The sequence below is a fragment of the Rhodococcus sp. IEGM 27 genome (assembly GCF_033142305.1).
Taxonomy (GTDB): Bacteria; Actinomycetota; Actinomycetes; order Mycobacteriales; family Mycobacteriaceae; genus Rhodococcus_F; species Rhodococcus_F oxybenzonivorans.
Genome location: NZ_JAWLSG010000001.1, coordinates 115,344 through 173,014 on the forward strand (window position 1 = coordinate 115,344; position 57,671 = coordinate 173,014).

Here is a 57,671-nt window from a genome sequence, read left to right on the forward strand (position 1 = left end):
CGATTCCGGCGTCGGCGAGTGCGAGCTTCGCCGCCCGGACACTGGCAGTCAGTGAATTCATGTCGAGGCGCTTGGCCTGAGGGGTCATGCCGACGCCGACGACGGCGACATCGTGGAACGGGTGATGCCGCGTCATGACACACCGGCTCCAGTCGTGAATTGCTCCCGTACTTCCGCTTTGGTGATCTTGCCTACGGCATTGCGCGGAAGATCCGGCCACACTTCGACACGCTCGGGAATCTTGATGCTGGGCAACCCGTGGGTTCGGCACCACTGCTGCAGTTCCTCGACCGACGGCACCTGCGATCCGCTGGCGATCACCGCGGCGGCGATGGCTTCACCCCACTCCGGATCTTCGAGGCCGACGACGGCTGCTTCCCGCACCTGGGGATGCAGGGTGAGGACGTTCTCGATTTCGGTCGGCGCGATATTGAACCCGCCGCGGATGATGAGGTCTTTCTTGCGACCGACAATTTTCAGGTAACCGTCGGATGCCCACTGCCCGATGTCGCCGGAGTGCATCCACCCGTCGATGAGGACTTCCGAGGTCCGCTCGGGTTCGTCGTAGTAGGACACCATCGTGTACGGGGTGCCGAAGACGATTTCTCCGGGTTCGCTGACCGGCACGTCGGCACCGTTGTCGTCGACCAGGCGCACCATCACGGCCATCGATTCTTTACCGCAGGTGGCGAACAGTTCCGTGTTACCGGCCGCCGCTGCCGCGTGATCGCTCTTGCGGAGCATGGTACCGATCGAGGCGATCTCCGCCATTCCGTAGAGTTGCACGAACACCGGCCCGAAGCGTTCGACAAGGTCCTTGACCCGGTCCGGGGCGATCGGCGCCGATCCGTATCCGATCGTACGGAGCGTGGGCACAGCCTCCGCGTCAATTGTCGATTCGAGCAAGCGAATCAGCATGGTGGGCACCAGGAAAGTGTGCGTGACAGAATTCAGCCGCACTTCTTCGGCGAACCGATCCGGCTTGAAGCCGCGGGAGTCCGCGAAGCCGATCGCCCCGCCGAGAAGTGCGAGCGGCGCGATGGTGATCTGCATACTCGAGTTGTGCGGAATGGCGATCATCCAGCGCGAGCACTCGGAGAGCTCGTACTCGGCCACCGCAACTGCCGCGTGCTGCAGAGTTGCACCGACGTCGAAAAGGATGCCTTTCGGTCGCCCGGTGGTGCCGCTCGAGTACACGATGCAGAAGTTGTCGTCCGGCCCCACCAGGCGCTCGGTTTCCGGTGCTGCGGGAGACGATGCCGCCAGCTGCTCCTCGTAGTCGACCGGGTCGTCGATATCGAGAACAACCACGTCCGTGCCTTCGGTGATGCGCCGGGCCATCGGGGCCAGCTCGCCGTCGGCGAGGATCACCTTCGGTGTGCAATTGGCGAAGATATCGACGTATTCCGGCTCGCCCAGCCGAAAATTGAGGCCGACGTAGACCGCTCCGGACTTGGCGCAGCCACCGACGAGTTCGACCACTTCCATCCGGTTGGCGACCAGTACCGCGACCCGATCGCCGCGAGCGACACCGTAGCGATCACGCAGAAGGTTGGCCAGACGGCAGGAACGGTCGTTCACCTGTGCCCAGGTCCGTGAGCGAGCGCCGGCGAAACACGCCAGAGCTCGAGGATTCCGTCGGGCGTTCCGGCTGTATGCGAGTCCGATATTCATCGCGGGTCCTTTGTCTCGATGGTGCGGAAGGCGGGAAATGTCCACTGCTCGTCGATCGGCACCCACGTCACCTCGACGCGCGCACCGACCGGAGTAGGCATGTCTCCCCTATCGACGATGTTTGTCAGAAGGTGCCAGCCCTCGTCCATATCGACGATCGCCAATTGATACGGCGCCGGAATAGCGGGTGAGGGCGAGCGGTGTATCACGGTGCTGCTGTACACAGTTCCCGTACCGGAACTCGCCTTGAAGGTCCACCGCTCACTCAGGCACCGGGGGCAGATCAGCTGGGGGGTGAAGAAGTTGTGCCCACACTCGTCACAGACGGGCCGAACGAGGCGATGTTCGCGGGCCGCCTGCCAGAACGGTGCGGTCAGTGAGCTGGCGGTGGGTAAGGGGCGTTCCAGTCGAACGTCCATTACCGTCCACCCACCAGGAGGAGGTGGGCTGCCTCGTCGACCGGCATACCCACGGCCACTCCGCGGTCGCGCGCCGGTCCGTTGCATGCGCTGATCAGCCCCTCGTGATATCCACGAAAGGCGTCGCCGATCGGCGCGGTTCGACCGTCGATGCACGCACCGGCGAGTCCGGCTTCCTCTGCGGTGCGCAACCCGACGATCCCGGACTCGTTCTTCGACATTCCTCCGTCGTGGCAGATGAACCCCCACGGATCAGCCTCGAGCAGGAACTTCGCGCCGCTGCGACCGGTGTGACCGGCGGTCACCATCACACTGCGGCCGGCGTCCTCGGGCAGCGCCCACACAATGGAGTCGGTCACCACGATGCGCCTGCCGTCCTCGAGCTCCTCGACCACCTGTCGGCGGATCTTGTTTCCCACCGTGGTGTCTCCCAGATCCCTGTCCCGCAACAACTCCGCCGCCTGGCGCACCGGCATGCCTACGACGACGCCGAGACATTCGGCGTGGTAGTTCACGTGCGAGATCCGACCACTCTCGTAGAGGTCACGACCGTTCCCCATCTCGACGGTCATCCCATCAGCGGTGGCAGCCGGTATCCCCAGTGCCTCGAGGTACCACAACCCGGCGATGCCGGCACCGTCCTTGCCGACGCAGGCATCGTGGCCGATGACACCGCGCGGTCGATGAACCGCACACATCCGCGCGGGAAGCACGCCGATATAGGACGCCGGAAGAACCACGTCACGGTCGGTGTTGCGATCGTCCACCCAACGCGCGGAGTCCATGATGACGATGCGCCGCCCCTCACGCTCGGCGACGATCTCCTGCGGATGGTCCTTCTCCCGCTCGAGCAGTGTCTCTCCCACGTCACTATCTCCTTGCAGATCGGCTGAAATGGCCGCACCAGTTTTGAACGATGTAGTGATATCATACGCATATTTAATCGGTCCTGAGAAGAGCTCAGGTGAAGATTCCGCCACAGCCGGGGATCGCACGGGTCGGCCTTCGCGAATCCCGGGGCGGTCCGGCCAAGATCCTCGACGCCAAAGATTAAACATGTCTATAATATGCACATTACTCTACGCCTCGAACTACGCCTCGAGTGGCCAGGCGGGGCATCACAACGAAGGAGAATTCGGTGAATCTCGACGGAACATCCGCACTGGTGACCGGGGGCGCTTCCGGGCTCGGTTTGGCCAGCGCACGCGCACTGGCCAAACGCGGGGCGCATGTCACCATTCTGGACCTGCCCACCTCGGCGGGCAAAGATGTCGCATCGACGTTCGGTGGAGGCGCGAGCTTTGCTCCCGCCGATGTGACCGATACGGAAACAGTCGAGGCGGCACTGGATCTCGCGCAATCACACGGTCCGTTGCGGGCCGTCGTCCACTGCGCCGGCCGCAGTCACACGATGCGAATCCTCGACAAGCAGGGGCAGCCCAATTCGCTGGAGAACTACGCCGGCGTCATTCAGACCAATCTGATCGGTTCATACAACATTCTGCGTCTCAGTGCAGCACGCATGGCGGAGAACGAACCGCTCGACGGCGACCGCGGCGCCATCGTGATGACTGCTTCGGTCGCTGCATGGGAAGGCCAGATCGGGCAGATTCCATACGCATCCTCGAAAGCAGGCATCGTCGGCATGACTATCGTCGCCGCACGAGATCTCGCGGCGCATCAGATCCGCGTGGCCACCATCGCACCCGGAATCTTCGATACCCCGTTACTTGCACGGCTTCCCGAGAATGTCCGGCAGAAGCTGGGCGAGTCTGTTCCACATCCCAGCAGACTCGGCGATCCCACGGAATTCGGCGACCTCGCTGTACACATCCTGGAGAATCCGATGCTCAACGGTGAGACGATTCGCCTGGATGGTGCGATCCGGATGACGGCGCGATGAGCACCGCAGAGATTGCAAGCGAATCGTTGCTCGTCGGCGAGCAGACGGACGGTGTGGTCGTGTTGACCATCAACCGGCCCGCCGCGCGTAATGCGATCGACCTCGGCACCGCTCGGGCTATCAGCCGGACTTTCGACCTGCTCGACTCCGACCCCGACTGCAGGGTCATCGTTCTGACCGGTGCGGGTGGCCACTTCTCGGCTGGTATGGATTTGAAGGCCTTCCGGGCAACCGGTGAGCGTCCCGTCGACGAGCGGCGTGGAGCATTCGGTCTGGTCCGCAAACCTCCCCACACCCCACTCATCGCCGCCGTCGAGGGCGCCGCGGTGGGAGGTGGGTTCGAGATCGCCCTGGCGTGCGATCTGATCGTCGCGGCGGAGGATTCCGTGTTCGGCCTGCCTGAAGTACAGCGTGGGCTGACGGCCGCCGGGGGCGGTCTGCTTCGCTTGCCGTCCCGCATCCCGTATCACCTGGCGATGGAAGCCGTATTGACCGGTCGCCGCCTCAGCGCCACGTGGTGCGCAGAGCAGGGGCTGGTCAACCGGATCGCACCGCCCGGCGCGGTGCTCGACACTGCCCTCGAACTCGCCATGGAGATCAGCCGCAACGGCCCCCTGGCGGTCCAGGCATCGAAACGGGTAGTCATCGAATCCGAGAACTGGCCAGCCCAAGAGGCTTTCGATAGGCAGGAAGCCATTGTCGACCCCGTTCGTCATTCGGCCGACGCACGCGAGGGCGCTAGTGCATTCGCAGAGAAACGTGCACCGCACTGGACCGGCAGCTGAGGCGACTTCGAGCCGCTGTGCGTCGTCATCGCGGTGGTGGTGCTGCAGTCAACTGCAGCACCACCCGGCACGAAGCGAACCGTAATGTCACAACGCATGATTGACACTACTCAGATACGCCGGTAGCGGTGGTAGCGAGTCGAGGACTCGCCGCCACCGCTACCGGCGTTGCTCTGGACCAATTATCCGGAGTATGCGCCGCTGAGCAGAATCTGCTTCAGCTCGGTGAACTCGAGAATGCCTTCGGCGCCGCATTCACGACCCCAACCCGACTGCTTCACTCCACCGAAGGGCTCGGTCAACGAGCAACCCGCGAGATTCAGTGCCACACCACCGGACCTGATACGTCGCGCAATCGCCAGCGCCTGGTCGCTGTCCTTGGCGTACACCGAGGCGGCGAGACCGAACTTGCTGTCGTTGGCGATCCGGATCGCATCGTCGAGATCGTCGTAGGCGATCACCACGGTGATGGGGCCGAAGACCTCTTCCTGGGCGATCTCCATGTCGTTGGTGACGTCGCGCAACAGGGTGGGCGCGAAGTAGTAACCTCGGTCGAGGCCATTCGGCCGGCCGCCACCGGCGGCGACCACAGCCCCCTGCTCGACTGCCTTGGCCAACATCCGCTCGGTCCGCTCGACAGACCTCTTGTTGGCCAACGGGCCGAGGTCGGTGTTCGGATCGAATGGATCTCCCACCTTGATGGCATTGAAAGCGTCCGCCAGCTTGGCGACAACTTCGTCGTAACGACGACGCGAAACAAGGATTCGGGAGAGCGCGACGCACACTTGTCCGCAGCCGCCGATGGCACCGGGAACGAGAGTTCCGAGGACTTCATCGATGTCGACATCGTCCGCGATGATCGCCGGCGACTTCCCACCGAGCTCGAGCGCGGTCCGCGCCAGCCGGTGCGAGGTCTGCCGAACAACTTCCATGGCCACGGCAGTGCCGCCGGTCATGTGCACCATGTCGATGCCCTCGTGCTGGACGAGGTACTGACTGGTGGCGAGTTCCGCGGCGAGGCCGCTGATGACGCCACGCGGGAAACCTGCGGCCCGAGCGGCGTCCATGATCAACCGCGAGGTCAGCTGTGACTCAGGGGCGAATTTCACCACCACGGTGCATCCTGCGAGCAGGGCCGGGATGACTTTCATGCCCATCAGAGGCACGGGTCCGTTATAGGTCAGGATCGCGAGAACTGTTCCGATGGGCTGGTGCTGTACGAGCACTTCACTGCCGGCATTCTTGCGAATCTCCTCCCACTTCAGGGTTGGAGCCACCGCGATCGCGTGACCCCAGATCGCGCTGCCTGCACCCGAATTGATCATCTCTCCGTGCGCCTGGGTGTAACCGGACTCGAACATCCATGCCCGGTTCAGGGCGTCGAGACGGGATTCGAGTTCGTCGGCGAAGATGCGGCAGATGCGTGCCCGCTCCTCGACGGTCATGCGTGGCCAGGGGCCCTCGTCGAACGCGGCCCTTGCCGCGGCAACGGCAGCGTCGGCGTCAGCCGCACTCGGCGCGGCGACCGTGGCCACCACCTTTTCGGTGGACGGCATGACGACATCAATGGTCTCGGCACTGGCGGGGGTAACCCAGTCCCCGGCGACAAATACCTTGTCGAGCTCTGGAACTGCGACGTCGAGCTCATTTTCGGTGGGGGTGGTAATCGACATCTGGACCTCTCAGGTTGACGCGCATTTGCGACTGGTGCTGTGACGGAGGTAACAACTATAGTTGTATAACATAGCCATGTTTTAGCCGTCAATCAAGCCCACCGACCTGGAGCGGGATAGCCCCACTTGCCGTGTGATCCAGATCTCGACAACGCGGTATCCACGCGCTAAGCTGCATAATATAAGCCTATTTAGGCACACCATCCGAACCAAGGAAGTGCTCATGACCACCGCATATGCGTCCGCTCAGCCCACCGAGAAGAAGCAGTCGTTAGCGATCATCGATTCCGACGTTCACCCCTACATGGAGAACGGGCTGGCAACCCTGGTGCCGTACATGAGTACGGCGTGGCAGAAGCGCATCGGCGCCGGACTGGGTGGCGGCCACACGGTGGCGTCTCAGTTCCACCTTCCCCTCGACTACCTCTACATCAACTCCTCCGGGGGTATGCGCGGCGACACCTCGCGTCCCGGCATGTCGCCTGCGACCGACCCGGAGTTCACCGCCGCGCAACTACTCGACGGAGCCGGCATCGATCGGGCGATTCTGCTCTCCGGACACCTGCTGGGTATCGGAGCGATGCCCGATCCGCAGGTCGCAGCCACCATCGCATCGGCATACAACGACTGGATGTGCGAGCGTTGGCTTCAGTTCGACAAGAGATACCGCGGCGGCCTCGTCATCGCACCTCAGGATCCCGAACTCGCCGTCAAGGAGATCGACCGGATGGCCGATCGTCCCGGAATCGTCGAGATCTTCATGCCGCTGCACGACATCTTGATGGGCGAGAAGCACTACTACCCCATCTATGAAGCGGCGCAGCGGCACGGGCTCCCCATCTGCGTCCACCCCAGCGGAACCGAGAACGTCTACGCTCGCGCGCCCCGGATGGCCGGTACCCCGACGTTCTACATCGAGTGGCACGCACTGCTGGGTCAGATCCATCAGGCCAACACTGCGAGCCTGCTGTGCCACGGTGTCTTCGAGCGCTTCCCGGAGCTGAAAATCGTCATCGCCGAAGGTGGCATCGCCTGGATCGCGGAACTCAGCTGGAAGCTGGATTCCGACTGGTATGGACTGCGAGACGAAATCCCGTGGGTCAAGCGGCATCCGAGTGAGTACCTCAACGAGAACATGCGGTTCACCACGCAGCCGTTCGTCGAGCCGCCGAAGAAGCAGCATCTGCTTGCCCTGATGGACATGATCAACGCGGAGAAGGTTCTGATGTTCAGTTCCGACTACCCGCACTGGAACTACAACGACCCCACCAATGCCCTCGCCGGTCTGCCGGAGGACCTCCAGCGCCGGATCATGTTCGACAATCCACGGGAGTTCTACGGTGACCGCATCAACTGAGTGGGATACCACGGCCATGAATGTCATGCTGACTACGAACGAATCCGAAGTCGACCTCGACCTCGTTGTGCACGCCCGGCGGATGCTGACGCCGGACATCGTCGCGTTGGATCTTCGGTCGAATGACGGTGCGCTTCTACCGTCGTGGTCTCCCGGCGCACATGTCGAGATGAATCTCGACAACGGGCTTTCACGACAGTATTCCTTGTGCGGGGATCCGGCCGATCGGCAGACATGGACCGTTGCCGTGCTACGTGAGCCGAGCAGCCGGGGCGGATCCGACTACATCCACGACAAGCTGCCCACAGGAACCAGCGTCAAGAGCCGGGGGCCGAGGAACAACTTTCCGCTCGAGCCCGCGAGTGCGTACCGCTTCGTGGCCGGCGGGATCGGCATCACTCCGATGCTGCCCATGATTCGAGCGGCTGAAGCCTCAGGTACCCCCTGGACGCTTCTGTACGGTGGGCGCTCCCTCGAGTCGATGGCTTTTCGCGAGGAGCTGAGTCACTACGGCGACAAGGTCACCTTTCACCCACAGGACACCCACGGATTGCTTCCGTTGGCTACCGAGCTGGCGGACCCCGTGCCCGGTATCGGAATCTACTGCTGCGGACCCGAGCCGCTGCTCGCTGCCATCGAGGGTTACTGCGAATCGGTCTGGCCCACAGGGGCGTTGCACGTTGAACGATTCCGCGCCGATCTACCGGATCTGACGCACGCCCGTCCGATCGAGGTCGAACTGGCCCAGTCCGGCATGACACTGACGGTCCCCGCCGACAAGAGCATTCTCGAGGTGTTGACCGACGCGGGTGTCATGGTCGACGCATCGTGCGAAGAGGGCACCTGTGGAACCTGTGAGGTAGTGGTCCTCGCGGGAACACCGGAACACCACGATGTGGTCCTGACCGAGAGCGAGCGCGAAAGCGGCGAGTGCATGATGATTTGCGTCTCGCGCGCGAAGGGCACATGCCTCAAGCTCGACCTGTGAATAACGTTGCGTCGCACTGCGTGTCTTCCGCACGACCGGCGCCCGATCAATGCACTTGGGTAGACAAGGATGAATAATGGCTTTTGAGCTGGATCAGCAGTATCTCGACCTTCGTGATGAAGCAATCGCGGTCGCGGCCGCGGCCGAACCGTTTGCCGTCGAGGCCGACGCGATGAGCACCGTGCATGAGGGCATGCGGAAAATTCTCGCCGAGAGCGGTCTGTGGGCACTGACCGTGCCGGCCAGATGGGGCGGACGTTTCGAATCCGTCGACCCGCTCGCCGTGTGTGTCGTTCGCGAGATTCTCATGGGAACGTCGGCGCACCTGGACTCGCTCTTCGCCCTGCAGGGCATCGGCAGCTTCGGCCTGGCGCGGGCAGGTAGCGACGAATTGCGGGACGAGTGGCTGCCCAAGGTCTCCTCCGGAGAGGTCCTCGCCGGCCTCGGGCTCACCGAGCAGGAGGCCGGGTCGGACCTGAAGAACATCGTCACCGAGGTACGTCGAGACGGTGAACGTTTGGTGCTGAACGGCAACAAGTCCTTCATCTCCAACGGCGGCGCGGCCGGCTTCTATTGCATTCTTGCGCAGGAAGGTCAGGGGCAGAGCCTGTTCCTCGTTCCGGCAGACGCACCCGGCTTAACTCTCACCCCGACACCGGAGATCATCGCGCCCCACATCCTGGCCGAGCTCGCGTTCGACAACGTCGAGGTCTACGAGGGCAACCGCATCGGTGAGATCGGCAAGGGACTCGAGCATGTGCTTGCCACCCTCGCGGTGTTCCGGGTCTCGGTCGCCGGCGCATCGGTCGGTCTCGCCCAGGCCGCCTTGGAAGAGGCAGCCCGGCATGCGGGCACGCGCGTGCAGTTCGGGCGTCCCCTGGCCAGGCTGGGCGCGGTGGCCGACATGCTCGGTGCTTCGTGGTCCGAACTCGAAGCGGCACGCCTGCTGACCTACAAGGCCGCAGACATGGCCCGGGTCGACCCGGCCGCATCCCTGCACTTCAGCTCCATGGCGAAACTGGTCGCCAGTGAAACCGCCGGTCGTATCACCGACCGCGCAGTGCAGATTTCCGGCCGCTTCGGTCTGGTTCGTGATTCCAAGCTCGAGCGACTTTACCGCCAGGCCCGCCCGATGCGGATCTATGAGGGCTCGTCGGAAATTCTCCGGCTCGGGATCTCCAAGGCGCTCGTCGGCAATGTCTTGGCCGGCCATGCAGGCTCGACGGAAGGACAGCGACGATGAGCCCGCGCGCGGCGCACGAGGCCGTCATCATCGATGCCGTCCGGTCCCCGGTCGGCCGTGGCCACCACGAGAAAGGCGTGCTCCGCGACGTGCACCCCGCCGACCTCTTGGGACAGTGCTACGAAGGTGTCCTGCAGCGCGTGGGCATCGATCCGGCAGCCGTCGGCAACGTGATCACCGGGTGCGCCAACCAGATCGCGCAGCAGTCGTCAGGCATAGCCCGTACCGCCTGGTTGCAGAAGGGATTGCCGGCGTCCACAGGCGCCACGACGGTGGACATCCGTTGTGGCTCCGGCCAGCAGGCGGCACACTACGCGGCGGCGTCAATCGTCGCCGGCATCGACGGGGCGGTGATCGCCGCAGGCGTCGAGCACATGGGACGCAACGGGTTCCGCGTGCATCAAGGATCCCAGGAACAGTGGGGCCAGGCGTTCACCGACGAACTGCGATCACGATACCCGCTGGTTTCGCAGGGAGTGGCTGCCGAACGGCTGGCCGATCGTTATAACATCAGTCGCGCGGAGATGGACGAGTTCTCCGTCCTGTCACATCAACGTGCCGCGGCGGCGACCCGGGACGGGCACCTTGCCCGGGAGATCCATCCGATCGACGTCAACGGCACCAAGGTCGAAGCTGATCAAGGTATCCGGGCCGACTCGACTCCCGAGTCGCTGGCAGCGCTGAAACCGGTCTTCTCGGAAGACGGGAAGGTGACGGCCGGCAACTCGTCGCAGATCTCGGACGGTGCCGCCGCAGTCTTGCTCACCAGCGCCGAGTTCGCGCAGGAACACGGGCTCCAGCCGCGTGCGCGGGTTGTAGACCAGGTGGTGCTCGGAGTCGACCCGGTGGACATGCTGACCGGCCCCATCCCCGCGACGGCGCGCATCCTCGACCGGAACAACCTGAGCATCCGTGATATCGACGCCATCGAGATCAATGAAGCTTTCGCATCGGTGGTGCTCGCATGGCAGCGCGAATTCGAGCCCGACATGGGCCGCGTCAACTCTTGGGGTGGTGGAATCGCTATCGGACATCCATTGGGCGCCACTGGAGCTCGACTGCTGACGACGATCGTCAATCGGTTGGAGAATACCGACAGCCGCTGGGGACTGGTGACCATGTGCTGTGGTGGTGGACTGGGTACCGCCACGCTGATCGAAAGAATTTGAATCATTCCGGCACCGTTCCCCATGGTGGAACGGTCTCACTGCAAGACTGGAGCACGACAATGACACGCCACGTGATCGGCAAACTGGACGAATTTCCCGACGACACCCGCCGCGTCGTCGACATCGACGGAGAAGAAGTCGCGGTCTTCAACGTCAGAGGATCCTTCCACGCGATGCGGAACGCCTGCCCACACAAGGGTGCACCGCTGTGCACACTCCCCCCCACCGGGATGATGCTCGAAAGCGCACCCGACGTCTACGAATGGGGACGTGAAGGCGAGATCGTGCGCTGCCCTTGGCACGGATTCGAATTCAATCTCTCAGACGGCAGATCGGTTCTCGCGCCTCAACTGAAGCTGCGCGCCCGCGTGTACAAGGTCGACGTCGAGGGTGAAGAGGTCGCGCTGTACGTCTGATCGTTACCATTTCAGAGAGCACGCGACCTGGGCCGGTGACCACCGGCCCGGGTCGTTTCGTGCTGCCGCCGGATGACCGGTTGCACGGAGCGCCGAAGACTTCGGTGGTCATCCACCTCCAGTCGGAACCGAAACGGCCAGTCGCAACCGAAACGGCCCTGGTCCGATCTCTTCGCGAGATCGGACCAGGGCCGCTGGTGACGAAGGGACCGAAGCCTCCGCCTGGTGTCTCACATGACCAGGACTCCCTCGACGATTCAGTTGCACCGACCGTCGGCTCAGGCAGTGAAGCGGTAGCGGGCCAGACCGCGCACCCAGTAGGACGGCATCCATTCGGGGTCCGTCTCGAGCGGCTGCAGATCAGGGAACCGGGTCAAGAGCCCGCTGACGGCCTTGGCGCACATCATTCGGCCGAGTGGTGCGCCGATGCAATGATGTGCGCCGGTGGCGAAGGAGAGGTGCTTGTTCAGGTTGGGCCGGTCGAGAATGAACTTGTCCGGCTCGTCGAACACCGTGTCATCGTGGTTGGCGGACGCGATGTATGCGAACACCATGGAATCGGCCGGAATGGTGACTCCGGCGACGTCGACGTCACGCGTGGAGGTTTGGAAGACCATCTGCACGGGTGAATTTTGACGCAGCGTTTCTTGAACTGCGGCCAACGCCCGGTTCGGGTCGCGCCGTACCTCCTCCAGAATTGCTGGATGTGAGAACAGGTTGTAGACCGTCGAGCTGATCAGATGGGACGGAGTCTCCGAGCCGCCGAACTGCATCAAAGCAACCAGGCTCAAGATTTCGGTGGCGGTGAGGGTGTGGTTCTCTTCCTCAGCGCGCACCAGGTCGGATACCAAGTCGGTTCCGGGGTTCTTGCGTCGGTACTCGATCTGCTCGGTGAAGTAGGCCCGTAGTTCGGTGACGCTCGTTCGGATCTGGTCGAGTTCCTCTTGCGCAAGGACCCCACGGCTGGGCGACTTCAGCAGATCCATCGTCCAGCGTTTGAAATCCTCTCGCACGTCCGGGTCATCCACACCAAGAAGGTCGGCCGTGACATTGACGGGAACATAGGCGGCGAAATCCGATACCAGGTCGAACTCGGCACGCTTGCTGTCCAGGTTGTTCAGGAGCCGTTCGACCACGGCATCCACTTTCGGTTCCATGGCCTTGATCGCGCCCGGACGAAAGCCGGCGTTGGCCAGACGCCGGATGCGTGAATGTTCCGGCGGGTCGGTGGCGATGATCGACTTGACCTCCGGAACCGGGTCGAACTCACCGAACGCATTGGTGGTGAAGTCCTCGGCAGAGAAGATCTCGGGATGCTTGAAGGTGTTTTCCACGTCGGAGTACCGGAACACTCCCCACGCACCCACCGACTCGATGTACTGCACCGGCGCGTTCTGCCGTAGCTCCCGGTAGAAGGGATAGGGGTTCTGCTGAACCAAGAATTCGAGTGGATCGAAACCCGTAGTGGTTGTCACCCTGACCTCCAGATCGAGACCGACCGGCTCGACAGAGCCGCATGGTCGCTTGTTTTTGTGATCCCCCACACACGTACGTAAACAGAATAAACATATGCATGTTAAGTCCACAACCCTCGGCGGTCGTCGGGCCCGTCCCGTCGATTTCGCCGCGGCTTATGCGGCGGAAGCGGCCTCGCGGCGCTTCGTCGCAGTGGCCATGATCGGTCGGGGCCACAGACGCAATCGGTCCGGGAGATCGCTCAGCGACCTCCCGGACCGAACAGTTCTCGACAAGCGCGTCAGAACGAAAGCTTCAACAGCCGAGCCAGATTCAGTCCAAGGATTTGCTCCACGTCACTGTCGGCGAGGCCCAGTTCGCGCACGGCCCGGATTTCGCGGCCTTGATCAGCCATCGGCCAGTCGGAGGCAAAAACGACACGTTCCGGCCCGTGCGTCTCGATGAGCTTCCGAACATCGGCCGGGTCGAGTTCGGCAAGGCTGGGCGGCCATGACGTGTCCAGGTACACCGGTAGCCCCACCACGGTGTCGACTGCTTCCTGGAACTGACGGTAACCGCCGAAGTGACAGGCGATGACGTCGAGCTTCGGAAATTTGCGTACCAGCTTCGCCAACATCGCCGGACTGCACACACCCTCCGAACTTGCCGTCGCAATGGATCCGATGTGGATAATCACCGCAAACTCGCCCTGCATCGCATCGAACAGGCGGTCCATCCGGGGATCGTCGAGAGCGTACTTCTGAAAGAAGGGGTGGATCTTCACTCCTCTCAGGCCATGCCGGCGCAGGCTTTGGACGTTTTCCTCCGCCGACAATTCGGGATGCACGGAGCCGAATCCGATGAAGTAGTCGGGATCGAGCGAGCCGGAGAACCTGTTGGCCTTCTCGACGGCCTCACCGTCGTTCGCGACGGCCAGGCAGACCGAGCGGTCGATTCCCGCCGCTGCCATAGACTCTTTGAGCCCGTGCGCCGTGCCGTCGCCCCGGCGTTCGAGGTCGGGGACCGATCCGGCGAGCGCCCGTTTGGCGACCGCGTCCGGCCACATGTGGGTATGTGCGTCGATGATCATTGAGCGCCTTTCAGAGCCGGCTGACTTCGCCGCCGTCGATGACGGCGACCGAACCGGTGATAAAATTGGACAGTGGTGAGGACAGGTAGGCCACGAGCGGACCGAACTCCGCAGGATCGCCCATACGTCCCGCCGGGATCTTCTTCAATCGCCGCGCCAGGACGTCCGGCGAGTCGGTCACTGCGCTTTGCGCGTCTGTGGTGAAAGCTCCGGGGGCGATCGCGTTCACCTGAACGCCCTTCTTCGCCCACTCCCCCGCAAGGGCTTTGGTGAACTGCACAACCGCACCCTTGGAGGAGGAGTACGCCACCAACGTCGGCTTCCCCTTGATGCCGGAGGTACTGGCCACATTGATGATCTTGCCCGACCCCTGGGGGAGCAGGTGTCGGGCCGCAGCACGGGTCAGCACGGCGGGCGCCCGCACGTTGACATCGAACACCTCGTCCCACTCCTTTTGGGGTTGTTCGTCAAACCGCCCAGCCGGAGCGATTCCCGCATTGTTGACCACGATGTCCAGCCGCCCGAACGCTTCGACAGCGATATCCGCAAGCGCCGCGACCGCATCCATGTCACGCATATCGCAGGTTTGCACAGCAGTGCGCTCGGGATAGCGACTGTGCAACTCCTCGAGCGGCTCCCGCGTACGGGCGACCAGGACCACGAAAGCACCCTCGTCGAGCAGCGCCTCCGCTGCCGCCTTACCCAGTCCGCGACTGGCGCCGGTCACTATCGCGACCTTGCCCTGAAGCTGAAAGTCCATGTTCTCGCTCCTTCCGATTGTCGACGCGTTGCGCCGCCGTCCCGGCAACCCGGGATCGCTTGACGCAACGGGCTCTTGCCATAGTCGCTTAACCTGATTATATTTCACATATTAACGGGAATGCCCGGCGAAATACCAGCCCCAGTGAGTTCGACAACCCGCGCAGGCGCGGAAGCGCCGCCGGCAATGCCCCGCCAGGTCCATCTGAGTCAATCCCCGGCTCCACAAAGAAAAGAGGACAAAATGAGCGTGAAGATGACGATCAATGAGAGCAAGCGCTACAGCGTTTCCGCGGAGCAGATTTGGAAGCTGTGTGGGGCACCGGGCGAGATCGAGAACTGGCTCCCCGCTGTGGAGAAGTCCTGGATGGAAGGCGACGTTCGCTACGCCGAGCTCGCAGGCGGCGCCGGTCAGGCGCGTGAGCGTGTCACCGAGCACGATGACGCAGGGCATTACTACGTGTACGACTACCTCGACGGTCCGCTTGTTCTGAAGGCCTTCAGTTCGCGGTTCGCAGTGGTTCCGACGGCTGACGGCGGGTCCAAGATTCTGTGGACCGCGGAGTTCGCGGCCGACAACGAGTCCGAGGGAACGGAGCTGGCTGGAGCCGTCACGGGCATGTATCAGGGCGGGCTCGAGAATATCGCCGAAGTTCTCGGATCGGTTCAGTCGTGAGTTTCTCCAACCGCGCGATTCACCACCTCGGACGGCCTACCTCGGGGAGGAGACCTTCATGAGTCGTGACCGACTCGTCCCTCGCGTAGTCGACGATCCGAGCGAGTTCGGCCCGCTGCGAGATCAGGTGCGTGCCTTCGTCCGCGAGTGTATCGACGCCGGTGATTTCACCCCGGGAGTCGATACCTGGCTGACCGAGTGGAATCCCGAGTTCTCGCGGCGACTGGCCGCGCGGGGCTGGATCGGCATGACAATTCCTACCGAGTACGGGGGCCATGGGCGATCCCACATCGAACGATTCATCGTCACCGAAGAACTGTTGGCTGCGGGCGCCCCAGTCGCGGCCCACTGGATTGCCGATCGCCAGATCGCGCCGTCCTTGTTGAAGTTCGGAACCGAGAAACAAAAGCGACAGTATCTGCCGGCCATCACCAACGGTGAGTGCTTCTTCGGGATCGGAATGAGCGAACCGGACTCCGGTTCGGATCTCGCCAGTGTGCGGACGAAGGCAACTCGGGTCGACGGTGGGTGGACGATTACCGGTACAAAAGTGTGGACCTCAGGCGCCCACCACGCGGATGCGTTCTTCGTGTTGGCACGGACGGCACCCAGAGACCCCGCTGCACGCCACGCGGGCCTGAGCCAATTCATCGTCGATCTGCGGTCGCCGGGGATCACAGTCCGCCCCATCGTCTCGATGACGGGAAGCCACCATTTCAATGAGGTCGTCTTGGAGGAAGTCTTCGTACGCGATGAGAGTGTTCTCGGTCGTGTCGGTGATGGCTGGCAGCAGGTGACTTCGGAGCTTGCGTACGAACGCAGCGGTCCGGAGCGCTTCCTTTCCACGTTCCCGCTGCTTGCCGAGACAGCCGAGCAAGCTGCTGCCGATCGATTCCCCGCCGACGGTGGCTTCGGTCGCCTGATCGCGCGGATCGCCGGGTTGCACCACATGTCCTCAGCGGTGGCCGGTGCCTTGCATCGAGGAGAGCGAGCCGACAGCGCCGCGGCTGCCGTGAAGCTCCTCGGAACGGTGACCGAAGGGGACATAGCGGACTACGCCGATCTACACATGAACCGAGACGGGCCGGCACAGGAAGAGGGGCCTTTCGGCTCTTTGATCGATCACGCCATTCTCCAACGGCCCGGATTCACTTTGCGGGGCGGTACAACCGAGATCCTCGAGGGTGTCGTCGCCCGAGAGCTAGGACTGCGCTGATGACTACACCAACGATAGTGGACCCTGATCTCGTCGAGATGATGAAGTCGGTGTTCACCGCGCACCGAGATGATGCTGCCGACTCGGCGGAGCCGGCAAAGTTCAACCCACAGCTCTGGCGCACGCTGGACGAACTGGGCCTGGTACGGCTCACCGGTAGCGAGACTCACGGAGGAAGCGGTGCAGACTGGCATGCCGCCTCTGCCTTGCTTTCTGCATCGGCCGCCGCGGCTGTCCCGGTTCCCCTCGTCGAGCACGATCTGCTGTCGGGGTGGCTTTTGGAAACCGCAGGACTTCCCATGGACGGCGGTCTGCGGACGGCATTCTTGCTCGCGGATTCGGCCGCATCGAGCGTGGCCCCTTGGGCACGTGACGCCGAGTTCATGGTTGTTCTTCGCCGCACCGAGGCATCATGGGTGGTCGCGGATGTGGCCCGAGACATCACCACTCTTACGCCGTCGCAGAATCTCGCCGGCGAGCCCCGCGACAGGGTGACGGTCGACGTCGAGGCCGCCCAGTGGACATCGGTACCAGACGGTGTGGCCGAGATCTTCGTGCTCCGCGGCGCTCTCGCTCGCACACTGCAGGTATGCGGAGCCCTGGAACGAATCGTCGTGCTCTGCATCGAGCACGCCTCCAGCCGCACGCAATTCGGCCGGCAACTGTCCAAGTTCCAGGCTGTGCAGCGACTGGTCACCGGAATAGCCACCGAGACTGCGCTCGCGCGCTCGGCGGCCGATGCAGCGGTTGCCTCGATCGAGCGAAACGGGTGGGACGCACCGGGCGCGTCGTTCGCTGTAGCGGTAGCTAAATCGTGCGCCGGTCATGCCGCGTCGACAGTGGTGCGCAATGCTCACCAAGTCCACGGCGCCATCGGCACTACTCGCGAGCACGAGCTCCATCGGTACACCCGGCCTGTGCTTTCCTGGCGGTCGGAGTTCGGATCCGTAGGGCAGTGGGACCAACTGCTCACCCAGACCGCGGTCGCCGCTGGACGGGACGAAGCTTGGAAGCTGATCGTCGAAGGACGCCCACTGAGTGGAGTGCTCGACATCGCGGTATGAGCAGCGCCGACAACCGGCTGAGCCGACTTTCGCATCGGCACAGCCGGTTGTTCCGTCATCCGACACACCCTGACACCGCGACCTGGCGGTTCAGTCCAGGATGTCAGCGACCGTACTGGTCGTTTTCTTCCATCGGTGGCCAATCCTCGACCATGTGCAAACCCCGCCCGAGATGAGCGGCACCGTCGATCTGCAACAGTTGGCCGGTAATCATTCGTCCCGCCGGTGTCGCGATGAACGCGACGAGCTCGGCAACGTCCTCGGTCGGAGTGGGCCTCCCTGCCGGCACGGACTCGGGGACGACGCGATCGCGCAGCGACGACGCAATCCCTTCAGGCAACGAGTCCGAGATTACCACCCCGGGTGCCACGCAGTTTGCGCGAATTCCCAGGTGAGCCCACTCGAGTGCAAGAGTCTTCGTCATGGCCAACACTCCTGCGCGGGCAGCAAGTGAGTGCGCGAGACCGACACTGCCCCGCTCGACCCCGGACAGAGAGATAGTGACGATGCTGCCGCCGCGACGGGCGAGGAACGGTTTGGCCGCCGAGATGACGGTGAAGACAGCATTGAGATTGAGATCGACCACGGACCTGAATCCGTTGTCGGAGATCTCCGCCGCTGCAGCATAGAACTGTCCACCCGCGTTATTGACGAGAAGATCCATGCCGAGCTCGGTCGAGGATTTCGATATGACCGACCGCACCTGCTCACAATCCCGGACATCGGCCGAAAACCATCGGAAGGTGCCTTCGGTGCGCGAGACCAGCTCGGCCGTCTGCTCCAGCGCAGCCTCGGTGCGACCTATCCCGGTCACCGTCGCACCGAGCTCGGCCAGGCGAACGCTGATCCCCTGTCCGATGCCGCTTCCGGCACCCGTTACGACGGCGTGAGTTCCCGAAAGGAGCGTCGGCTGTAACACCCTGACGTCGGCGACGTCCCAGGCACGGCCAGATTGTGGCGGATGCGGCCGATAAGTCGGCATACCGACCCCCTTCGAAACAACCAGCGCCTCTATGTCGACGTAAGTTCAATGCATAACATATACATGTTTACTGTGCCCGAACCAATCCGGTCAACCCCTACACCGCAACGGTCGACGCACACCGGCACGAACACGCACTTGGAGGGCGGAAATGTATGATGAACATATGCCAGGAAACAAGGCGACCAGGTCGACTACGGTCGGTAGTCGCACACGCAACGGTCGCCCAGCTGCCACCGGCGAAACCACCCAGATTCTGCCACGTTCACGAGACGTCACGCCGCTGACACGCCCGCCGGAGATGCCGCCGAAACGCGCCGAGATGATCGCTCAGCGCATAGTGCGGATGATCCAAGAGGAAGGCCTGAAGTTCGGCGACGCCCTCCCGGTCGAAGCCGACATGCATGAGTCTTTCGGGGTGGGAAGAAGCACCCTTCGCGAGGCTCTTCGCATACTGGAACTGCAGGGGGTGATCGTGATCCGACCCGGCCGCGGGGGCGGACCCACCGTGGGATTGCCGGACTCACGCCACCTGGCGAGCACGCTCGCGCTCTTGATGCAGTTCTCGGATACACCGTTTCGATCCGTGTTGGAGACACGTGAGTACATCGAGCCGATCGCCGCTGCCTTGTGTGCGCAGAACGGCGAGGATCGGGTCATCGACGGATTACGCCAGTCTGTCGACGCCATGCGCGCGAACATCTCCGATGAGACCGTGTTTCTCTATGAGAACCACAGATTTCACGAACTGATCGCCGAAGGTGCACAAAACCCTCTGATCTCGTATTTTCTCAACTCACTCGACTGGATCATCGACGGCGCCCGACTGGGAGTCACCTACAGCCCTTCTTCGCGCAAGCACGTTGCGGTGATCCACGAGCAAATTTGTGAAGCAATCGAAGACGGCGACAGTGATCGTGCACGGGACGCTATGAGCGAGCACATGAAAGAGACTCGCGCCTTCTTCGAGCGTAAGCATCCCAAGGTGATGGACCAGGCACTGAGCTGGGGAATGTACGGCTGACGGGCCGGCAGGGCGAGCGGTCCTGGATTTCTCCGACCATATCTTTGTTAATCTGGCCGCCCGCCGGACGCGTCCAGTGCACTCGATTCGGTCCTTGCCGGGTCGGCAGTGTCACGATCGGTATCAGCAAGGGCGAAGGCTATGGCTTCTCGAGGGCCCAGCCGTAGGCCCTTGCGGTGTCGTGCACGAAATTCTCTGTCGCCGAGACTCGTGCGGGTCATTTCATTGCACTCAGTGTGGTAGGTACGAAGTTGCTGGAAGAGCAGGGGGGAGCTTCCCACCGCCGCTCCCAACGACTCGGCCGCGCCCAACAACGTGGCGGCTCGACCGAAGTCCTGGCTGCGGCCGGCGATCCACGCCAGGATCTCCAGACTGACGGCGGCAACGAGAGGCTCGTCGATCAGACGACACAACCGCAAGCACTCGTCCATATACTGCGCTGCGCGGACCGGGTTCCCCTGTCTGAATTCCGCTACGCCGATGCCCCACAGCGAATACGACCGATACACCGACTCACCACGTGATTCGGTCACTGCGAGCACCTCGTGATGACAAGCGAGTGCGCGTTCGGTGTTGCCGCCCAGCTCGTACGCCACTCCCAGCATCATCAGGATCCATACGCGTACCGCGACTTCACCGTCGGCGGTAAACACTTGGAGCGCTTCTTCGAGTTTTTCCGCTGCCTCCAGCACATTGCCGCTGTACAGCGCGAGAATACCTTTGGCGTGGGCTATACGGGCGTCGCTGACCGGGTCCGTCATCTCGGCCAGCAGCGCCTCGCCCTGGGCAATCAGATCCCATCCGGCGGACAGATCACCCTGCATACCAGCGAGCACGCTGTCGGCGTAGATGGCCTTGACCCGATCTGCCGAATTTCGCACGGGGCGCGTTCCCAGGGCACGATCCAGCCAATATCTCCCCTCGCTGAGCAGGTTGCGGGACAACCAGAAAGGGAACAGCGCCGCAGCAATCTCGAGTGCGGAACCTTCCTGCGGTTCGCCGGACTCGACTATCGCGAATTCCATAGCCTCACGGAGGTTCGACTGCTCTCGAGACAGTCGGGCAATCCACTCGAGTTGACGGACACTGATCCAGTCGCGTTTGGCATCTTGCACGAATTGCCGATACCAATCATGGTGGCGACGCCGCAGTAGCGCCCAGTCTCCTGAAGCGTTTGCTTTGACTCGTCCGAATTCACGGATCGTCTCCAACATTCGGAATCCGACCGCACTGCCGTACTCCTGCCGGACGAGAATCGATTTGTCGACCAAGGAGAAAATTCCCTCGAGCAGGTCGTCTCGATCGACGTCCTCGCACATACTCTCTGCAGCATCGAGTTCGAAATGGCCCACGAACACAGACAGATTGATCCATATCTGCCGTTCCAGCGGCGTGCACAGGTCGTAACTCCACTCGACACAGAGAAGAAGAGTGCGTTGACGAGGTGGCGCAGAACGGCTTCCATGGGTAAGTAGCTTGTATCGGTCGTTCAGCCGCTGGGCGATTTGGCCGAGCGACATCGCCCGTAACTGCGCTGCCGCCAATTCGATGGGTAGCGGCAGACCGTCGAGTTGACGGCAGATGCGAACGACGGTCTCGATATTGTCGTCGGAGAGTTCGAATCCCGGCACCGCCGCTGCGGCACGTTCCTCGAACAACGCAATCGCGTCGTAGTTGGGGGAGGCCATCAACGCGGGCTCGTGATCGGCGTCCGGTGTTCTCAAGGACGGCACCCGCAAGACAGATTCACCGGGGATGTTCAACGGCTCGCGGGACGTTGTCACGATCGAGACCTCCGGACACGTTCGAAGGACCGTCTCAGCAAATCGAGCGACCGGTGCGATGACGTGCTCGCAGTTGTCGAGCACTATCAATAGCTTCCGATCGATCAGGAACCCAACGACCTCGTCCATCGGATCCTTATGACCGGTGCGCAGGCCGAGGGCTCTCGCGATCACGTCGATGAGAACCGACTCGTCCATGACTTCGCCGAACTCCGCGAGCCATACGCCATGGGGGAACTCGTCGCGCAGATCGGCAGCGAGTCGCAGCGCCAGACGTGTCTTCCCGACACCTCCAATTCCCGTCAACGTCACGAGACGCGCAGTGCGGAACATACCTTTCGCATGGGAGAGTTCGTTCTGGCGCCCGATGAAGCTGGTCACCTCCAAGGGAAGATTTCCCGTACGACTCTGGAGTGCGGCACGGCGACCCGAGTGCTCGTCGGTGGAACTCGTCGAGACGGCCTCTCGTCGACCGAGCGGAGCCACTGGCTCTTCCATGAGAAGCGCCATGTCATCCACTTCGAGACCGTTCCGCGCCTGGAGCGCGCGGAGTTCGTCGCCGAACTCGACGGCAGTGCTGGGACGGTCACCGGGATCGCGCGCCATCGCATGCTCGATCGCTGCGGCAATGTCGTCGGGGATGCCGTTGTCACGCAGGTCGGGGATGGCGTGCCTCGTGATACGCACGAATTGCGCCACGACCTGCTCCCCGGACCGACGTTCGAACGCCGCGTGACCGGTCAAAGCGCAGAAGAGGGTGGCGCCGATGCTGTAGACATCCGAGGCGGGCGTAGGCGCATCGCCCTTCAGTATTTCGGGAGCTGTGAAGGCCGGTGACGCGGTGATCATATCCTTGGAAGTCTCGAACCCGCCGGCGATGTGCGCGATTCCGAAGTCAGTGAGGGCTGGCTCGCCGTAACTCGAGAGCAAGATATTGCCCGGTTTGATGTCGCGGTGCAAAATGCCGAGTCGATGCGCCGTCTCCACGGCACCGGCGATCCGGACGCCCAGCCGCAACACCTGGTCCGGGCCGAGGGGACCATCGTTCCGGATCAGCGTATCGAGAGAGTCCAAAGGGTGGTACGGCATCACAATGAACGGGTGGCCGCTCGTCGTGGAACCGACTTGAAGGACGTTGACAATGTTCGGGTGGCCGGTCAAGCGACCCATGGCACGCTGCTCTCGGAAGAATCGCGTCCGATTCTCGTCGTCGAGCGCGCGGGTGAGAACTTTGACCGCCACCGTGCGGTCCAAAGAGGGCTGCAAACACCGATAGACCACCCCGAAACCGCCGCGACCGATCTCGTAGGCCTCCGTGAAACCAGCCGAAACCAGCTCGCGTTTCAGGGCGGCGTCGTCCTGCCGTGTCTCCACCCGTCCGTCCTCGACCCTCTCACCGTCCACAGTCTCCGTCGAGTTCCCGCTGCGACGGCGTTTCCACGGTGCAGCAACGCGCAGCCCGGCGTGTGAACGTCGTCACAACATCAACTCATCTGTGAATGTACCCGCCGTCGAGATCACGGCCGAAGACGGTGTGGTGGCCTTACTGTGAGCCCCGTCATCTCCGACGGAAACGACAGCGATCGGTCACATCACCATCCGCTGGAGCGCTTTTGCCGAGCCAAAGATCGCCGGATGATCCGGGTCCCGGGGCTCGCCCAGTCGCTCCTGCCCTTTGATCCGTCGCGAGGGCTGCGACCGACTGACTTCCGACGATCACCACAAGCTGCGCTCCACCGAACCGAGGAACTGCGTGTTACATAAATGGGGGTCGCAACGTTGTTCGCCAGCCGGCTCCATTGGCCGCGCGGGGACCGCTGGCGCTAGCGTGAAAGATATGTCGGCGCCCCAGACCCTCGCAGCTCGGTACGAGCTGCGCGCAGTGCTGGGCCGAGGCGGGATGGCCGATGTCCACGACGGCTGGGACCTGCGGCTCGGACGGCCGGTCGCCGTCAAGGTGCTGCGTCCCGAGTACGCGTCCATTCCGGATATCCGGCGACGGTTCGAGGTGGAGGCCCGGGTGGCCGCCACGTTGAACCACCCGAACGTGGTGGCCGTTCACGACTGCGGCGAGGACGGCGGTGTTCCGTTCATCGTGATGGAACGGCTACCCGGCCGCACCCTCGCCGACGACATCGCCCGCGGACCACTCCCGGAGGCTCGAGCACGCGCAATTCTCGCCGACATACTCGCCGCCGTCGGCGCTGCCCACGACTGCGGGATTTTGCACCGCGACATCAAACCGGCCAACGTGCTGTTCAGTAGCACGGGTGTCGTGAAGGTCGCCGACTTCGGCATCGCGAAGAGCGCAGACAGTGGCCACACCACGACGGGTCAGGTGTTGGGCACCGTCGCGTACCTGAGCCCGAGTCGCATCGCGGAGAAACCGGCGACGGTCGCCGACGACCTCTATGCGGTGGGTGTTGTCGGATACGAGGCTCTCGCAGGACGCCGCCCGTTCGTCGGCGAGAACATTCTGTCGTTGGCCCGCGCGATCCTGGCAGGGGGCGCTCCCCCGCTGACCGAAGTGCGACCCGACGTCGACCCCGAGTTGGCGTCCACCGTCGAGAACGCGATGGCGTACGATCCTGCGCACCGATTCGGCGACGCCGCGGCCATGCGCAACGCGATTCTGGGCAATGCGGGACGAGTAACGGCATCCCCTCCGATGGGCGTGCCACCTCGAACCATGGCGTTCGCGCCCGCCACTCTGTCCGCGGCTCCACTCCCCCCGGCCGATCCCCGGCGGCCACGGAAAACGGGGCTGATCCTGGCAGCGATCGCCGCTGTCGTGGTAGCAGTGATCGTGGGCGCCCTGGCAATCGCCTCGCGCGATAACGACGGTGGAAGTCCCGCTGTGGCACCGGCAACGTCGAGTCAGGCGCCGACACCCTCGCCGACACCGACCGGCACCGAAGAACTTCCGGTTGCGCCACCTGTGTCGGTCGGCGTTCCCGTTCCTGTCCCACCGGTACAGACTCCCGAACCGCCGAATCCGAACGGCAACAGTGGGAACGGGAATGGAAACAACAGCGGGAACGGAAATAACAAGGACAAGGACAAAGACAAAGAAAACGGGCGCGGCGGGAACTGAGATCAGTCGCCTTGCGCGTCCCGTGCCTCTTCGAGTCGGCGAATAAGCGTGGCTGCGTCGAAAGGTCCGGTGTGCCGGGTGAGGTCGGTGCCCGTGGCTCCGAGATAGAACGTCGGTGTCTGCCGGAAGTCACTGGTCTGGGCGTCGAGTTCGTCGTCGTCGACGCGGTGGAGGTATTCACCGGTGCGCAGTTCCTCCTCGAACCGGTTCATGTCCAAGCCGAGTTCCGCGGCGTACCCGTAAATCTCGTCCTCATCGAGGGCATCACTGTTGGCGAACAGGTGATCGTGCATCTCCCAGAACCGGCCCTGCCGGTCGGCTGCCTCCGCGGCGTGGGCAGCGAAACGCGCATGCGGATGCACCTCGTCGAGAGGCAGATGCCGGAACACGTAGCGCAGCGCATCACCGAAATGCGCGCGCACGTCACGGATGCTGCCGGTGGCCTTGGTGCAGAACGGGCACTCGAAGTCGCCGTACTCCACCAAGGTGAGCGGTGCGTCTACCGGTCCCCGTAGGTGATCACGCCCTGGCAGCACCGGCCGCAGAAGGGTAGTACCGATCGCCTCGGTCGGCGGAGTACGCCAGTCCGAGAACCGGAACAGCGCCCAGCCGAGGACGGTGGCGATCACCGCTGCCGTCAGGACGCCGACGCGTGCATCGTTCGCCAGGACAGGCGATTCGATGGCGAGATCGACGATGAACAATGAGATCGTGAAACCGATGCCCGCCAACGCGCTGCCGCCGCTGATCTGCGACAAGTTGAGTCCGGGTGGCAGGCTGCCCGGCCGCATTTTCGAGAAGAGTGCGGTGGAGGCGGTGATGCCGACGAACTTGCCGACCACGAGGCCGAGCACGATGCCCCAGGCGAGCGGCGACCTCACGGCGTCGGCGAGGGTCTGCCCGGTGACGACCACGCCGGCATTGGCGAGCGCGAAAATCGGCACCACGAGGAAGGCGGTGTACGGCTGATAGAACCGCAGGAGCCGCTCGTTGACGGACACAGCCCGCAGGACACCGAGCTGTGCGGCCCGGGCGTACTCGGAGTTCGGTGATTGCCGGAACGCGCGAGTGAGTTCGCCCGCCCGCTCCACCTCGCGACGCCTCGGCGGATACACGGGAAGGATCAGGGCGATCAACACGCCCACGAGCGTGGGATGGACACCGGATTCGTAGAAGGCCACCCACGTACCGGCCGCGACGATGAAGTAGGCGACTCCACGCCACACCTCCAGTCGACGCAACTGCATGATCAGCAGTAGTCCCACCGCACCGAGCACGAGCGGACCGAGCCGCAGATTGTCGGTGTAGAAGAAGGCGATGATGGCGAGCGCGCCGATGTCGTCGGCGACCGCGAGGGTGAGGATGAACACGCGGAGTCGCGCAGGGCACCTCGGTCCGACGAGCGCCAGCGCACCGAGCACGAACGCCGTGTCCGTCGACACCACCACACCCCATGCGGCGGCCTCGTCGCCGCTCGGGTTGAGGGCGAGGAACAACGCGGCCGGCAACGCCAGACCGGCGATGGCGGCGACCAGAGGCACTGCGGCACGGGCTCTGTCGGTGAGCTCACCGATAGTGAGTTCCCGCTTCACCTCGAGGCCGACGACGAAGAAGAACAGCGTCATCAATGCGTCGTTGACCCAGTGCTTCAGGTCGAGGCTGATTCCGTATTCCCCGACCTGAATGGTGATCGGCGTGTGCCAGAACGACTCGTACGTGGTCCCGATGTTCGCCCACACCAACGCCAGAACGGTGGCCACGAGCAGGAAGCTTGCCGACAACGTGTCGTCGTCGGTGCCGTCACGAATTCCGGCAAGTCGCGCCGACAACCGTCCCAGACGTGTGGGATTGTCCTCGACCGCCATCTGTCCCCTCGCTCACGTTCATGCCGCCGCGCGACAGCTTAACGCGGCGTGCGGCCGGCGCCGGGTCACACGTAGTTGTCGACGACGAACTTCGTCAGACCCTTGCGGATGGTTCGGATCGCCTGCTTCTGCCCCTGCCGCAGCACCGCCTGAGGCAACCGGATCTTAGGATCGACCGACATCGTGACGCGCACAGAGGTGCCGCGCGACGTGGGCGTGAGGCGGTATTCACCTTCCTGACTCCGCTGCTTGTCGCTCTCGACGAGAACCCAGGACATCTGCTCGTCGTCGATCCACTTGTGCTCGGCCAACTGGGTGTCCGAGACACCGAGCACCGAGAGTGTCATCCGGACAGTCCGCGGTCGTCCGTCCTCGAACCGCGACTCCACGATGACTTTCTTGTGCACCGCCGACCACTCGGGGATCCGCTCGACATCGACAAGGGCACGCATGACCTGTTCGGGGGTTGCTTCGATCTCGAACTCGCCTGATACCGACAACGACATCGTGTCTCGCACCTCCATGTGCTCGGACCTCGGGAACGGATTGCGCCGTTCTCGGCAGACTAACCGCGGTTCAGGGGTCGGCGCTCGGTGACGGCCACCGTGACGATCAGAGGCCCTCGACGTAGCCCTCGAGCGCCGCAGCCAAATCCCGGGGGCGGGCCAAGGCGATCAGGTGTCCCGCATCGATCACGTCGGGTGCAATGCCCAGACGCTCCCGCACGATCCGTTTCACGAAATCGACAGGGAAGAGGCGGTCTCGACTGCCCGCGATCACACGGGTCTTCACGTGCGGCCACTCCTCCGCCCGCCATACCGTCTCGAACGGAGTGTCCGACATGGCGACCTCTTCGGCCTGGAACGCCTCCTCGATGAGCTCCTCCGGCACATCGTGGAAGAACAGTCCGCGCAGATCGTTGGTGGCGGCCGGGTCACGTCCCTCGCTGACCGCGAACGCACGCTGGGCCGCGGACTGGCCGGTGTTCTCCCACCACTCGCCCGCCGACTCCCCGGGCGCCGGAAGCATCGGAGCTACCAGGACCAACAGATCGACGTCGACGTCGGTTCGTTCACACACGATCGCCGCGGTAAACGCAGACATCGACTGCGCGACCAGCACGACGGGACCCTCGACGTCGCGCAACGCCTTGACGACGACGTCGGCGAACTCGTATTGACCTGCGCTCTCGTCGCTGTACGGCAGGTCGACGGTGATGGCGGCGTGCCCGTGGCTGGTCAGAATGGGCACGACTCGGTGCCAGTACCACGAGTCGGATCCGGCGCCGGGCAACAAGACGAAAGTCACGGCCATCTCATCGTCTCCCTTCCACGAGCAGAAGCACACCACGGTGCGGTCGCAGGAGCAACCCGATGTCGGCGTACGTCGTGCTGCCCGTTATGCGGAACTGCGCACAATCGCGGGCTCGAAGGACGATGCTGACCAGGTAAGTGGTGCACGTTTCGGGCTGCACACCAGCGCAGTCCACGAGTGCGAAGGAGCAAACTCATGATGGACTCATTCTGGGACTTCCTGTGGTACACGGTGGTCGTGTTCGCGTTCGTCGCTTACCTGATGATTCTGTTCCAGATTTTCGGTGACCTGTTCCGCGATCACGCTATGTCCGGGTTCACCAAAACACTCTGGATCATTTTCCTGATCGTGCTGCCGTACATCACTGCGTTCGTGTATCTCATCGCCCGCGGTCGTGGGATCGCGGAAAGGCAACTCGAGGCACACAACTCGGCGAGGCAGGCAACTGACCGTTACATCAGGGAGGTCGCCGGCAAGTCGGCTGCCGAGCAGATCGCCGACGCGAAAGCACTCCTCGACGCGGGCACGATCAACCAGGCCGAGTACGACACTCTCAAAGCGAAGGCGCTGGGCTGAGCAATATCACCAGCCCGATTCCCGCTATCGCGCATGGCGTTTGGACGACCCCGACGCGGACTCGAAGGTGCCGGCGCGCTTCGTGCGCGGGTGGCTCCGAGAGTTGACCGGACTCGTCGTCCCAGGACGGGTCGGGTCCGACACTGGTCGCAGGCCTCGGTCGTGCCGAGTTAACAGGTCGTGACACGACTATCACGCTCGTTCATGGGTACTACTTCCGTACCGATCTGTGCCGGGGAGGGACCATGACAACCGAGAACCAGGGCAACCGCACCGACGTCGACAAGGCGTTGCTCGGACACACCACTTATCGCAGCCTCGGCGAACAACAGCTCTCACCCGCCGAGGAGCGATTCGAGAAGGGCCGCCGCACGATCGGGCTCTTTCTCGCGCCACTGATCACGATCGTCTTCCTCGCCCTGCCGATCGACATACCGCCCAACCAGCAGACGTTGGCAGGCGTGCTGCTCGGCGTCATCGTATTGTGGGTGACCGAGGCGGTGCCGATCCCGATCGGCGGGCTGCTCGGGGTGGCGATCGTGGTGTTTCTGGGCGTGGCGCCGGCCGACGACGTGCTCGCCGCGTTCGGGTCGTCGACGATCTTCACGTTCATCGGAGCGTTCATCCTTGCCCAGGCGATGCTCAAACACGGCGTCGCACGGCGCTTCGCGTTTCGGATACTGACCCTTCCGCGTGTCGGCCAGTCCACCACCGGTGTGATCGTCGCGTTCGGTGCGATCACGTGCGGACTCTCGGCGTTCGTATCCAACACCGCGACCGTGGCCATGCTGCTGCCCACCGCCCTGGGGATCCTCGGCGTCATCGCGAAACTCATGCAGCGCCGCGGCGTCGTCGCCGAGGACTTCGATCCTCTGCGCGTCCGGGTGGGTGCCACGATCATGCTGATGCTCGCATACAGCGCAAGCGTGGGCGGCCTGCTGACACCGGTCGGGAGCCCACCCAACCTGATCGGACGCGGGCTCATCGAGGAGGCCACCGGGGAGCGGATCAGCTTCGGGCAGTGGATGGTGATGGCCATCCCGATCTGCCTGCTGATGTTCATCGCGCTCGCCATCATCCTGCTGCGCATCAACAAACCGGAGATCCGGCGCATCGAAGGCGTCGCCGACTACCTGGCGGAGCAGCGTGCAGAGATGGGTCCGCTGTCGCGTGCCGAGAAGAACACGCTCATCGCGTTCGGAGTCACGGTGACGCTGTGGATCCTGCCCGGCGTCGTCGCGGTGATCGCCGGCAACGACTCGGACCTTTACGGCACGATCAGCGACCGACTCGACGAGGGCATGGTCGCGGTCTTCGGCGCGGCGTTGCTCTATCTGCTGCCGACAGATTGGGGAAATCGCGTATTCACGCTGACTTGGCGGGACGCAGCAGAAATCGACTGGGGCACGATCGTGCTGTTCGGTAGCGGCATCATCTTCGGCTCATTGCTCGCCGACACCGGACTTGCCGAGACGATCGGCACATCCGTCGCGGATTCGCTGGGCCTGACGAGCGTCGTCGCCATCACCGTGTTCGCGGTGCTGCTGGCCATCGCCGTATCGGAGACGACGAGCAACACGGCGTCGGCGGCGGTCGTGGTGCCGATCGTGATCCCGGTGGCGTTGGCGGCCGGGGTCAACCCCTTCGTGCCCGCGCTCGCGGCCACATTCGCCGCATCGTTCGGATTCATGCTGCCGGTCTCGACGCCGCAGAACGCCGTGGTCTACGGCTCCGGAGCCGTCCGGATCACCACCATGATCCGAAGCGGAATCACCTTCGACATCGTCGGTGCGATTCTGATCATCGTCTTCCTGCCCCTGATGATCGCCGTGGTCGGCCTCGGCGGGGGGTGATCAGTCGTGCGGCCATGTCATCGACCGGGATCTGGTGCCATGACGCCCTCGCCTCGGGGGTGGCGACGGAACCACGAGGCATAGCGATCGGCCAGCGGCGCGGCAGTGAGTCCGTGGGCGAGCACCGAAAGTCCGATGGTGATGACGGCGGTGGTCAGTAGTAATTCCTCGTGGGGCAGCTCGCCGGATTCTTCGAAGATGAGGATGACGAAGACGATGGTCGCGAGTCCGCGCGGCCCGAACCATCCGAGGAAGGCGACGGTGGGGGCGCGCGGATGTGCCCCGACCAGCGACAGCGCGACGGGAACCATCCGGACAACGGTCAGACTCACGACCGCGTAGCCGAGCACGGCCCACGACAGATTGCCGAGAGCGGGGCCGAGCAGCACGGCGCCGAAGACGATGAAGGTGATCGCGTTGAACAGGTCACCGGCCTCGTCGAGAAGGTCGGCACCGTCACTGCTCTCGCCATCGCCGTGGTTGACCTCGGTGCGGTGGCGGATGGCGCCGAAGGTCAGGCCGCCGACGAACGCAGCGATGAAACCGGAACCGCCCAACGGCACGGCGACGGTGTACGCGAGTAGGGCCGCCGTCAAGGGAACGGTCTGCGCCCACAACGGGTCGATCGTGCGGTGGCGGCCGGCTATGACCAGGATCGCCGCCGCTATCGCCCCGGCACCGATTCCCGCGACGATGCCGTAACCGATCTGCTCGGCGACCAACCGGGCCGCGGCGCCGCCCCCGATCGCCCCTGCCTCGGCCTGCGCGATCGCCAGCACGATCAAGAACAGCGGCACGCAGATTCCGTCGTTGAGCCCGCTCTCGACGTTCAAACCCTGCCGTATTCGGGACGGCAGGATCGGCAGGGTGACCACGGCCTGGCCGAGAGCAGCGTCGGTCGGCGCGAGGATCACCGCAAGCAGGAGCGTCTCGGGCCACGCCAGATCACCGAGTAGGAACAGGGCTGCACCGAAACCGGCCGCGATGGTCAATGGCAGGCCGATGCCGAGCAGACGGGCGGGAAGGGCGATTTCGGCACGGAGGGCTGACAGGTCGACCCGGGAGGCGTCGGAGAAGAGTACCAGCGCGAGCGTCACCTCCGCGAGGAGTTTCACCGTTTCGGCGGCGGGATGCACGTCGATCAGCCCCACCGTGCTTGCACCGAGGAGCAGGCCGCCGACGGTGAAGACGATCGGGGCCGTGATCGGCGTGCCCGTAGTCCGGCCGGAGATCGCCGCATAGGCGAGCAGAATGGCGGCGATCGCGGGTAGCGCCCAGGTCATGGCGGACCGATTACTGGCGGGAGGTCGCGACCCGGACGACTTCGGCGGGGTCGACGAGGTGGGAGTGGTCGTCTTCGCCGACGTCGATCTTCACGACCTCGATACGCCCATTGAACTTGGCGGCACCGATGTAGTCGGTGCTCACCGGCATACCGAAGTCGTTGCCGATATCGGTGGTTTCGTCTGCCGAGAAGACCATCGGTTGCGTCTGGTCGACCCGGCCGCTGCCGACGCTCCGTCCGTCGATGTAGAGGGTGACGGTCCCGCCCTTCGCCAGACCGCCCCCGTCGTAGGCGAACTCGGCGCGGACCTGGTGACTGCCGGTGTCGAGGTCTTCAGTTGCCCCGACGACGAATTCGCTCATGCCGAGCAGGTTGTAGACGAATCTCACTCGTCCCTCCCTGACGTAGAAAGCCCAGCCGCCGAAGCGACCGCCCTGGGCGATGATGACACCGTTGGTGGGACCGTCCTTCGGCGTCTCGATCGCCGCGGTTACCGAAAACGACCGGTTCTTGATGTCGATCACGCTGTGTTCACTGAGCCGCTTCATCCCCGGGAACAACACCTGCGAGGTTCCCGTCACTAGTTGCGGTCGGCCGGCGATGGTCGGGTTCAGCCGCTCGAAGCGGCGGTCGTCGATGGGAAGAACGTTGAACTTCACCGCCTCGATCAACCAGAGCCGCTGCAGTGCAGCGAGTTTAACGGGCATCTCGGCGACGAGGTCATGGGCCTGCGACCAGTCGGTCGACCCGTCGTAGAGTTCCCACACGTCGTCATCGAGAGCGGGCAGCACCTCGTTCGGCAGCCACGGGGTGCTGTGCCGGGTGACCGCGCTCCAGCCCTTGTAGTAGATGCCGCGGTTACCCCCCATCTCGAAGTACTGCAGGTCGTGTCGTTCCGGCGCCTCCGGCTGATCGAAGCTGTACAGCATGCTCGGGCCCTCGAACGGGGCCTGCTGCACCCCGTTGACGAACGTGGGCTCGGGCAGTCCGGCCGCCTCGAGCACCGTCGCTGCCACGTCGACGACATGGGTGAATTGCGACCGAACTTCACCCTTGCTGCGAATCCCGGCGGGCCAGTGGACGATGGTGCCGTTGCGGGTGCCACCCCAGTGCGAGGCGACCTGCTTGGTCCATTGGAACGGCGCACACATCGCCCACGCCCAGCCCACCGAGTAGTGGTTGTAGGCCTCCGGGGTGCCGAGTTTGTCCTTCACCTCGGCCATGAACTCCGGAGTCTCGATGGCGGCGAGACCGTTGAAGTTCGCCATCTCGTTGAATGCGCCGTTGATGGTTCCCTCGGCGGAGGCACCGTTGTCGCCGATGATGTAGTAGACGAGGGTGTTGTCGAGGGCGCCGATCGTCTCGATCGCGTCGATCACGCGGCCGACGTGAAAGTCGGTGTGCTCGAGGAATCCCGCGTACACCTCCATCTGGCGTTCCAGCACCGGTTTGAGTGCGTCGTCCATTTCCTCCCACCCGGGGATTGCCTCCGGGCGCGCCGTGAGTTCGGTGTCGGCGGGGACGACGCCGCGCCGCTTCTGCTGCTCGAGAATTGTTTCGCGTTGCGCGTCCCACCCGTCGGCGAATTGGCCGGCGTACTTGTCCGCCCACTCGGGGGGCACGTGATGCGGGGCATGCGTGGCCCCGGGTGCGAAGTACACGAAGAACGGTTTGTTCGGGGCGAGGGACTTCTGGCTGCGGATCCAGTCGATGGCGTGGTCGGCGAGATCCTCGGTCAGGTGGTAGCCGTCCTCGGGTGTCTTGTCCACCTCGATCGGCGCTACACCCTCGTACAGCGCCGGATAGTACTGGTTGTTCTCGCCGCCGATGAACCCGTAGAAGTGCTCGAAACCACCGCCGCCGGTCGGCCACGCATCGAACGGCCCGATCGGGGACGTCTGCCACGGCGGCACCTCGTGGCACTTCCCGAACTGAGCGGTCGAGTAACCGTTGAGTTTCAGGGTCATCGGCAGTGCGGCCTTGGTGTTCGGCCGCAGCCCGGACGAGCCCGGCGCCGAGGTCGCGGTCTCGGTGATCATGCCCATCCCCACCGAGTGGTGGTTGCGGCCGCTGAGAAGCGCGGCCCGGGTCGGCGCACACAGGGCGGTGGTGTGGAAGCGGTTGTAGGTGAGGCCGCCTGCCTGCAGGCGCTCCGCGGTCGGGGTGTGCACCGGGCCGCCGAAGGCGCTGGCTGCCCCGAATCCCACGTCATCGAGCAGGATTACCAGTACGTTCGGGGCGTTCTCCGGTGGGAGCAGCGGTTCGATCGGTGGAAAGGCCGTATCCGGATCCTTCGCGTCGTAGGTGATCAGTCCGAGATGCTGCCGGTCGGGTATGGGTAAAACCTCACGCCGCTCCACCATGACTACTCACAACCTCTTCCGTGTCGTCGGAACGCTCCCGGTCCTCCGCTGGTCCCGGAGTGCACAGCACTGCCCGACCTCAGCGTGCCCAGGCTCAGCCTGCCGGCACCTCACCCACTGCGGGTGAGCTCGCCACGCGGCCGGCCGGCGGAGTACTGACGGCGTTCGCCGATCTCACGGTGGAAGACTCCGAGGCGCGAGGAGGACGCCCCTCGTTGCAGATACCGACGCACGAAATGACCCGTCAGCGGCTCCGCCTCCCGCGCCCCAGCCGCTTGCCGACCCGATCGAACCATTCCAGGACGGCGCGCTCGTACACGATCCCGAAGTCCAATGTCGCCAAAGCATATTGGTTGGAGCTGTGCACTTCGGCCTCGCGTTCGTACTCGGCGAGCTGATGCTCGTGTGCGGTGCGGTGGGAATCCAGCATCGCGGCCAACCGCTCGGGCGGAAGATGCGCGCCGAACGCGACGGTGAGCAGCAATGGATAGCGAATGTTCTCCGCGGCGGGGTCGCGTTCGATCCAGTCCGCGAACGCCCGCCGACCCTCATCGGTGAGGGTGTAGGGCTTGCGCTCGCGGGTGCCCCGCTCCCCCGCCTCGATCAACCCGGCGCGCTCCATCGCTGCAAGCTCCCGATACACCTGGCTGGTTGTGATCGACCAGAACTTGCCGATGCGTTCCTGGGCGGTGACCACCAGGTCCCACCCCGTCTTCGATCCCTCGTGCAGGAAACCGAGAAGGGACGCCGCGGTGGCATTGAGGGGGCGTTCGGCCATGGCATCGTCCTTCGTAAGCGAGGGGTTGACATTCCACTGTGTCATATCGATCATAGAAGACATCGACATTCCACAGTGGAATGTCACCGCCGAGGAGGGTCCGATGGAGTACGCGGACAACATCCGGATATCCGATTCCGAACGCGAGCAGGTCGTCGACGAACTCGGCCGGCATCTCACCGCGGGGCGACTGACAATCGACGAGTTCGACCAGCGGGTAGCCCAGGCGTATCGGTCGGTCACCCAAGCACAGGTAAGACAGGTGCTGCGCGACCTTCCGGCCGCCCCCACACCTGCCCCGCGCGAGAGCCGATCAGCCCAGCCTGCACGCCGGCGTCTCCCGAGCCACCAACGCATCGAGTGGCTTGCCTGGCTCGCCGCCGGAAGCCTCAACATCGTGATCTGGGGCATCATCTCGCTCGCCACCGGCGCCATGATCTACTTCTGGCCGATCTGGGTGATCGGCCCCTGGGGCTTGGTACTACTGAGCCGAACGATGCTCGGCCGCGAAGGCACGTGCAACAAGGTCACGGGAACCGGGCGGTGCAATAACCGATTGAGCGCCGCGGCCCACAACTGAACACCACTCGACGCCGCAGCGCCGAAGGCCTCGTTCGCATGCAGGCAAGGCTATTCGCACACACGTTCGAATGGCTGGTAGACTCGGAGACGCGACGCGGAAAGACCCCCATCTGACGCGCACGCCCTACCGAGAAACCACCATCGCATCGAGTACGAGGTGAAGTCCGATGGACGAAGTGATGAGCAAGGCCGACGAACTCGAGCGCCTCGTACGCCGGCTCGCCGACCTCGATGACCAACGAGTCTGTATCGGCACCGAACTCGTCGGTTTGGAGCACTTTTTCCGCAAGGCCGGGTGCCCCGAACTGTCCCAACTGGCGTTCAACACGTTCATGAGCCGATACGTCGGGCGCGTTCTGGAGCTTGCCGACGGAATGCGCGAATGAGCGGGGTCCGGCGCACACCGCCGGACCGGCAGAGCACCTTGAAAGAACCCGGAGCTGGGGTGAAACACCAGTGCACTCCGCGGCGATACATTCAGTAGAGCCGCTGCTGGAGCCTCCAGCGACCGGACCACCACCACGGGATCGAGTCGAGAAATGTTCACCAATCACCTGTTCGGAGAAATGACCGAGCAGGAAATCGACATCGAAATCGCCGAAGAACTGGCGGCCTCCAAGTAGCTCCCTCAGTACGATCCGACGCGGATCGCGACTGTCCCATCAGTTGACCCTGCGAGCCGAGTTTCCCAGTGTCGTCGAGCAGGCGTCAGTTGGCCAAGCGGTGATATTTGCGCATCTGGGTGTCGAAGATCCGGACTGGCGCGAAGCGGCGCAACATGCTGACACGTGAGGCCAGCGGTCCGCTGGTATAACGCTGCTTCGGCTTCGAATCCGTCGCCGCCGCTACGACCGAGCGTGCGACGGTGGCCGGGGTGTCGCCGCCTTCGACCGATGTCGCGAGCACCTGGTCGGCGATCCGACGCTGCTTCTCATACGCCGGCAACGGTGAATCGGGCCGCGTACTGTTCGCCTCGAACCCGGTGTTCGTGCCGCCGGGCTCGACCAGCAGGACCCGTACACCGTGCTCGCGGACCTCGTGGTCCACGGACTCGGAGTAGCCCTCGACGGCATGCTTCGACGCGACGTAGGCGGCCAAGTACGGCCCCGGGATCAGCCCGTAGACCGACGAGAGGTTGATGATGCGCCCACGTCCCAGCGCTCGCATGTGCGGCAGTACCGCCCTCGTCATACGCATCACGCCGAAGACATTGATATCGAATACGCCCCGTGACTGTGCAACGGAGTTTTCCTCGGCCGCGCCCATCAAACCGATGCCAGGGTTGTTGACCAGGACGTCGATCCGCCCGAACCGTGCGATCACTTGCTCGACCAAGGCGCTGACCGATGCTTCGTCGGACACGTCCAGGTCGAAGAACGTCACACCGTCGAGCGGGGTGCTTCGCGAGGCGTCGCGGCTGGTACCGACAACCGTGAAACCCGCCTTGACCAGTGCGAGTGCCGATTCTCGCCCGATACCGGATGACGCACCCGTAACGAGGGCCACCTGCTGAGTTGACGTCGTCATTGGACTCCCTGACTTCTGAAACCGATCGGTTTACCTCCACACCCTAAACCGATCGGTTTTCAGTCGCAACCCGCGACAAGGTCGCTCGCACTCCTCGCGTCCGACCCCACGTCACACCGACACCACGTTCGCTGCCGCCACCCGCACCTGGAATTCGAGGCAGCCGACAGCTTCGCGAGCGGCAACGAGCGCCTGCACGGCCGTGTCTCCGAGAGCCCGTGCGTAGGCCACCCGCGAGTCCGACGACTCCAGGACCTCGACCCTGCTGCCCGGAAGGACCAGCAACTGCACCTCGGTCACACCGTCGACATTCCGGGCGTCATCGAGGCCGCCGACCTCCGTGAGCACTCCTGCAACCGGGGCCGCCGCGAACCAGATCGCGGAACAGCGACCGGGCCGCTCCTCGGCGAGAACCGCCCGGATTCCCGGAAGAACCTTCTCCCCCACCGTCTGCCGCACGACACAGTCGGCGAGGTCCACGCCGGTGGCGTCGAAGGCGAGAGCTGGAATCTCGTCGCCTCCCATTCGCACATGGGTCTCGATCACCTTCGGACCCTGAGATCCGAGAACGATCTCGGTGTGCGTGGCCCCGAACTCCACTCCGAGTGCGTCGAGCAGCCGTCCCACATAGGTGTGCACCTGTTCTTCCTCGGCCGCCGAAAGTTCGGCCGGTGCCACGTGACCGAGTTCGACGAAGGTGGCCGGGTCGGAGAATTTGCGCGTAATGGCAACGACCTGGTGTTCACTGCTTTCCGAGAACGCCTCGACACTGAATTGCGGTCCCTCATGGAATTGCTCTACCAGCACGCCGCTGTTCGGAAGGCCGTCGAAGCTGCCTCCCGCTCGCATGAACGCCGCCGCGAGCGCGGCCTCCTCCCGAGCCACGGCCACCCCGGCGCTGCCCGCGCCGCAGACCGGTTTCACGACACAGGGCAGGCCGTGCTTCGCCACGAACGTGTGCAGTGCGTCCACGTCGGCGACGACGGCGGAGGGTGTGGAGTCGATGCCCGAGTCCCGAAGCTGCTCGCGCATGGCGTCTTTGTCGTGGATCAACGCGACAGTGCGCCGCGAGTGGGTAGACAGTCCTAGCGCCTCGCCGATCGCGGCGCAGCGGTCCTGATCGCGTTCACCGAACGTCGCGATGCGGGTGAACGGATGCCGGGCGTGCGCCGCCCTGGCCAGTGCTATCCATTCCTCGTCCGGGGCATCGTGCCGCACGGCGATCACCCGGGCGTGCTCGGTCAGTTGCCGGAGCTTGGCAACGAAGTCGAGCCGGCAGATCACGGAGGTCTGCGTGCCGGGGAGGGCGCTGCGGACCCGGCTGGGAAGGTCGCGGCCGCTGCCGACGACCAGAACATGTTCGCTCATGTTTCACCGTGCTTTCTGGAGTGGGGACGCCGGTAGCTGCTCGTCCGAGAGAGTTTGTGCGCGTGCACGTTCGGCGTGGCAACGACGCGCCGCCGTCCGCGAGACCAAGGCAGCGGCACCGAACGTGCCTGCCAGGACGGGCCAGGCGATCAACCCGGCCGGTAACAGGACGACGACGAGGAGGGTGGGGCCGACCACCTTCTGGCCGGTCATTCCGAGACTGAACGCGCCGAGATAGCGGGCGACGGCAGGCTGCGGCGACAGTTCCGCCGACAACTCCCACGCCGCCACCGAGTGGACGTTCTCGGCAACGGACAGCACCACGACCGCGAGCAGAACGGCGACCACCGCGGTCGGGGTCGCGGCCAGGTGCCCCAGAGCGAGCAACCCACAGCAGATCGCCATCAGGGCTCCGGTCGCGATCAGAAGTCGAGTGGCCGCGGCCGTGCCGCGGGCGAATCGGGCCACATACACCTGCAGCACCACGGTCAGAACGGTGTTGACGGCCATGAACACCGGCACCCAGGCAAGCGGCACCGCGGTGTACTCGAGAATCCAGATCGGCAGCAGAACGATCAGCACCGTGTCGTACAGCGCCAGCACGCCGTTCCCGACGGTGAACACCATGAACCACCGGTCGCGCAGTGGTGAGCGCACCGCGGCCGCGGCCGGATCCTCGTCGGCGCGAGAAGGTCTGCGCTCCACCACCGTTCCCGTCCGGTGTAGGACGCGTTGCACGGCCACCGCGACGGCGAGAAAGGAGATTCCGTTGCCCACGAACAGCGCCGTGAAGGCCGCCTGTGCGCCCGTCGCGAAGACGATGCCCGCCAGAAGGAACCCGACGGTGAGTCCCACATTTCGGATAGCGCGGATGGTGGCCATCGTCCGGGTGCGGTCGTGACCGCCGATCACGGCTGTGATTACGGCTTGCTGGATCGGACTGCTCGACCGGTCGGCGGCGGTGAGCACCACGGTGAGCAGTAGGTAGGCAGTGAAGTCGGAGACAAGCGCAAAGCAGCCGTAGCCGAAGCCGCGCACCACCAGCAAGGCGACGTAGAACCTCGCCGGACCCACCCGGTCGGCAAGCCGGCCCAGGGGCACCGGGGCGAGCAAAGCGAGCGCACCCGCCATGGTGGTCGCAAGGGCGATCTGATTGGCGCTGAGGCCGACGACGCCGATGAAGTACAGGGCGAAGGACGCGAAGAACATGCCGGTACCGAGCGAGTCGATCCCGGCACCGACGGCCAGCGTGCGACCCGCGGGACTGCTGGGAAGCAGCACACCACCGAGTCGCCGTAGGTCCGGGTTCACGGGAGGATTCCTCGGGTCGCGAACGCTCGGACGAGATCCGCCGAACGGTGCACGTGGGTGGCGGTGGCGGCCTCGGGCGCAGGGCCGCGCACATGATTCCAGGCATACCGGCGTGCCGCGTTGACGAGTAGTTCGACTGTCGGAGCGGGCAATACGGTCGATTTGGCCTGCGCGATCAGAGCCGCGGCGATCAGTAGCCGGCTCATCCGGTCCACCAGCACCCATCCCGCGGCAGCGACGGTCGCGGGACCTGCCCCGACCCATTCGTGGCGTGTGGTGGCCACGACGGCGAGGCCGTCGTTCACCATCTGCCAGGCGGCGAGCAACCGTCCTTCGGGCGCCGATCCGAGCAGCTCGCGGGTCCGGTCGGTGACGGCGTCGAAATGCGCGGCCACCGTGAGCAGTTCCAGTGCGTGGACGGTGAGCACCCAGCAGTCGGTCCTCGCACCGGTGGGCCCGCCGGCGGAAGCGACATCCGCGGCGAGCGAGTAGGCGACGGCGCGCCGTGCCGCGCGGCGTGCCCGACCGTGGGACGCCTCCGGCAGCGCGTGCCATGCCCGCGCACCCAGCACGGTCACCACCCGGTCGGCGACCTCCTCCCGTCGAGCGACAGCGGTGGGTGCGTCGTCGGATTGATTTGTCCCGCTGACGAACTCGGCGACCAAGCCTTCCAGGATCCCGAGGCCACCACCGGCCCAGGCGTCGATGACCTGATCATTGGTCGAGAGCAGGGAACGTGTGTTCATGCGAACTCCAGCCAGTGTCGGTAGGCGGGCACACGCCCACGGACCACGTCATGGAAGACGTCGCGCAGCTGCTTGGTGATCGGACCGCAACCACCTGCGGCGAGCGGGCGGTCGTCGACCGATGCCACCGGGACGATCTCGGCCGCAGTGCCGGTGAGGAACGCTTCGTCGGCGACGTAAAGTTCGCTGCGGGTCAGGCTCTGTTCCTTCACAGTGAGCCCCAGATCCCGGCCGAGGGTGATCACGGTGTCCCTGGTGAGCCCGGGCAGGATGTTGTCGCTGACCGGCGGCGTGATCAGTACGTCGTCGCGGACGGCGAAGATGTTCGCTGCGGACGCCTCGGCCACGTGACCGGTGGCGGTGAGCATCAGCGCGTCGTCGTAACCGGCGCGCAGCGCGCCCACCTTGGCCAGTGCCGAATTGACGTAGGCTCCGGTCGCTTTGGCGAGCGGTGGAACGGCGTGGATGCCGTTGCGCTGCCAACTGCTGACCATCAGGCGACAGCCGTCCTGTTCCGCGGACTCACCGAGGTAGGAACCCCAGGGCCAGGCCGCGATCGCCACCTGGGTGCTGTCCAACGCCGGAGCGACGCCCATCGAGCCGTAACCGAGGTAGACGATCGGGCGCAGATAGCCGGAGTCCAGGCCGGTGCGGCGCAGCAACTCGAGGGAGGCCTCGGTGAGCTCGTCCACCGACCACCCCGGGTCCATCAAATACACCCGGGCCGAGTCGTGGAGCCGTCGTAGGTGATCGCGAAGCCGGAACACCGCTGGGCCGCTCTCCGTGTCATAGGCACGGATGCCCTCGTAGACGCCCCATCCGTAGTGCAGGCTCGGCGTCAGCACGTGGACCTGGGCCTCGTCCCACGCGACGAACTCGCCGTCCATCCATACAGTGCTGGTCGGGGTCAGTTTCATCGTTCCACTTTCGGTTCGGTGGGGGCAGTGAGATGTCGGGAGGTGACCGGCGCCGCGGGCGCACCGACCAGTTCGAGCCGGCGTTCGATGCTCTGTGATTGCAGCGCCAGGGTCTCGGAAAAGATGTCGGAGCCCGCTCCGCGGAAGGCGAACCAGCCCCAGCGGGGGCGTAGTTGGCACCCGCGGGCATGTTTGGCCTCGTAGGCGGCCATGCCGTAATGGACGTGACGGATGCCGTGCTCTACAGCCCACCTCGACGTCTCGTGGTACGTCAGCGTGAGATAGCAACCGCGAGCATCGGCGGCGAATCCCGCGGTCCGCGCGAACAGCGTGTCCCGGGTGCGTAGATACAGCACGAAACCCACCAGCCGATCCGCGCGTTCGGCGCGGAGCACTACACACGTGTCACCCAATTCCTCTCGGACGGAATCGAAGTCGCGGCGAACCCGATCCTCGCCGCCGGGCAGCCCGTACTTGGCCCGGTGTGCGACCTGGAGGGCGATCACCTCGTCGTCGAGTGCCTCCGGCCCACACCGGACCGCTGTGCGCAGGCCCGCCCGCTCGTAGTCCGCGACCTCCTTGCGGAGCCGCACACGCCGACGCTTACTCAGCCCCGCCACGTACTCCGCCCAGCTGTCACCGGCCAGGTCCTGCACTCCCTCAGCGCCCAGCAGTGTTGCCGTGTATCCGGCACGGGAGGCGCAGTGGTCCACGGCCTCAGCGTCCGACTCGCCGACGTACAGCAATGCCACACTGCGGCAGCCAAGCTCGTCGCCGGCCTGCTGAAGCAGCTCGGGCAGGACGGCCATGACTGCCTGGCGCTCGTCGTGCGAGCGGCCGGGAGTGTGCGCCACCCCGTGGTGGTTCCCGAACGTAGCGAGCGCGAGCGACGGATACTGAGCCTCGCGCGCGCCGGGCAGCGCGGCGCTGAGCTCGGCCCAGCGCTGCCGATCAGTCTCGTCGAGCAGCTCCGGTTCGGCCAATGCACCCGGGGTTCCCACCAGCCTGGGCGGATCGTAGAAGAGCAGGCCACCGGGCTGTGCGGTGAACAGCAGCGGAGCCAGGGCGACGGTCTGTCCGTCCTCCCGCACCTCGAGATAACGAACGTCGTGCAGGTCGGTGCGTTCGACGAACCGGCACCACCGCGCGTCCTCCCAGATGATGTCCGGCTCGGCGATGCCCGCGAAGTCCAGAGCGCTCGGGCGGGCGCCGGGGGGAAGAAGCTGGGCGGTGAGGCCGCCGGTGAGGGTGCTGCTGCCGGTCATGCTGCGTTCTCCGTTTCGTCGCGGTCCCAGTCGAATTCGGCGGCAACACGGTCGGCGGTGGCGATGAGCCCGCGCCCGAGAGCGGTGAAGTCCGAGTCGGTGACCACCCAGAACGCGAGGAAGTCCGCCGACTTACGCCCGCTGTATCGGCTGGCGCTCCAGTGGTCCCCGACATGGGTGTTCACCGTGAAGTCGTGGACACCGGGCGGTGCGTCGGGGATTCGCCGCACCCGGCCCTGCCGGGGTGGCACGCCGTAGAAGGCGGCGTGTGGTGCCGTTGTCACGTGTCGGCGTACCGCGTCCACGTCGACGGGAAGGCCGCATTCCACGCGTGCCCACAGGTGCCGCGGGTCGATTCCCAGGATGTGCCGCAACATGATCGGAATCGGGCCGCCACCGATTCGGGCAGCCACCTCGCACAGCACGATGTCGCCGCTGCCGGTGACGAAGAACTCGGCGTGCACACAGATCGTGGGAGGCGAGGCGAGTGCATCGACGAGTCGCCAGGTCTCCTTCACCAGGCGCGCATGGAGAGGGTCTGCGGTATCGACGGACCGCGAGCCGAACGGGGCGTCGGTCCAGTGTTCGAGGCAGCCCTGGCCGGTGTAGCGGGAGGCGACCGCCGCCACCGGGTGCCCGGCCACCCGGAATGCGTCTACATGGTGCACCGCGCCGTCGACGAACTCTTCGACCTCGTACGGCGTTGCCGCGAGGTCGTCGGCGAGGCCGTCCGCCTGTGTGGGCGAATCGATGACATACACGCCGGACGATCCGGATCCACTGCGCGGCTTGACCACCACACGTCCCGGGTGGTCCGCCATGAAGTCGGTGATGTCGGCCGGGGTGCACACCGACGCGAAGGACGGCACGAGCAGTCCTGCCGCGCGGGCTAGTTCCTTCATCAGAATTTTGTCGCGATAGGCGGCCGCCGTGCCGGTGTCGAGCCCGGGCAGACCGAGGTCGCCGCGCAGCACCGCGGCCCGCTCGACGTCGACCTCGGCCAAGGCGAGCACGGCGGTCGGGCGGTGCCAGCGCGCGAGAGCGCGGGCCGCACGCAGCACCGCGGCATCGTCGCTGTAGTCGGCGACCGGTATGACCTCGGCGAATCCCTCGGCCGGTTCCGCTCCCGCGGCGCAGACCGCGACCATCCGTCCACGCTCCTCGGGGAGCCATCCGGCGAACGGCAGCCCCGCAGCGCGTGGGCTGATCAGCACGAGAATCATCGGACCATCTCCTTCTCCGGGTCGGCGGCGACGTTCCCGGCCAGGTCGGCCAGCACTTCCGCGGTTCGTGCGTCCAGCGGTATGCCCCGCTCGGACCGTTCTCGTTGGTGGGCGCGCTGAGGATCGCCGGGCGCCACCACGGGGGCGTCCGTGGCCGGCGTCGCCGCGCGGACGGTATCCAGAAGGTCGACCAGTCCGGCGGTGAAACTGGTCTGCCCGCTGAAGGCACCGGGGTCCAGGGCAAGGACGAAGTGACCGACGCCGCGACTGCGGCCCGGTGTTCCGTCGCCGACCTGCGCGAGCCGCCAATCCGGCGGCGATCCGGTCAGCACGGCCCCGAGGAGGGTGACCGCCATCGCGAGGCCCTGCCCCTTGTACCCGCCGAGCGGCGACAGCGCGTACGCCTCTTCGGGCACCTCGGTCGGACGGCCGCAGAGGTCGGTCGCCCAGCCGCTGTTCAGTGGGCGTCCCTCGGCCCGGCGCTGCTTCACCTCACCGAAGCACACCTGGCTGGTGGCCATGTCGAGCGCGAACTCGTCGTCTTCGACGCCGGCGGCCACGCTGATCGGGTCGGTGCCGAACAGCGGCTCGACCCCGCCGAACGGCGCCACCCGCGAGGCTGCGGAGGTCACCGCGATGCCGACCAGCCCGTGCCGGGCCAGGTGCCGGGTGTACACCGACGCCGCACCGAAGTGGTTGGAATTGCGCACCCCCACCGCCGCGACACCGAATTCCCGGGCTCGCTCCGCGGCCAGCCGGGCGGCGGCCAATCCGGCGAGTACGCCCAGCGCACCGTCCGCATCCAGCAGGAGGCCCGCCCCGCGGTCCGAGACCACGGTCGGCGTGGCCGTTGCCTTCGCGACACCGGTCGCGAGCTCGTCGAGATACTGCGGAAGCAGCCGCAGACCGTGAGTGTCGATGCCGCGCAGGGAGGTATCGACCAGGGCGTCGGCGACCTGCTCGGCGTTACCTGCCGGGACACCGGCCTCGAGAAACGCCCGCGCGGCGAGGGTGCGCGCCTGCTGCTCGGGCCATCGAGTGGGGTTGATCATGAAGCACTCCAATACATGAAGACGTGGGGTCCGATGCCCGGGATGTCGTATTCGGGTCCGAGAACGCGGAAGCCCTGTGCGAGATAGAAGCCCGCGGCGGTGGTGCGCGCGTTGCACCACAGCGCGTCGGCGCCGGACAGCACCGCGTTGGTGCGCACGGTGCGGAGCAGCGCGCTGCCCGCGCCGGTGCCGCGGACCTCCTCGAGAGTGGCCATGCCGCGCAGGCGACGGCCGCGGCCGGCGGCCAGTCCCGGCACGGTGTACTCGGGGTCCTCGTCGTAGAGGGAGGCCACCCCGACCACGCGCCCCGCGTCGAGGGCGGCGAAATGCCGGGCGCCGCTGGCAGAGTCCTCGGGATAGGCGCAGGTCGCCACGGGTTGCCCGGGCCGCAGCACTCGGTGGCGGACCGGTCGTACCTCTTCGGCGCTCACCGGCCGAACGCGCCAGCCGTGGGCGGTGGGGTCGGGCAGGTAACCGGACCCGGGCCGATCCGGGAGACTGACGCGGCCGGAATCGTCGAGCGAGACCCCGAAGCCGGTGTTCACGGCCAGCAGGTCGACGGCGTCGACGTCGAGGTAGTCGGCCAGTCCGCCCAGGTGGGCGGTGGCCGACACCCCGGCCACCGACTCGGGCATGCAACCGAGCATGGTGAGCAGACCGTGCTCGCGGGCCCGGCGCAGCAACACCAGGGAGGGGGTGATGCCCCCGGCTTTCATCGGTTTGACGTTGATGCCGTCGAACGCCTCGGCGCACGCGGCGAAATCCTGCATCGAGGTGATGCTCTCGTCGGCGATCACGGGGATCGGGCTGTGCTGCTTCAGTGTTCGCGTGTCCCACCACGCCGACCGCGGAAACGGCTGCTCGATCAACTGCACGCCGAGGTCCTGCAGGGCGGGCAGAACCGGGAGCAGTCGGGACAGCGTCCAGCCGCAGTTGCCGTCCACATAGAACGGCGCGCTCGTGTGGCGGCGGAGTTCCTCGAGCACGGTGAGATCACCCGGATCGGCAAGCTTGACCTTGTACGCCGCCCATCCGGGCCGCTCACACAGTTTGTGGACCATCATCTCGGTCTCGTCGAGCCCGATGCTGAAGCTCGAGCGCAATTCCTGCGGAGAGTCCAGAGCGAGGGCCCGCCACAGCGGCACGCCGAGCAGTCGGGCCCGCAGGTCGTGTACCGCGGTATCGAGGGCGGCCAGGACGAACGGCGAATCGGGCAGCGCCGCGAACAGCCTGCGCCACACGGCAAACGGGTCGTCGGGGCCGAGGTCGGCCAGCAGCGGGGCGATCCGGCGCAGATCCGCGTGGAGCTGGTCAACCCCGGAGTTGTAGTGGGCGGTCATGAAAGCGGAAGCCTCACCGAATCCGGTGACACCGTCCTGTTCGACCTCGACTACGAGGGCACGCTGAACCGGGATCGCTTCCCTGGCCGAACGCCACACGTGCCTCTGCGTCAGGCTGATCTCATGCGCAGTGACCCTCACGAGTGTCCCCCGAAGAATGCGCGGTCGCGCGGGCCGTACGGGCGTAGTTCGTCCCACCACTGCGCCTGCTCGTCGTATGCGGCGAAGAACGGCCTGCCGACCATCTCCGGGTTGCGGGCCTGCAGGTAACGCAGCGCGAACGCGCGTCCGCCGTCCAGCTCGACGACGCCGTCGATCACGACCTTTCCTGGTGATGCCGACATCACCGGTCCGCGTGCGGTCCGGCCGAGACCGGAGACTTGTTGCAGCGCTTCACGATAGATGTCGTAGGCCCGGGCCAGCGGCAGACCGTAGTAGGGCCGGGCGCCGGTGTCCCGTTCGACGAACATGTAGTACGGCACCACGTTGTGACGCACCTGCGCCTGCCACAGGTCTGCCCACACACGCGGGTCGTCGTTGACGTGACGCACCACCGGGGCCTGGGCGCGCAGCACCGCTCCCGTCGACGCCAATCGAGCGAGCGCCGCCTTGGCCGCATCGGTCTGCAGCTCCGCGACGTGGGACAGGTGCAGCATCACCGCGACGTGTTTGCCCGCTGCGGTCAGCCGCTCGAGTAACCGCAGCACGCTGTCCGCTTCGGGTCCGGCCAGCAGGCGGTAGGGCCAGAACGACACGGCCTTCGTCCCGATCCGGACCGTGTCGACGTGTGCACGTTCGGGTTCGAGGAGGGGCTCGAGGTAGGAGGCCAGCAGATCGGTCCGCATGACCAGCGGGTCACCGCCGGTCAACAGGACATCGGTGATCATCGGGTGCCGATCGAGGTACCGGGTCATCGCCTCCGGCCCGGATACGGCCATCCTGAGGTCGGGCTGGTCCACGAATTGGGCCCAGCGGAAGCAGTAGCCGCAGTAGCTGTGGCAGGTCTGTCCCTGGCGGGGAAACACCAGCAGTGTCTCGGCATATTTATGTTGCATCCCCGAGCCGTCGATGTCGTCGTGCTGGGGAACGTTCATGCTCATCTGGTCGCCGGGGTGTGGGTTGAGGGCGCCGCGAACCGTGTCGGCCGCCTTGCGGATTCCGGCCCGGTCGCCCTGCACCACTGCCTGCTCGATCACCGCGAAGTGTTCGGCTTCGAGCATGTCGCGGTGCGGAAAGGTCAGGCGGTAGATCGGGTCGTCGGGTGCGCGATCCCAATCGATCAGTTCGTCCACCACGTAGCTGCTGACCTTGAACGGCAGTACCTGGGACACCACGTGTGCCTCATGTGCGAGGACCGGGTCGCCGGTGCGTTCGACGACGAGCTTGCGTAGCCGGTCGCCGCTGATCGACCGGGGGTTGAGGGCCGTGTGGGTATCGAGGGCGAGTGTCATGTGTTGGTCACCGCCAGACCCCAGTCGAAGTCGACTTCCCCGAGGACATCCATGTCCGACATCAGCGAGTGGAGGCCGCTGTAGTCGCGCACGAGCCGCGCCCCCGAACTCTCGGAGCGAACGTCGGCGACCATCCGTTCCCAGCCCGGCACCCGCTCGATCCGCAAGATTGCCTCCCAAGTGGAGTAGTCGGTGGCCACGAACGCCTCCAGCCCGGCCACGAGCATGTCGAGGAAGAAGCGGCGCTTTTCGGCGTCCAGCACGTCGTACACCAACTTCGCCATCTCGTCGGAGATCGACGCATGGCAGTACTCGTCGCGGTTGTGCAGTTGCGCGGTGGTGGAATTGACCACCTGAATGTCCCGATCGCCGGCAAGGAGATCGAGGTACGCGTTGATCGAAATCTCGGAGACGGTGGCAAACGCCAAGGTGGTGAGGCTGCGCTGCCAGCGCTCCGCGGCCTCGTCCCGCAACCGACTGTGCATGCGGGAGGTATGCGACTCGGGAAGCGCGCTGTCCGGGAACAGGGACCCCCGTTTGCGCCTCGTCAGCGCGCTCGCATTGATGTGCATCAGGGAGTGGTACTGCTCGTCGACCATGGCCTGGGCGAGCGCGATCTCCAAATCCGGGCCACCGAGTCCGGGAAACTCACCGTCCATCACCAGAGCAAAGGCCGGGTTGGCGACACGTTGCTCGGCCAGCACCGTATGCCGGTTATAGGCGATCCACGCCCAGCTCAGCAGCCGCGACCGCATCGCGTCGGGCATCGCCTGCCACGTCGGGTGCGCCCGGAACGGCACGAGTTTCTCCGGATAGTCCGCCCGGCCGGCAACGAACAGCTCGTCGAGGTCGGGCTCGTCGCGCTTCACCGTCGACCGCCGGTGCCAGTTCCCCGCGAGGCGGCGGATGATGGCGTTCTCGGTTTCGTCGGCGGGGTCGAAGGCCGGCAGTCCCGGAAAGTGCACCAGCCCATCGGCATCGGAGCGTTGCAGTTGAAGGTCGTCGATGGTCATGCGCGGCTCCGGTCGCCGGCCCAGAAACGAGTGAGGTGACGGGTGCGGTCGGCGTACTCCGACCGCGCGTGCAACATGCGCTGGTTGTCCCAGATGAGCAGCGCGTTCTCCGGGATGAGCACACGCGTGCGCAGCGTGTGGAACAGGTCGCTGACGCGGTGCGCCAACCGGCGGCCGGCCTGACCGAGCGGCAGCAGGGAGTCGTCGATGTCGGCGTCGCGGTGGGGATCGTAGTCGGCCGCGGTGAGCAGGTTGTAGCTGAACCGCAGAACGGTGCGCCCGGTGCCGTCCGAGCCCAGCATGGTGGTGCGCACTCCGCCGTCCGGGCCCGGAAAGACCAGTTCGGCGTCGGTCATCAGCGCGAGCTCGGCCGGTTCGAGGGCCTCGACCAAGTGCCGTACGTCGAGGAGGTCGGTATGCCCTCCCCCGCAGCGCGCCTGGCGATGACAGAACAACGCGAGATAGGCGGGACTCGGATCCCACCCGGGAGCCTCGGTATGCGCCAGAATCGTGTTCGCGCTCTGCGAGTACGCCCGGTGATCGTTTCCCGGCCGATAGGTCACGTCATGCGTGAGATGACCGTTGTACTGCGGTACCAAATTTCCAAGGGAGCCAACCACTTCTGCGGCGGCGACTCGATCGGCCACGTCGCGGACGAGGACGTAGCCGTCCTCCTCCAGCGTCCCTCCCTCGAGGCGGTCCACTCCAGCTTCTGAGCTTTCCGCCACGGAAACGACACGGCAATAGGGCGACATCTGTTCCTCCATTTCGAAACCCCACCGGGATGTGAAATCCGTGATGCCGACCGTCGGAGATCGGGATCGTTCGGAATCGGTTTCGTCAAGGATGCGGTCGCCACGCCGCGCACACCACCCACCCTAGGGGAGCCGAAATGCCACCCGGTGACAGTTCACGACACCGTCACTCGACTACCGAGGCCGGTCCGAAATTCGGGCGCCCGGCGTAGCGTCACCTCCACGATCTCGGACGGAGGAGTGCTCATGTCAGGTGACGTGTCGTTTTTCGAGTTGGGTGTGGCCGACGCCGAACAGGGCCGAAAGTTCTATTCGGCCCTGTTCGGCTGGCAGTTCGAACCCGGTCCCGGCGGGTCCGGATACGCGATCAACACGCCCAATGTTCCGGGCGGTATCCACGGCGGGGACCCGGGTGCGGGCCCGTACGTGTTCTTCCGGGTAGCTGACCTCGACGCCGCCAAGCAGAAGGTCCTGGCCCTCGGAGGGACGGTCGATGCGGTCGACCTCGGAGAAGAGCCCGAGTCGGTGGCACGGTTCGGACGATTCACGCTCTGCCACGACGACCAGGGATCCGCGTTCGGCCTACACCAACCTCCAGCCGGCGCATGACGTCGCCGCCCCGGCCTGGAAGCTGCCGGGGCGCGTCGGGACCGAGCCGAGGTTACGGTTCGTTCGGGGAGTCGCCGCCGCCCTCGTCACCGCTGTAGGTGGCGGGCTGCGGGATGCCGTCATCGGGGCCGTCGCACCAGTTGTCGTATTGGTTGTACGGGTCGGCGCCCCAGGCCGGAACGTTGTTCTCGTACGGTTCTGCCCAGTCGTCGCAACCGGCAGGGCCGTACTGCGGAACTCCGGGGGGCAACGGCTGCACCACATCCGGTGCTCGGACCGGAACCACAGCCGAGTCGAGAGCGTCGCCCCACGCAACGCCGGTAGTTCCCACACCGAGCGCAGCCGCACACACCGCGACCGCGGCCAATCTGATGCCGACCTTCATGATGCCTCCATAGGTAGGTGACTCTGCCCATGGGCGGTACCCAAAGAATCGGCAAACAATCCTTTACGGCGAAAATTTCCTGGAATTGCTGTCAGGGCCTGCTGCGCATGAACATCTCGGTGACCATCGTGAGCATCGGCTTGCCGTCCCCGTTGACGATCTCGGCGGCGGCAGTCACAAGGCCGCGCCCGCGGTCGTCCAGCACGACATTGTCGATCAGCATGGACCCGGTGAGGACCTCCCCCGGTCGGACCGGGCGGAGAAAGTTGACGTTCCGGAAGCATTTGCCGGCGATGACACTCCAGTCGTTGTAGAGACTGGTCACGGTCAGCCGCTGGCAGATGGCGATCGTGTGCACACCGCTGGCGATCAACCCGCCGAAATATCCGCCCTCTGCAGATTCGCGATCGATGTGAAAAGACTGCGGATCCCACTGACCGGCGAATTCCACCAACTCCTGCTCGGTCACCGTGTACGAGCCCAGCTCGAACCTGTCACCCACCGCGAGGTCGTCTGCGTAGACGACGCCGTTTCTGCTGCCCACTTCATACCGTCCGATCACTCCCGCGAACCCCCGTCGAGCACAGGGGCCGCAGTCGAGGATAGGACCGGGCGAATGCGGCGATAACGGTGCCCTTCCACCGGCGGTCGGGGCCGGGCTCAGCTCTCTTCGTACCGCGGCCACCCCGGATACGGAGCAAGCGTCGGGTAGGGGGTGTCGTGTGGGAGGTTCGCCTTCTGCGGTCGCACATCCCTCGCATCCGGCATCCGCGAGTCGCACTCGGCATAAGCGTTCTGATCGCGCGCAGCCTGCTCGTGCTCAATGATCGCCCATCCAGCGAATACATCCGCTGACGGAGCACGCTCTGCACCCTCCGCAACAATCCGTTCAGAAGCGACAGACTGCTGCTCGGGCGCCACCATTCTTACCGTTTCCGCCTGCGGTGTCGGACCTGTCAAATTGAAGAACCGACCGTCCTTCTCCGCCATCACGGTGTAGTTACCTGAACACACCGTGGCGACCCACCCGTCCTCTGTCGGCGTCAGCGCCAGGAGGTGCTCGAACTGGGTTCCGGCGAGTTGTTCCAGTTCCGGATCGTTCGAATGGTCGAAGTCGACCCGGTCCCGCTGCTGTGACGTCGCATCGGCAAATCCCGGGTAGCCCGCCGACAACGCTTGACCATGAATCGCAAGGTAGTACGACTCCATATACGCCCGGATAGTCACCGCAGGCCTGCTGAGCAGATCGATACCCGGATCTGCCGACCACCGATAATTGAAGCCCACATTGTCGGGAACCGAGTACCTCGAGACCGTCTCGACCGCCGGCGGCTCCGACTCACTCGATCCGCAGCCGGCAACGATCAAGACGATGGCCACCACGAGCGGAACCAGACTCTGCTCAGGTTTCACGCGAATACTCGTTGTTGCAGAACAATTCGAGCCATTTCCGAGAGCCGACCACCACCACCGACGCCAATGTCATTCCTGATCGCTCCTCGGCCAGCCTGGAATCGATGGAAGCGACGGGTAGGGGAGGTCATGCGGTTGATTCACTTGCTGCGGCCGGGCCTCACGGGCGTCAGGCATGCGAGTGTCACACTGACGATCAGCTTCGACGTTGGCCGTAGCGGGCTGATGACGTCGGATCGTCCACCCAGCGAACATGTCCCGCGAAGGCGCCCGCTCAGGTCCGGACGAATCGCGGGCATCACCTTCCGCGATGGGTGTGGGCGGTGAGACTATCTCGATCTCCTCGGTTCCGACCGACGTGGATCCGACGTTGTAATACTTCCCGTCCTCGCCACGTCTCATAACCGCATAATCACCGGTACACACAGTCGCAAACCATCCACTCGGGGTTGGTGACAGCCACAAGAGGTGTTCGAACTGGGTTCCTGTGTACTGATTGAGAGGCTGATTGCGCCTGCCGCCATAGTTCCAGCGTCCCACCTGCAGAGCGGTAGCATCAGTGAACCCCGGGTAGCCCTTCTCCGAACTGTGAGCACCAAGCGCGATGTAGTACGACTCCAAATATGCCCTTAAGACCGTCGATTCACGGCTTAGAAGGTCTATACCCTGCTCCGCTGTCCATCGAAAATTGAAACCCACGTTGTCCGGCACCGCGTACCCGGCCGACAGCGCTGGTGCTACTGGCCGATCATCGGTATCACCATCGGACCCGCAGCCAGCCAGGAACATTACGGCCATCGTCATCGCTACAAGGCGCGCCCTCATCGACTTCCACCAGCTCCTGCTCGGTTACCGTGTACGAGCCCAGCTCGAACCTGTCACCCACCGCGAGGTCGTCTGCGTAGACGACGCCGTTTCTGCTGCCCACTTCGTACCGTCCGATCACTCACGCGAGCCCCCGTCGAGCACAGGGGCCGCACTCGAGGATAGGACCGGGCGAATGCGGCGATAACGGTGCCCTTCCACCGGCGGTCGGGGCCGGCCTCAGCTCTCGTCGTACCGCGGCCACCCCGGATACGGAGCAAGCGTCGGATAGGGGGTGTCGTGTGGGAGGCCGCGTTTCAACGGGCGGTTCTGAGGAGGATCGGGCATCCGCGAACGACACTGAAGGAACGCATCCTGATTGCGCGCCGATTTCACGTGGTCGATGAGTTTCCAACCCCTGAACACGTCTACCGCCGGAGCCCGCTCCGGCCCCTCCGCGGGAAGTGCGACGTGCGCATTTATTCCTCTGAAGTCGGGAGCCGCGATCTCGACCGTTTCCGCATGCAGGTTGGTGGAACCGACGTTGAAGAACCGTCCGTCTGGGCCTTCGCTCATTACCGAATAATCGCCCGTGCACACGGTCGCAAACCATCCGCGCTCGGTCGGCGTCATCCACAGCAGATGCTGAAACTGCGTTCCCACATAATGGCTCCTATCCAGCTGGTCCAGATTGTCATAGTCCATTCGAAGACGCTCGTCGACAGCTTCCTCGAATCCTGGATATCCGGCCGACGTCGCGATCGCCCTCACTGTCAGGTAGTAGGACTCCACATACGCTCTCACAGCTGTCGCCTCCGGCGTGAGCAAGTCGATGCCTGGATCAGCCGACCAACGGTAGTTGTAATCAGTGTTGTCAGGAATCGCGTACGGCGTGCCGCCAACACTTGGCGACGAAACGGGAGGTTCGCTTGTTTGTTCGGGTGAGCAGGCCGATACAGCCAGCACAACGGCTACCCACAGGCCGAGCAGTTCCCTCACTGCCCGTACCTCATGTTCTTTACCTGATCGCGGCCGGCGTTCAATGCATCCACGAAGTTGCTGAGTCCTCGTACCCCGGTGTCGGTCATGTAACCCGCCAAGCCTGATTGCAACTCGGGCAGGTTTTGATGCGGATTGTCCGCTGCGAGCCGGTCATACGGCAGCAGTGGACCGTCTGATCCGTCGCGGAAGTCGTCGAGCGCCGAGTACGGTTCGAGCGACCCTCCGTTCGCCGCCTGAAGGCCTAATCCAATCTGATAGTACTGGTTTGTCAACAACGCGTCGTCTGCGAAATCGGCGTTTGGCAGCAGCCTGCTGTCCGGTATGGAGCCCAAGACCGCGCTTTTGAACGACGGGTCGGCGAGATCAATACCACTCGAAATCAGAGGGCCCGCCACAGGAATGAACTCGACACCCTTGCCGATCACGGTTCTGATGGTGTCGTAGGCAACACCCTTGCTCTCGAAACCAGCGGCGTTCTGGGCGGTTTCGTCGCCGAGTCGATCGGCGAACTCGAGGTCGAGCCCCTTGTCCACTACGCCCTGAATATTTCCCGCCCACGTCCCGTACTGATAGTGGGGGTCCTGGGGTGTCTGGCCGTCGACAGCCCAAGCCTGCTCCAATTGAGCCGACATCCCCAAGGCTTGCGCATTGAAATACGAAGCACTGTCGGCGTTGGAATCGATCACCGAAAATATTCTCGGCGCATCCTCCAGCCGAAGGTACTCATGGCCTGTGTGGCCGGTGAACGCATTGGTTCCCGTGAAGGACTCGGGCACCCCCACCATATTGCCGATGTAGGGTGCCAGCGTTGCGCCCAACGCCTGCGTGATTTCCGGGTTCACCTCACCGATCGCCTTCCCCTTCATCCCCGGGATATCGAGTAGCTCGGCATCTTTCGCGGCGAGGATCTGCGCGAGCCCGAATGCCGATTCGCCGGCCTGTCGCGACCGGAATAGTTCGCCGGGATCGGACGGATCGGAGGGCCTGGCGTCGTCGGCGATCCAGTCGAACATCCCGGCAACCTTCTGTTCACCGCCATCGACCCAATCACGTTGCAGCAAAGGCAGGATCACGTCGTCGCGGTTGTAGTCGGCCGGCATGCCTTCGCCAGAGAGGATGTTGTGGACCGCGACATGATCGCGACCACCGACGCCGACCATGTCCTGTAGGAGGGTGTCCACGCTGTCGCGACCAAGCGTGTTGTGGTCGAACGAGTCCCCGATCAAGAGACCCTTGTCGTTGGTGGCCGAGGCGATCTCGCCGGCACGGGAGAGAAGGCTCTCGCTCAGCTCACTGCCCTGCTGGACGCCCGGGTCCGCGAGACCGAAGGCTTTGGTGAAGCGTGCCAGGTCGTCGCCGTTGTTGACGACCACAGACGGTTGCGGGGCGTCGTGCGCGCCCTTCGTGAGGTTGCCGGTCGACGTCACCGGGCCCTCGAACAGCCCTCGAAGGCTCTCCGGGATGTGGCTCCGACCACCGACGTCTCCACCGGCACTGCCGACGTTGTAGTTCGACACCACGGCGAGACCGTTGGACAGCGCGCTGGCGGCCTCGGTGCGTCCGTTCTCGCTGTACTGCTCGGACAGGGCGAGGAAGCCGTCCTTGCCGGCCGCCGTATAAAACTGCTGCAGGAAGTCGATCGTTCCCTGTGGAAGATCGGTGACCTTGCCGCCGTCGGCCAGCGTCCTCACTTGTTCGGGAGTGAGCCGTGCGGCCGCGATTTCCCGGGCAACACGGTCACGGACGTCCTGCGGAATGTCGGAACCGGCCCGCGCGACCTGCTCGCCCAGCCCGGTGCCCTCGTGCCCCGACAGGCCCGCGGACGCCGGGGCACTCGCCGCCACGGCGCCGAGCGCGTCCCGGATCGCCGTCGCCATGTCCCGATCAGCGGTGTCGAGTTCCGTCAGCGCTCCACTGAGTTGGCTGCGCCAGTACTCCATCAGGTCGGCATGTTCAGCGGCCTCGGCCTCGCTCATCGTCGTCGGCGGGCTGACGATCTGCCAGTCGTCGGAGACGGTGAATCCGTCGGTTGCCGCCTTGTCGATCACGGTGGCGACATAGTCCCGCGCATGGCCGAGGCGATCGGCCCCACCGACGAGTGCGTTCGACAGATCCTCCAGATCGTCGGCGAGCCTTCGGATTTCCGTGCGTTCACTGTTCGCTCGCTGCTCGGCAGCCGCCTGCGCCTGACCGCGCCAGTCGTCGTTCCGGCCCAGATCCGCGACAGCACGCTGGACGTCGTCCGCCCGGGTACGCGTGTCTTCGGCGGTCCGTCCGATTTCCTCGCCCGCCAGTGTGAGATCCCGCGGATTCCAGACATGCAGTTGCGACCTACGCGGAATCACATCTCCCCCATCGCCGACAACTGCGACGCGAACGACGTGTCGGTGACCTCGTAATTCTCGGCCCCGTCACCCGCGATGAACGCCATCTCGTCGATGCGGCTGGCCGCGACTCCCAGCGCGGACGCGAGGATGTCGCCGGCGTCCCGGCACGCCGCAGCTGTGTCGGACCCCTCGACGGCCCGAACCGCATGCTCGAAGCTACGGCGGCCACCCAACGCCTCGACCTCACGCGCAATGACGCCGAGCGCGGTGGACATCGCACACAGCATGTCGGGGTCGACCTTGACAACCGCAACGTCCGCTCCGCCGAGTATCGGCGGCAACCCCGGGATGGTGTCCAGCGGAAGCTGCGTCGCACCGGTCCCGTCCAGCGACGCAATGACACTGTCCGGCCACGTCATATCGCCCTCTGACAACGAATTCTCCCCCTGATATCCGCATCGAGGTCCTCCCCCGGACCCGGGTCACCGACATGCTCGGCGACCGTGCAAAGAATAGCGGACGTCTCCACACGAACGTGTGACCGCGGTTCCGCATCCGGAGTTCCGCAACTGACTAGGACGTCCACGCGTACCGGAAGCGTTGCGCGACCTCGTCGACCGGTTTCGCCCGGTATTCGGCGTGCTCGTAACCCCTGACCGCCACGAGCGCTCCCATGATCAGCGGCCCGAACAGGTCGCGCGCGAGCGCCGACGACTCGAATGCTCCGAGCATGTCGGACGACAGGGTCGGGAGAAGATCGACGGCGTGGGTGCCGGACAAGTCCGCGGGGTCGACCGACACCTCCGCCGGGAGCGTAAGCCCGCCGGTGATGCCGTCGTGGGCGGCACCGAGAATGGCGGCGCTACTCAAATACGGGTTCGCAGACGGATCGATAGGTTTGATTTCCAGGTTCGCGCCGTGCGGATTCCCGGCAGTGTCCGCGCAGAGGCGGACGGCTGCCTCGCGGTTCTCCAGACCCCAGCAGCGGAACACCCCCGACCACATGCCTGGGCGCAAACGCAGGTGCGACAACACCGATCCGGCGAGGACGGCCGTGAACTCGGGTAGCGCCCGCAGAATCCCGGCGACCGCGGCGCCACCGTCGAGAGTCAGCCCGTGCGGGCCCGGCCCTCCCGACAGGATCGGCAGGCCGCGCTCGGCGAACGACACATGCTGATGGGCACCGTTACCCGCCCCACCTGCGACGGGCATGGGTGAGAACGACGCCCGGAGTCCCTGAACGCGCGCGACCCGGCTGATCAGGGCGCGGGCCAGCACCGCATTGTCGGCCGCCTCGACGGGATCCGCAGGGGCGAGCGACACCTCGAATTGATTCAGCCCAGCCTCGGCGTGGACCTGTTCGATCGGCAGCTCGGCGCTCGACGCCGCCGCCAGCAGCCGTTCAAAGAATTCTTCATGCGCGAGAACGGCATTGAGGCCGTATGCGGACCATTCTTCGGTGCTCGCCGCATCGAAGAGCGTGAACTCGATTTCGTGGCCGGTTCGTGCGCTCAGGCCCGATTCCGCCAGCCGCGTCGTCACCCGCCGCAACGCGCCCCGGGTGCACGCATGCGACGGTGTTCCGTCCTGCTCGCACAGATCCGCCGGAGCCCAGTACGTGCCGTTGCCGAGGTCCCGGACCTCGTCGGGGTCGATGCGGAGCCGAAGATCGCCGGTCACGGAGAAGGAGGGCGTGAACGCGAGATGGTCGTCGACGCAAAACACACTCCAGCTCGATGACGCCCCCGCCCCCGCTTCGGCGAAGGCCGACAACCG

Annotated in this window: 52 protein-coding genes and 1 pseudogene (2 of these 53 cut by a window edge); 18 read left to right on the plus strand and 35 right to left on the minus strand. The window is 64.8% G+C overall.

Features of this window, described 5'->3' with window-relative positions; translation table 11 throughout:
• The 4 genes in view from R4P95_RS00545 to R4P95_RS00560 are tightly spaced (each overlapping or abutting the next) and all read right to left on the minus strand, a layout consistent with a single transcriptional unit that may run on beyond the window.
• Positions 1-136: the 5' end (the start) of a thiolase family protein gene (locus tag R4P95_RS00545; protein WP_317746773.1), read on the minus strand. 1,040 nt of this gene lie to the left of the window's left edge; the window shows 136 of its 1,176 coding nt (coding positions 1-136); its start codon is at positions 134-136; its stop codon lies beyond the left edge, outside the window.
• Entirely contained in the window at positions 133-1,674 is a 1,542-nt protein-coding gene (locus R4P95_RS00550; protein WP_317746772.1) for a class I adenylate-forming enzyme family protein, read from the minus strand. Before R4P95_RS00550 ends, R4P95_RS00545 begins: the two co-directional genes overlap by 4 nt.
• The gene (locus R4P95_RS00555; RefSeq protein ID WP_317746771.1) at positions 1,671-2,093 is read right to left on the minus strand and encodes a Zn-ribbon domain-containing OB-fold protein; all 423 of its coding nucleotides are present in this window, start codon (positions 2,091-2,093) and stop codon (positions 1,671-1,673) included. Before R4P95_RS00555 ends, R4P95_RS00550 begins: the two co-directional genes overlap by 4 nt.
• Positions 2,093-2,959, minus strand: a complete 867-nt coding sequence (locus R4P95_RS00560; RefSeq protein ID WP_317746770.1) for a hypothetical protein — start codon at positions 2,957-2,959, stop codon at positions 2,093-2,095. Before R4P95_RS00560 ends, R4P95_RS00555 begins: the two co-directional genes overlap by 1 nt.
• 272 nt (positions 2,960-3,231) lie before the next feature.
• Between R4P95_RS00560 and R4P95_RS00565 the strand changes: the two genes are divergently transcribed.
• Positions 3,232-3,996, plus strand: coding sequence for an SDR family NAD(P)-dependent oxidoreductase (locus R4P95_RS00565; protein WP_213572894.1), 765 nt, complete (start codon positions 3,232-3,234; stop codon positions 3,994-3,996).
• A complete protein-coding gene (locus R4P95_RS00570; RefSeq protein WP_317746769.1) occupies positions 3,993-4,781 on the plus strand; it encodes a crotonase/enoyl-CoA hydratase family protein in 789 nt (262 codons plus the stop codon). The genes R4P95_RS00565 and R4P95_RS00570 overlap by 4 nt, the downstream gene beginning before the upstream one ends.
• Positions 4,782-4,963: 182 nt before the next feature.
• Here R4P95_RS00570 and R4P95_RS00575 read toward each other — a convergent pair whose 3' ends face one another.
• Complete coding sequence (locus R4P95_RS00575; protein WP_317746768.1) at positions 4,964-6,454, minus strand: aldehyde dehydrogenase family protein; 1,491 nt, start codon at positions 6,452-6,454, stop codon at positions 4,964-4,966.
• 223 nt (positions 6,455-6,677) lie between these two features.
• Here R4P95_RS00575 and R4P95_RS00580 point away from each other — a divergent pair, with 223 nt between their 5' ends.
• The 5 genes from R4P95_RS00580 (at position 6,678) to R4P95_RS00600 (ending at position 11,627) form a co-directional block, all read left to right on the plus strand.
• On the plus strand, positions 6,678-7,811 hold the full coding sequence (locus R4P95_RS00580; RefSeq protein ID WP_317746767.1) for an amidohydrolase family protein: 1,134 nt from the start codon (positions 6,678-6,680) through the stop codon (positions 7,809-7,811).
• Complete coding sequence (locus tag R4P95_RS00585) at positions 7,795-8,799, plus strand: PDR/VanB family oxidoreductase (RefSeq protein WP_317746766.1); 1,005 nt, start codon at positions 7,795-7,797, stop codon at positions 8,797-8,799. Before R4P95_RS00580 ends, R4P95_RS00585 begins: the two co-directional genes overlap by 17 nt.
• A gap of 76 nt (positions 8,800-8,875) precedes the next feature.
• Positions 8,876-10,042 (plus strand): acyl-CoA dehydrogenase, encoded by a 1,167-nt coding sequence (locus tag R4P95_RS00590; RefSeq protein ID WP_317746765.1) that lies wholly within the window; start codon positions 8,876-8,878, stop codon positions 10,040-10,042.
• Entirely contained in the window at positions 10,039-11,211 is a 1,173-nt protein-coding gene (locus tag R4P95_RS00595; RefSeq protein ID WP_317746764.1) for a thiolase family protein, read from the plus strand. The genes R4P95_RS00590 and R4P95_RS00595 overlap by 4 nt, the downstream gene beginning before the upstream one ends.
• A gap of 59 nt (positions 11,212-11,270) precedes the next feature.
• Entirely contained in the window at positions 11,271-11,627 is a 357-nt protein-coding gene (locus R4P95_RS00600; RefSeq protein ID WP_213572900.1) for a Rieske (2Fe-2S) protein, read from the plus strand.
• A gap of 278 nt (positions 11,628-11,905) precedes the next feature.
• On the opposite strand, the gene R4P95_RS00605 is transcribed toward R4P95_RS00600, so the two are convergent.
• The 3 genes from R4P95_RS00605 to R4P95_RS00615 form a co-directional block, all read right to left on the minus strand.
• On the minus strand, positions 11,906-13,102 hold the full coding sequence (locus R4P95_RS00605) for a cytochrome P450 (protein WP_317746763.1): 1,197 nt from the start codon (positions 13,100-13,102) through the stop codon (positions 11,906-11,908).
• A gap of 281 nt (positions 13,103-13,383) precedes the next feature.
• Positions 13,384-14,172 carry an amidohydrolase family protein gene (locus R4P95_RS00610; protein ID WP_317746762.1) on the minus strand — a complete coding sequence of 263 codons (789 nt, stop codon included), beginning with the start codon at positions 14,170-14,172 and terminating at the stop codon, positions 13,384-13,386.
• 10 nt (positions 14,173-14,182) lie between these two features.
• The gene (locus R4P95_RS00615) at positions 14,183-14,932 is read right to left on the minus strand and encodes a glucose 1-dehydrogenase (protein WP_317746761.1); all 750 of its coding nucleotides are present in this window, start codon (positions 14,930-14,932) and stop codon (positions 14,183-14,185) included.
• A 243-nt stretch (positions 14,933-15,175) separates the two neighbouring features.
• On the opposite strand from R4P95_RS00615, the gene R4P95_RS00620 reads away from it, so the two are divergent.
• The 3 genes from R4P95_RS00620 to R4P95_RS00630 are packed head-to-tail and all read left to right on the plus strand — an operon-like array spanning position 15,176 to position 17,887.
• Entirely contained in the window at positions 15,176-15,607 is a 432-nt protein-coding gene (locus R4P95_RS00620) for an SRPBCC family protein (protein WP_317746760.1), read from the plus strand.
• A 58-nt stretch (positions 15,608-15,665) separates the two neighbouring features.
• Positions 15,666-16,823, plus strand: coding sequence for an acyl-CoA dehydrogenase family protein (locus tag R4P95_RS00625; protein WP_317746759.1), 1,158 nt, complete (start codon positions 15,666-15,668; stop codon positions 16,821-16,823).
• Positions 16,823-17,887: an acyl-CoA dehydrogenase family protein gene (locus tag R4P95_RS00630; RefSeq protein WP_317746758.1), complete on the plus strand. Its 1,065-nt coding sequence runs from the start codon at positions 16,823-16,825 to the stop codon at positions 17,885-17,887. Before R4P95_RS00625 ends, R4P95_RS00630 begins: the two co-directional genes overlap by 1 nt.
• A gap of 103 nt (positions 17,888-17,990) precedes the next feature.
• Here the strand turns inward: R4P95_RS00630 and R4P95_RS00635 are convergent, their stop codons facing one another.
• The gene (locus R4P95_RS00635) at positions 17,991-18,869 is read right to left on the minus strand and encodes an SDR family oxidoreductase (protein WP_317746757.1); all 879 of its coding nucleotides are present in this window, start codon (positions 18,867-18,869) and stop codon (positions 17,991-17,993) included.
• 322 nt (positions 18,870-19,191) lie between these two features.
• On the opposite strand from R4P95_RS00635, the pseudogene R4P95_RS33475 reads away from it, so the two are divergent.
• A pseudogene (locus R4P95_RS33475) lies at positions 19,192-19,353 on the plus strand (FadR/GntR family transcriptional regulator); the annotation flags it as partial.
• Positions 19,354-19,377: 24 nt separating this feature from the next.
• A complete protein-coding gene (locus R4P95_RS00640; protein ID WP_317746756.1) occupies positions 19,378-19,893 on the plus strand; it encodes a FadR/GntR family transcriptional regulator in 516 nt (171 codons plus the stop codon).
• Positions 19,894-19,940: 47 nt separating this feature from the next.
• Here R4P95_RS00640 and R4P95_RS00645 read toward each other — a convergent pair whose 3' ends face one another.
• A complete protein-coding gene (locus tag R4P95_RS00645; protein WP_317746755.1) occupies positions 19,941-23,051 on the minus strand; it encodes a protein kinase domain-containing protein in 3,111 nt (1,036 codons plus the stop codon).
• Positions 23,052-23,514: 463 nt separating this feature from the next.
• Here R4P95_RS00645 and R4P95_RS00650 point away from each other — a divergent pair, with 463 nt between their 5' ends.
• Positions 23,515-24,771, plus strand: coding sequence for a serine/threonine-protein kinase (locus R4P95_RS00650; RefSeq protein WP_317746754.1), 1,257 nt, complete (start codon positions 23,515-23,517; stop codon positions 24,769-24,771).
• Positions 24,772-24,773: 2 nt separating this feature from the next.
• Here the strand turns inward: R4P95_RS00650 and nhaA are convergent, their stop codons facing one another.
• The 3 genes from nhaA to R4P95_RS00665 form a co-directional block, all read right to left on the minus strand.
• Positions 24,774-26,636 carry a Na+/H+ antiporter NhaA gene (gene nhaA, locus R4P95_RS00655; RefSeq protein ID WP_317746753.1) on the minus strand — a complete coding sequence of 621 codons (1,863 nt, stop codon included), beginning with the start codon at positions 26,634-26,636 and terminating at the stop codon, positions 24,774-24,776.
• Positions 26,637-26,701: 65 nt separating this feature from the next.
• Positions 26,702-27,142: an SRPBCC family protein gene (locus R4P95_RS00660; protein ID WP_109334961.1), complete on the minus strand. Its 441-nt coding sequence runs from the start codon at positions 27,140-27,142 to the stop codon at positions 26,702-26,704.
• 106 nt (positions 27,143-27,248) lie between these two features.
• Complete coding sequence (locus R4P95_RS00665) at positions 27,249-27,950, minus strand: alpha/beta fold hydrolase (RefSeq protein WP_213572912.1); 702 nt, start codon at positions 27,948-27,950, stop codon at positions 27,249-27,251.
• 195 nt (positions 27,951-28,145) lie between these two features.
• On the opposite strand from R4P95_RS00665, the gene R4P95_RS00670 reads away from it, so the two are divergent.
• Both R4P95_RS00670 and R4P95_RS00675 read left to right on the plus strand, forming a co-directional pair.
• The gene (locus R4P95_RS00670; protein WP_213572913.1) at positions 28,146-28,526 is read left to right on the plus strand and encodes an SHOCT domain-containing protein; all 381 of its coding nucleotides are present in this window, start codon (positions 28,146-28,148) and stop codon (positions 28,524-28,526) included.
• A gap of 245 nt (positions 28,527-28,771) precedes the next feature.
• The gene (locus R4P95_RS00675) at positions 28,772-30,379 is read left to right on the plus strand and encodes an SLC13 family permease (RefSeq protein WP_213572914.1); all 1,608 of its coding nucleotides are present in this window, start codon (positions 28,772-28,774) and stop codon (positions 30,377-30,379) included.
• Positions 30,380-30,396: 17 nt separating this feature from the next.
• On the opposite strand, the gene R4P95_RS00680 is transcribed toward R4P95_RS00675, so the two are convergent.
• The 3 genes from R4P95_RS00680 to R4P95_RS00690 all read right to left on the minus strand — a co-directional run bounded on the left by R4P95_RS00680 (position 30,397) and on the right by R4P95_RS00690 (position 34,805).
• Positions 30,397-31,662 carry a cation:proton antiporter gene (locus tag R4P95_RS00680; protein ID WP_213572915.1) on the minus strand — a complete coding sequence of 422 codons (1,266 nt, stop codon included), beginning with the start codon at positions 31,660-31,662 and terminating at the stop codon, positions 30,397-30,399.
• 10 nt (positions 31,663-31,672) lie between these two features.
• Complete coding sequence (locus tag R4P95_RS00685; protein ID WP_317746752.1) at positions 31,673-34,027, minus strand: arylsulfatase; 2,355 nt, start codon at positions 34,025-34,027, stop codon at positions 31,673-31,675.
• A gap of 244 nt (positions 34,028-34,271) precedes the next feature.
• Complete coding sequence (locus R4P95_RS00690; RefSeq protein ID WP_213578174.1) at positions 34,272-34,805, minus strand: PadR family transcriptional regulator; 534 nt, start codon at positions 34,803-34,805, stop codon at positions 34,272-34,274.
• 103 nt (positions 34,806-34,908) lie between these two features.
• On the opposite strand from R4P95_RS00690, the gene R4P95_RS00695 reads away from it, so the two are divergent.
• Together R4P95_RS00695 and R4P95_RS00700 are read left to right on the plus strand one after the other, a co-directional pair.
• Positions 34,909-35,385 carry a DUF1707 domain-containing protein gene (locus R4P95_RS00695; protein WP_213572917.1) on the plus strand — a complete coding sequence of 159 codons (477 nt, stop codon included), beginning with the start codon at positions 34,909-34,911 and terminating at the stop codon, positions 35,383-35,385.
• Positions 35,386-35,554: 169 nt separating this feature from the next.
• Positions 35,555-35,773, plus strand: coding sequence for a hypothetical protein (locus tag R4P95_RS00700; protein ID WP_109328315.1), 219 nt, complete (start codon positions 35,555-35,557; stop codon positions 35,771-35,773).
• Positions 35,774-36,095: 322 nt separating this feature from the next.
• On the opposite strand, the gene R4P95_RS00705 is transcribed toward R4P95_RS00700, so the two are convergent.
• From R4P95_RS00705 to R4P95_RS00760, 12 genes are all read right to left on the minus strand, one after another.
• Positions 36,096-36,914: an oxidoreductase gene (locus R4P95_RS00705; RefSeq protein ID WP_317746751.1), complete on the minus strand. Its 819-nt coding sequence runs from the start codon at positions 36,912-36,914 to the stop codon at positions 36,096-36,098.
• A gap of 111 nt (positions 36,915-37,025) precedes the next feature.
• Positions 37,026-38,282 (minus strand): ATP-grasp domain-containing protein, encoded by a 1,257-nt coding sequence (locus R4P95_RS00710; protein WP_317746750.1) that lies wholly within the window; start codon positions 38,280-38,282, stop codon positions 37,026-37,028.
• Positions 38,283-38,285: 3 nt separating this feature from the next.
• Entirely contained in the window at positions 38,286-39,593 is a 1,308-nt protein-coding gene (locus R4P95_RS00715) for an MFS transporter (protein WP_213572920.1), read from the minus strand.
• Positions 39,590-40,339, minus strand: coding sequence for a hypothetical protein (locus R4P95_RS00720; protein ID WP_213572921.1), 750 nt, complete (start codon positions 40,337-40,339; stop codon positions 39,590-39,592). Before R4P95_RS00720 ends, R4P95_RS00715 begins: the two co-directional genes overlap by 4 nt.
• A complete protein-coding gene (locus R4P95_RS00725) occupies positions 40,336-41,256 on the minus strand; it encodes a branched-chain amino acid transaminase (RefSeq protein WP_213572922.1) in 921 nt (306 codons plus the stop codon). Before R4P95_RS00725 ends, R4P95_RS00720 begins: the two co-directional genes overlap by 4 nt.
• A complete protein-coding gene (locus tag R4P95_RS00730; RefSeq protein WP_213572923.1) occupies positions 41,253-42,521 on the minus strand; it encodes a GNAT family N-acetyltransferase in 1,269 nt (422 codons plus the stop codon). Before R4P95_RS00730 ends, R4P95_RS00725 begins: the two co-directional genes overlap by 4 nt.
• Positions 42,518-43,744 carry a carboxylate--amine ligase gene (locus tag R4P95_RS00735; protein WP_317746749.1) on the minus strand — a complete coding sequence of 409 codons (1,227 nt, stop codon included), beginning with the start codon at positions 43,742-43,744 and terminating at the stop codon, positions 42,518-42,520. The genes R4P95_RS00730 and R4P95_RS00735 overlap by 4 nt, the downstream gene beginning before the upstream one ends.
• Entirely contained in the window at positions 43,741-44,796 is a 1,056-nt protein-coding gene (locus R4P95_RS00740; protein WP_213572925.1) for an Ldh family oxidoreductase, read from the minus strand. The genes R4P95_RS00735 and R4P95_RS00740 overlap by 4 nt, the downstream gene beginning before the upstream one ends.
• Positions 44,793-46,277 (minus strand): GNAT family N-acetyltransferase, encoded by a 1,485-nt coding sequence (locus R4P95_RS00745; protein ID WP_317746748.1) that lies wholly within the window; start codon positions 46,275-46,277, stop codon positions 44,793-44,795. The genes R4P95_RS00740 and R4P95_RS00745 overlap by 4 nt, the downstream gene beginning before the upstream one ends.
• Positions 46,274-47,587: a lysine 2,3-aminomutase gene (locus tag R4P95_RS00750; RefSeq protein ID WP_317746747.1), complete on the minus strand. Its 1,314-nt coding sequence runs from the start codon at positions 47,585-47,587 to the stop codon at positions 46,274-46,276. Before R4P95_RS00750 ends, R4P95_RS00745 begins: the two co-directional genes overlap by 4 nt.
• Positions 47,584-48,600 (minus strand): diiron oxygenase, encoded by a 1,017-nt coding sequence (locus R4P95_RS00755; RefSeq protein WP_317746746.1) that lies wholly within the window; start codon positions 48,598-48,600, stop codon positions 47,584-47,586. Before R4P95_RS00755 ends, R4P95_RS00750 begins: the two co-directional genes overlap by 4 nt.
• Entirely contained in the window at positions 48,597-49,355 is a 759-nt protein-coding gene (locus R4P95_RS00760; RefSeq protein WP_317746745.1) for a TauD/TfdA family dioxygenase, read from the minus strand. Before R4P95_RS00760 ends, R4P95_RS00755 begins: the two co-directional genes overlap by 4 nt.
• Positions 49,356-49,601: 246 nt before the next feature.
• On the opposite strand from R4P95_RS00760, the gene R4P95_RS00765 reads away from it, so the two are divergent.
• Positions 49,602-49,964, plus strand: coding sequence for a VOC family protein (locus R4P95_RS00765; RefSeq protein WP_159920866.1), 363 nt, complete (start codon positions 49,602-49,604; stop codon positions 49,962-49,964).
• A 52-nt stretch (positions 49,965-50,016) separates the two neighbouring features.
• Here R4P95_RS00765 and R4P95_RS00770 read toward each other — a convergent pair whose 3' ends face one another.
• The 7 genes from R4P95_RS00770 to R4P95_RS00800 all read right to left on the minus strand — a co-directional run.
• Entirely contained in the window at positions 50,017-50,349 is a 333-nt protein-coding gene (locus R4P95_RS00770) for a hypothetical protein (protein WP_109328291.1), read from the minus strand.
• Between the two features lie 91 nt (positions 50,350-50,440).
• Positions 50,441-50,911 (minus strand): MaoC/PaaZ C-terminal domain-containing protein, encoded by a 471-nt coding sequence (locus R4P95_RS00775; protein ID WP_109328289.1) that lies wholly within the window; start codon positions 50,909-50,911, stop codon positions 50,441-50,443.
• A 98-nt stretch (positions 50,912-51,009) separates the two neighbouring features.
• Positions 51,010-51,762, minus strand: coding sequence for a hypothetical protein (locus R4P95_RS00780; RefSeq protein ID WP_317746744.1), 753 nt, complete (start codon positions 51,760-51,762; stop codon positions 51,010-51,012).
• Positions 51,763-52,806: 1,044 nt separating this feature from the next.
• Positions 52,807-53,565 carry a hypothetical protein gene (locus R4P95_RS00785; protein ID WP_317746743.1) on the minus strand — a complete coding sequence of 253 codons (759 nt, stop codon included), beginning with the start codon at positions 53,563-53,565 and terminating at the stop codon, positions 52,807-52,809.
• On the minus strand, positions 53,562-55,913 hold the full coding sequence (locus tag R4P95_RS00790; protein ID WP_317746742.1) for a hypothetical protein: 2,352 nt from the start codon (positions 55,911-55,913) through the stop codon (positions 53,562-53,564). The genes R4P95_RS00785 and R4P95_RS00790 overlap by 4 nt, the downstream gene beginning before the upstream one ends.
• Positions 55,910-56,314: a hypothetical protein gene (locus R4P95_RS00795; protein ID WP_317746861.1), complete on the minus strand. Its 405-nt coding sequence runs from the start codon at positions 56,312-56,314 to the stop codon at positions 55,910-55,912. Before R4P95_RS00795 ends, R4P95_RS00790 begins: the two co-directional genes overlap by 4 nt.
• Before the next feature lie 154 nt (positions 56,315-56,468).
• Positions 56,469-57,671: the 3' portion of a glutamine synthetase family protein gene (locus tag R4P95_RS00800; RefSeq protein WP_317746741.1), read on the minus strand. The gene runs 99 nt beyond the window's last position; only the last 1,203 of its 1,302 coding nucleotides appear in the window; the start codon falls outside the window, past its right edge; the stop codon is at positions 56,469-56,471.

What these genes read in the sequence shown, in the direction of transcription:
- R4P95_RS00665 (WP_213572912.1), bottom strand. Translation starts at nt 27,950, where the DNA reads ATGGCCGTGACTTTCGTCTTGTTGCCCGGCGCCGGATCCGACTCGTGG.
- R4P95_RS00730 (WP_213572923.1), bottom strand. Translation starts at nt 42,521, where the DNA reads ATGACCGGCAGCAGCACCCTCACCGGCGGCCTCACCGCCCAGCTTCTT.
- R4P95_RS00725 (WP_213572922.1), bottom strand. Translation starts at nt 41,256, where the DNA reads ATGAAACTGACCCCGACCAGCACTGTATGGATGGACGGCGAGTTCGTC.
- R4P95_RS00720 (WP_213572921.1), bottom strand. Translation starts at nt 40,339, where the DNA reads ATGAACACACGTTCCCTGCTCTCGACCAATGATCAGGTCATCGACGCC.
- R4P95_RS00660 (WP_109334961.1), bottom strand. Translation starts at nt 27,142, where the DNA reads ATGTCGTTGTCGGTATCAGGCGAGTTCGAGATCGAAGCAACCCCCGAA.
- R4P95_RS00570 (WP_317746769.1), top strand. Translation starts at nt 3,993, where the DNA reads ATGAGCACCGCAGAGATTGCAAGCGAATCGTTGCTCGTCGGCGAGCAG.
- R4P95_RS00710 (WP_317746750.1), bottom strand. Translation starts at nt 38,282, where the DNA reads ATGAGCGAACATGTTCTGGTCGTCGGCAGCGGCCGCGACCTTCCCAGC.
- R4P95_RS00590 (WP_317746765.1), top strand. Translation starts at nt 8,876, where the DNA reads ATGGCTTTTGAGCTGGATCAGCAGTATCTCGACCTTCGTGATGAAGCA.
- R4P95_RS00675 (WP_213572914.1), top strand. Translation starts at nt 28,772, where the DNA reads ATGACAACCGAGAACCAGGGCAACCGCACCGACGTCGACAAGGCGTTG.
- R4P95_RS00580 (WP_317746767.1), top strand. Translation starts at nt 6,678, where the DNA reads ATGACCACCGCATATGCGTCCGCTCAGCCCACCGAGAAGAAGCAGTCG.
- R4P95_RS00755 (WP_317746746.1), bottom strand. Translation starts at nt 48,600, where the DNA reads ATGACCATCGACGACCTTCAACTGCAACGCTCCGATGCCGATGGGCTG.
- R4P95_RS00705 (WP_317746751.1), bottom strand. Translation starts at nt 36,914, where the DNA reads ATGACGACGTCAACTCAGCAGGTGGCCCTCGTTACGGGTGCGTCATCC.
- R4P95_RS00600 (WP_213572900.1), top strand. Translation starts at nt 11,271, where the DNA reads ATGACACGCCACGTGATCGGCAAACTGGACGAATTTCCCGACGACACC.
- R4P95_RS00630 (WP_317746758.1), top strand. Translation starts at nt 16,823, where the DNA reads ATGACTACACCAACGATAGTGGACCCTGATCTCGTCGAGATGATGAAG.
- R4P95_RS00760 (WP_317746745.1), bottom strand. Translation starts at nt 49,355, where the DNA reads ATGTCGCCCTATTGCCGTGTCGTTTCCGTGGCGGAAAGCTCAGAAGCT.
- R4P95_RS00650 (WP_317746754.1), top strand. Translation starts at nt 23,515, where the DNA reads ATGTCGGCGCCCCAGACCCTCGCAGCTCGGTACGAGCTGCGCGCAGTG.
- R4P95_RS00575 (WP_317746768.1), bottom strand. Translation starts at nt 6,454, where the DNA reads ATGTCGATTACCACCCCCACCGAAAATGAGCTCGACGTCGCAGTTCCA.
- R4P95_RS00555 (WP_317746771.1), bottom strand. Translation starts at nt 2,093, where the DNA reads ATGGACGTTCGACTGGAACGCCCCTTACCCACCGCCAGCTCACTGACC.
- R4P95_RS00770 (WP_109328291.1), bottom strand. Translation starts at nt 50,349, where the DNA reads ATGAAGGTCGGCATCAGATTGGCCGCGGTCGCGGTGTGTGCGGCTGCG.
- R4P95_RS00595 (WP_317746764.1), top strand. Translation starts at nt 10,039, where the DNA reads ATGAGCCCGCGCGCGGCGCACGAGGCCGTCATCATCGATGCCGTCCGG.
- nhaA (WP_317746753.1), bottom strand. Translation starts at nt 26,636, where the DNA reads ATGGCGGTCGAGGACAATCCCACACGTCTGGGACGGTTGTCGGCGCGA.
- R4P95_RS00750 (WP_317746747.1), bottom strand. Translation starts at nt 47,587, where the DNA reads ATGACACTCGCCCTCGATACCCACACGGCCCTCAACCCCCGGTCGATC.
- R4P95_RS00620 (WP_317746760.1), top strand. Translation starts at nt 15,176, where the DNA reads ATGAGCGTGAAGATGACGATCAATGAGAGCAAGCGCTACAGCGTTTCC.
- R4P95_RS00625 (WP_317746759.1), top strand. Translation starts at nt 15,666, where the DNA reads ATGAGTCGTGACCGACTCGTCCCTCGCGTAGTCGACGATCCGAGCGAG.
- R4P95_RS00670 (WP_213572913.1), top strand. Translation starts at nt 28,146, where the DNA reads ATGATGGACTCATTCTGGGACTTCCTGTGGTACACGGTGGTCGTGTTC.
- R4P95_RS00690 (WP_213578174.1), bottom strand. Translation starts at nt 34,805, where the DNA reads ATGGCCGAACGCCCCCTCAATGCCACCGCGGCGTCCCTTCTCGGTTTC.
- R4P95_RS00740 (WP_213572925.1), bottom strand. Translation starts at nt 44,796, where the DNA reads ATGATCAACCCCACTCGATGGCCCGAGCAGCAGGCGCGCACCCTCGCC.
- R4P95_RS00765 (WP_159920866.1), top strand. Translation starts at nt 49,602, where the DNA reads ATGTCAGGTGACGTGTCGTTTTTCGAGTTGGGTGTGGCCGACGCCGAA.
- R4P95_RS00700 (WP_109328315.1), top strand. Translation starts at nt 35,555, where the DNA reads ATGGACGAAGTGATGAGCAAGGCCGACGAACTCGAGCGCCTCGTACGC.
- R4P95_RS00795 (WP_317746861.1), bottom strand. Translation starts at nt 56,314, where the DNA reads ATGACGTGGCCGGACAGTGTCATTGCGTCGCTGGACGGGACCGGTGCG.
- R4P95_RS00680 (WP_213572915.1), bottom strand. Translation starts at nt 31,662, where the DNA reads ATGACCTGGGCGCTACCCGCGATCGCCGCCATTCTGCTCGCCTATGCG.
- R4P95_RS00635 (WP_317746757.1), bottom strand. Translation starts at nt 18,869, where the DNA reads ATGCCGACTTATCGGCCGCATCCGCCACAATCTGGCCGTGCCTGGGAC.
- R4P95_RS00610 (WP_317746762.1), bottom strand. Translation starts at nt 14,172, where the DNA reads ATGATCATCGACGCACATACCCACATGTGGCCGGACGCGGTCGCCAAA.
- R4P95_RS00550 (WP_317746772.1), bottom strand. Translation starts at nt 1,674, where the DNA reads ATGAATATCGGACTCGCATACAGCCGGAACGCCCGACGGAATCCTCGA.
- R4P95_RS00735 (WP_317746749.1), bottom strand. Translation starts at nt 43,744, where the DNA reads ATGATTCTCGTGCTGATCAGCCCACGCGCTGCGGGGCTGCCGTTCGCC.
- R4P95_RS00685 (WP_317746752.1), bottom strand. Translation starts at nt 34,027, where the DNA reads ATGGTGGAGCGGCGTGAGGTTTTACCCATACCCGACCGGCAGCATCTC.
- R4P95_RS00615 (WP_317746761.1), bottom strand. Translation starts at nt 14,932, where the DNA reads ATGGACTTTCAGCTTCAGGGCAAGGTCGCGATAGTGACCGGCGCCAGT.
- R4P95_RS00695 (WP_213572917.1), top strand. Translation starts at nt 34,909, where the DNA reads ATGGAGTACGCGGACAACATCCGGATATCCGATTCCGAACGCGAGCAG.